At 70.0% G+C, this 46,589-nt stretch carries 40 protein-coding genes and 9 pseudogenes; 25 read left to right on the forward strand and 24 right to left on the reverse strand.

The features are described from left to right. A partial coding sequence (locus AB0M18_RS33815; protein WP_365764931.1) for a transposase occupies positions 1–166 on the forward strand: 166 nt, incomplete at its 5' end. 18 nt (positions 167–184) lie between these two features. On the opposite strand, the gene AB0M18_RS33820 is transcribed toward AB0M18_RS33815, so the two are convergent. Together AB0M18_RS33820 and AB0M18_RS33825 are read right to left on the reverse strand one after the other, a co-directional pair. After that, positions 185–993, reverse strand: a protein-coding gene (locus AB0M18_RS33820) for an IS5 family transposase (protein WP_365764859.1) whose coding sequence is annotated in 2 segments (ribosomal slippage) — positions 185–654 and positions 654–993 — 810 coding nt in all. Because the reading frame shifts where the segments join, the coding sequence is not laid out codon by codon here. 82 nt (positions 994–1,075) lie between these two features. Continuing rightward, positions 1,076–1,654 carry a hypothetical protein gene (locus AB0M18_RS33825; RefSeq protein WP_365764861.1) on the reverse strand — a complete coding sequence of 193 codons (579 nt, stop codon included), beginning with the start codon at positions 1,652–1,654 and terminating at the stop codon, positions 1,076–1,078. A gap of 151 nt (positions 1,655–1,805) precedes the next feature. Between AB0M18_RS33825 and AB0M18_RS33830 the strand changes: the two are divergent. The 5 genes and pseudogenes from AB0M18_RS33830 to AB0M18_RS33850 form a co-directional block, all read left to right on the forward strand. Next, a pseudogene (locus AB0M18_RS33830) lies at positions 1,806–2,272 on the forward strand (transposase family protein); the annotation flags it as partial. Positions 2,273–2,514: 242 nt separating this feature from the next. Beyond that, positions 2,515–3,948: a S8 family serine peptidase gene (locus AB0M18_RS33835; protein ID WP_365764863.1), complete on the forward strand. Its 1,434-nt coding sequence runs from the start codon at positions 2,515–2,517 to the stop codon at positions 3,946–3,948. 153 nt (positions 3,949–4,101) lie between these two features. Further along, a pseudogene (locus tag AB0M18_RS33840) lies at positions 4,102–4,663 on the forward strand (IS6 family transposase); the annotation flags it as partial. A gap of 368 nt (positions 4,664–5,031) precedes the next feature. Then, positions 5,032–5,870 (forward strand): annotated as a pseudogene (locus tag AB0M18_RS33845) (IS5 family transposase). 119 nt (positions 5,871–5,989) lie between these two features. Next, positions 5,990–6,235, forward strand: a pseudogene (locus AB0M18_RS33850) (hypothetical protein); the annotation flags it as partial. A gap of 1,141 nt (positions 6,236–7,376) precedes the next feature. Here the strand turns inward: AB0M18_RS33850 and AB0M18_RS33855 are convergent. Next, positions 7,377–7,989, reverse strand: a pseudogene (locus AB0M18_RS33855) (IS630 family transposase). Further along, complete coding sequence (locus AB0M18_RS33860; RefSeq protein ID WP_365764865.1) at positions 7,893–8,375, reverse strand: winged helix-turn-helix domain-containing protein; 483 nt, start codon at positions 8,373–8,375, stop codon at positions 7,893–7,895. The pseudogene AB0M18_RS33855 and the gene AB0M18_RS33860 overlap by 97 nt, the downstream one beginning before the upstream one ends. 185 nt (positions 8,376–8,560) lie before the next feature. Here AB0M18_RS33860 and AB0M18_RS33865 point away from each other — a divergent pair. The 3 genes and pseudogenes from AB0M18_RS33865 to AB0M18_RS33875 form a co-directional block, all read left to right on the forward strand. Next, positions 8,561–8,767 (forward strand): annotated as a pseudogene (locus AB0M18_RS33865) (IS3 family transposase); the annotation flags it as partial. Positions 8,768–9,123: 356 nt separating this feature from the next. After that, on the forward strand, positions 9,124–9,528 hold the full coding sequence (locus AB0M18_RS33870; protein ID WP_365764867.1) for a hypothetical protein: 405 nt from the start codon (positions 9,124–9,126) through the stop codon (positions 9,526–9,528). After that, complete coding sequence (locus AB0M18_RS33875; protein ID WP_365764869.1) at positions 9,525–9,740, forward strand: hypothetical protein; 216 nt, start codon at positions 9,525–9,527, stop codon at positions 9,738–9,740. The genes AB0M18_RS33870 and AB0M18_RS33875 overlap by 4 nt, the downstream gene beginning before the upstream one ends. Positions 9,741–9,810: 70 nt before the next feature. Here AB0M18_RS33875 and AB0M18_RS33880 read toward each other — a convergent pair whose 3' ends face one another. Beyond that, the gene (locus tag AB0M18_RS33880) at positions 9,811–10,137 is read right to left on the reverse strand and encodes a hypothetical protein (RefSeq protein ID WP_365764871.1); all 327 of its coding nucleotides are present in this window, start codon (positions 10,135–10,137) and stop codon (positions 9,811–9,813) included. Between the two features lie 249 nt (positions 10,138–10,386). Here AB0M18_RS33880 and AB0M18_RS33885 point away from each other — a divergent pair, with 249 nt between their 5' ends. Beyond that, positions 10,387–10,797, forward strand: coding sequence for a hypothetical protein (locus AB0M18_RS33885; RefSeq protein ID WP_365764873.1), 411 nt, complete (start codon positions 10,387–10,389; stop codon positions 10,795–10,797). A gap of 35 nt (positions 10,798–10,832) precedes the next feature. Here AB0M18_RS33885 and mihF read toward each other — a convergent pair whose 3' ends face one another. The 5 genes from mihF to AB0M18_RS33910 form a co-directional block, all read right to left on the reverse strand. Then, positions 10,833–11,147 (reverse strand): integration host factor, actinobacterial type, encoded by a 315-nt coding sequence (gene mihF, locus AB0M18_RS33890; protein WP_365764875.1) that lies wholly within the window; start codon positions 11,145–11,147, stop codon positions 10,833–10,835. A gap of 71 nt (positions 11,148–11,218) precedes the next feature. Further along, the gene (locus AB0M18_RS33895) at positions 11,219–11,452 is read right to left on the reverse strand and encodes a hypothetical protein (RefSeq protein ID WP_365764877.1); all 234 of its coding nucleotides are present in this window, start codon (positions 11,450–11,452) and stop codon (positions 11,219–11,221) included. A gap of 7 nt (positions 11,453–11,459) precedes the next feature. Beyond that, positions 11,460–11,843, reverse strand: coding sequence for a hypothetical protein (locus tag AB0M18_RS33900; RefSeq protein ID WP_365764879.1), 384 nt, complete (start codon positions 11,841–11,843; stop codon positions 11,460–11,462). 25 nt (positions 11,844–11,868) lie between these two features. After that, positions 11,869–12,393 carry a recombinase family protein gene (locus AB0M18_RS33905; RefSeq protein ID WP_365764881.1) on the reverse strand — a complete coding sequence of 175 codons (525 nt, stop codon included), beginning with the start codon at positions 12,391–12,393 and terminating at the stop codon, positions 11,869–11,871. Positions 12,394–12,659: 266 nt separating this feature from the next. Further along, positions 12,660–13,469: a 3'-5' exonuclease gene (locus AB0M18_RS33910; protein ID WP_365764883.1), complete on the reverse strand. Its 810-nt coding sequence runs from the start codon at positions 13,467–13,469 to the stop codon at positions 12,660–12,662. A 26-nt stretch (positions 13,470–13,495) separates the two neighbouring features. Between AB0M18_RS33910 and AB0M18_RS33915 the strand changes: the two genes are divergently transcribed. Both AB0M18_RS33915 and AB0M18_RS33920 read left to right on the forward strand, forming a co-directional pair. Continuing rightward, entirely contained in the window at positions 13,496–13,786 is a 291-nt protein-coding gene (locus tag AB0M18_RS33915) for a helix-turn-helix domain-containing protein (RefSeq protein WP_365764933.1), read from the forward strand. Positions 13,787–13,817: 31 nt separating this feature from the next. Continuing rightward, positions 13,818–14,282 carry a hypothetical protein gene (locus AB0M18_RS33920; RefSeq protein ID WP_365764885.1) on the forward strand — a complete coding sequence of 155 codons (465 nt, stop codon included), beginning with the start codon at positions 13,818–13,820 and terminating at the stop codon, positions 14,280–14,282. 531 nt (positions 14,283–14,813) lie between these two features. Here the strand turns inward: AB0M18_RS33920 and AB0M18_RS33925 are convergent. Next, positions 14,814–15,149: a hypothetical protein gene (locus AB0M18_RS33925; RefSeq protein ID WP_365764887.1), complete on the reverse strand. Its 336-nt coding sequence runs from the start codon at positions 15,147–15,149 to the stop codon at positions 14,814–14,816. Positions 15,150–15,243: 94 nt separating this feature from the next. Between AB0M18_RS33925 and AB0M18_RS33930 the strand changes: the two genes are divergently transcribed. Then, positions 15,244–15,561, forward strand: coding sequence for a hypothetical protein (locus tag AB0M18_RS33930; protein ID WP_365764889.1), 318 nt, complete (start codon positions 15,244–15,246; stop codon positions 15,559–15,561). A 19-nt stretch (positions 15,562–15,580) separates the two neighbouring features. On the opposite strand, the gene AB0M18_RS33935 is transcribed toward AB0M18_RS33930, so the two are convergent. Continuing rightward, positions 15,581–16,945 (reverse strand): hypothetical protein, encoded by a 1,365-nt coding sequence (locus AB0M18_RS33935; protein WP_365764891.1) that lies wholly within the window; start codon positions 16,943–16,945, stop codon positions 15,581–15,583. 138 nt (positions 16,946–17,083) lie between these two features. Between AB0M18_RS33935 and AB0M18_RS33940 the strand changes: the two genes are divergently transcribed. From AB0M18_RS33940 to AB0M18_RS33955, 4 genes are all read left to right on the forward strand, one after another. After that, the gene (locus tag AB0M18_RS33940) at positions 17,084–17,212 is read left to right on the forward strand and encodes a hypothetical protein (RefSeq protein WP_276321810.1); all 129 of its coding nucleotides are present in this window, start codon (positions 17,084–17,086) and stop codon (positions 17,210–17,212) included. A 232-nt stretch (positions 17,213–17,444) separates the two neighbouring features. Beyond that, the gene (locus AB0M18_RS33945; RefSeq protein ID WP_365764893.1) at positions 17,445–18,896 is read left to right on the forward strand and encodes an asparagine synthase-related protein; all 1,452 of its coding nucleotides are present in this window, start codon (positions 17,445–17,447) and stop codon (positions 18,894–18,896) included. A 67-nt stretch (positions 18,897–18,963) separates the two neighbouring features. Then, positions 18,964–20,853, forward strand: coding sequence for an ATP-binding cassette domain-containing protein (locus AB0M18_RS33950; RefSeq protein ID WP_365764895.1), 1,890 nt, complete (start codon positions 18,964–18,966; stop codon positions 20,851–20,853). A 228-nt stretch (positions 20,854–21,081) separates the two neighbouring features. Continuing rightward, positions 21,082–21,708, forward strand: a complete 627-nt coding sequence (locus tag AB0M18_RS33955) for a hypothetical protein (protein ID WP_365764897.1) — start codon at positions 21,082–21,084, stop codon at positions 21,706–21,708. A 27-nt stretch (positions 21,709–21,735) separates the two neighbouring features. Here AB0M18_RS33955 and AB0M18_RS33960 read toward each other — a convergent pair whose 3' ends face one another. The 3 genes and pseudogenes from AB0M18_RS33960 to AB0M18_RS33970 form a co-directional block, all read right to left on the reverse strand. Continuing rightward, complete coding sequence (locus tag AB0M18_RS33960; protein ID WP_365764899.1) at positions 21,736–22,287, reverse strand: putative phosphothreonine lyase domain-containg protein; 552 nt, start codon at positions 22,285–22,287, stop codon at positions 21,736–21,738. 182 nt (positions 22,288–22,469) lie between these two features. Then, positions 22,470–25,571, reverse strand: a pseudogene (locus AB0M18_RS33965) (Tn3 family transposase); the annotation flags it as partial. 401 nt (positions 25,572–25,972) lie between these two features. Further along, the gene (locus AB0M18_RS33970) at positions 25,973–27,319 is read right to left on the reverse strand and encodes an endonuclease domain-containing protein (protein ID WP_365764901.1); all 1,347 of its coding nucleotides are present in this window, start codon (positions 27,317–27,319) and stop codon (positions 25,973–25,975) included. A gap of 1,118 nt (positions 27,320–28,437) precedes the next feature. Between AB0M18_RS33970 and AB0M18_RS33975 the strand changes: the two genes are divergently transcribed. From AB0M18_RS33975 to AB0M18_RS33990, 4 genes are all read left to right on the forward strand, one after another. Further along, a complete protein-coding gene (locus AB0M18_RS33975) occupies positions 28,438–28,758 on the forward strand; it encodes an ATP-binding protein (RefSeq protein WP_365764935.1) in 321 nt (106 codons plus the stop codon). 82 nt (positions 28,759–28,840) lie between these two features. Then, entirely contained in the window at positions 28,841–29,224 is a 384-nt protein-coding gene (locus tag AB0M18_RS33980) for an STAS domain-containing protein (RefSeq protein ID WP_365764903.1), read from the forward strand. Between the two features lie 258 nt (positions 29,225–29,482). Then, the gene (locus tag AB0M18_RS33985; protein WP_365764905.1) at positions 29,483–30,646 is read left to right on the forward strand and encodes a hypothetical protein; all 1,164 of its coding nucleotides are present in this window, start codon (positions 29,483–29,485) and stop codon (positions 30,644–30,646) included. A gap of 361 nt (positions 30,647–31,007) precedes the next feature. Beyond that, complete coding sequence (locus AB0M18_RS33990) at positions 31,008–31,241, forward strand: DUF6233 domain-containing protein (RefSeq protein WP_365764907.1); 234 nt, start codon at positions 31,008–31,010, stop codon at positions 31,239–31,241. A 423-nt stretch (positions 31,242–31,664) separates the two neighbouring features. Here AB0M18_RS33990 and AB0M18_RS33995 read toward each other — a convergent pair whose 3' ends face one another. Together AB0M18_RS33995 and AB0M18_RS34000 are read right to left on the reverse strand one after the other, a co-directional pair. Further along, positions 31,665–31,901: a hypothetical protein gene (locus AB0M18_RS33995; protein WP_365764909.1), complete on the reverse strand. Its 237-nt coding sequence runs from the start codon at positions 31,899–31,901 to the stop codon at positions 31,665–31,667. After that, positions 31,898–33,157: a S8 family serine peptidase gene (locus AB0M18_RS34000; protein ID WP_365764911.1), complete on the reverse strand. Its 1,260-nt coding sequence runs from the start codon at positions 33,155–33,157 to the stop codon at positions 31,898–31,900. Before AB0M18_RS34000 ends, AB0M18_RS33995 begins: the two co-directional genes overlap by 4 nt. Before the next feature lie 1,350 nt (positions 33,158–34,507). Here AB0M18_RS34000 and AB0M18_RS34005 point away from each other — a divergent pair. Further along, positions 34,508–35,620, forward strand: coding sequence for a L,D-transpeptidase (locus AB0M18_RS34005; RefSeq protein ID WP_365764913.1), 1,113 nt, complete (start codon positions 34,508–34,510; stop codon positions 35,618–35,620). Positions 35,621–35,623: 3 nt separating this feature from the next. Here AB0M18_RS34005 and AB0M18_RS34010 read toward each other — a convergent pair whose 3' ends face one another. From AB0M18_RS34010 to AB0M18_RS34020, 3 genes are all read right to left on the reverse strand, one after another. Further along, positions 35,624–35,857, reverse strand: coding sequence for a hypothetical protein (locus AB0M18_RS34010; RefSeq protein ID WP_365764915.1), 234 nt, complete (start codon positions 35,855–35,857; stop codon positions 35,624–35,626). A gap of 147 nt (positions 35,858–36,004) precedes the next feature. Then, the gene (locus tag AB0M18_RS34015) at positions 36,005–36,580 is read right to left on the reverse strand and encodes a hypothetical protein (protein WP_365764917.1); all 576 of its coding nucleotides are present in this window, start codon (positions 36,578–36,580) and stop codon (positions 36,005–36,007) included. Between the two features lie 213 nt (positions 36,581–36,793). Beyond that, entirely contained in the window at positions 36,794–37,312 is a 519-nt protein-coding gene (locus tag AB0M18_RS34020; protein ID WP_365764919.1) for a DUF2716 domain-containing protein, read from the reverse strand. 86 nt (positions 37,313–37,398) lie between these two features. Here AB0M18_RS34020 and AB0M18_RS34025 point away from each other — a divergent pair. Then, a pseudogene (locus AB0M18_RS34025) lies at positions 37,399–37,608 on the forward strand (HNH endonuclease); the annotation flags it as partial. 706 nt (positions 37,609–38,314) lie between these two features. On the opposite strand, the gene AB0M18_RS34030 reads toward AB0M18_RS34025, so the two are convergent. Continuing rightward, positions 38,315–39,262: a hypothetical protein gene (locus tag AB0M18_RS34030; RefSeq protein WP_365764921.1), complete on the reverse strand. Its 948-nt coding sequence runs from the start codon at positions 39,260–39,262 to the stop codon at positions 38,315–38,317. A gap of 1,483 nt (positions 39,263–40,745) precedes the next feature. Beyond that, positions 40,746–41,327, reverse strand: a complete 582-nt coding sequence (locus AB0M18_RS34035; protein ID WP_365764923.1) for an RICIN domain-containing protein — start codon at positions 41,325–41,327, stop codon at positions 40,746–40,748. A 146-nt stretch (positions 41,328–41,473) separates the two neighbouring features. Here AB0M18_RS34035 and AB0M18_RS34040 point away from each other — a divergent pair, with 146 nt between their 5' ends. Together AB0M18_RS34040 and AB0M18_RS34045 are read left to right on the forward strand one after the other, a co-directional pair. Then, the gene (locus AB0M18_RS34040; protein WP_365764925.1) at positions 41,474–44,254 is read left to right on the forward strand and encodes an AAA family ATPase; all 2,781 of its coding nucleotides are present in this window, start codon (positions 41,474–41,476) and stop codon (positions 44,252–44,254) included. A 272-nt stretch (positions 44,255–44,526) separates the two neighbouring features. After that, a pseudogene (locus tag AB0M18_RS34045) lies at positions 44,527–44,671 on the forward strand (IS630 family transposase); the annotation flags it as partial. 466 nt (positions 44,672–45,137) lie between these two features. Here the strand turns inward: AB0M18_RS34045 and AB0M18_RS34050 are convergent. Then, a complete protein-coding gene (locus AB0M18_RS34050; RefSeq protein ID WP_365764927.1) occupies positions 45,138–45,377 on the reverse strand; it encodes a family 1 glycosylhydrolase in 240 nt (79 codons plus the stop codon). Between the two features lie 90 nt (positions 45,378–45,467). Further along, the gene (locus tag AB0M18_RS34055) at positions 45,468–46,457 is read right to left on the reverse strand and encodes a TauD/TfdA family dioxygenase (RefSeq protein ID WP_365764929.1); all 990 of its coding nucleotides are present in this window, start codon (positions 46,455–46,457) and stop codon (positions 45,468–45,470) included. Positions 46,458–46,589: the final 132 nt, after the last annotated feature.

The raw sequence follows: 46,589 nt of genomic DNA on the forward strand, positions 1-46,589 counted from the left end.
ATCCGGCCTCGGTGTCCACCGCTGGGTCGTCGAGCGGACCATCGCCTGGCTTCACGGCTTCCGCCGTCTACGCGTCCGCTGGGAACGACGCGACGACATCCATGAAGCCTTCCTCGGCCTTGCGACCTGCCTGATCACCCACCGACATGTCCAACGCCTTTGTTAGGACCTCTTACTGATCGTTTCAGAATGAGGTTCTGAGTCGTCTCAAGCAGATGATGCTGCAGGCGAGTTGGAGCAGGCCGAGGTGGAGTTCAGCGCGTATCTCGTAGCGGATGCGCAGGCGCTTGAATTGGTGTAGCCAGGCGAAGGTCCGCTCGACCACCCAGCGGGTCTTGCCCAAGCCGGAGCCGTGGGCGACGCCGCGACGGGCGATGAGCGGCTTGATCCCACGCTTCCATAGCAGGCGGCGGTACTTGTCGTAGTCGTAACCCTGGTCGGCGAACAGTCTGCGTGGCCGTGTGCGCGGGCGTCCGCGCAGGCCCCGGATCGGTGGGATCGCGTCCAGGAGCGGCAGGAGCTGGGTGACGTCGTGGCGGTTGCCGCCGGTCAGGGTGACGGCGAGCGGGGTGCCGTGCCGGTCGACGATCAGATGGTGCTTGCTGCCCGGCCGGCCCCGGTCGACCGGCGAAGGTCCGGTGTGAGCCCCCCTTTGAGGGCCCTGACGTGCGAGCCGTCGATCGCCGAGTCGTCCATCTCCAGGAGACGCGCCGCTCGCAGCTCGGCGAGAAGGACCTCGTGCAAGCGGGGCCAGACTCCGGCCTCGGTCCAGTCCCGGAGCCGACGCCAGGCGGTCACTCCTGAACATCCAACGACCTGGATAGGCAGATCGCGCCAGGCCACTCCTTTGCGCAGCACGTAGACGATGCCGGCCAGTGCGACGCGGTCCGATACCGGCAGTCGTCCGGGGTGGCGAAGGCGTCGAGCAGGCCGGACTGGGAGAAGCGGAGCTATGCGCTCCCAGAGACCGTCGGGAACAAGGTCGGCAGACACGTCGCAGAGTCTGCCCGACGTCTTGTCAGACATTGGCAGAGAGGCCGGTGCCGATGCGACTGGCGGCAGCGGCCGCTCGGGTTCAGCGCCAACCACCGTGGCGAGGCTCCACGTGCTCGCCAAACGGTGGGTCGAACACCTGCCCGCCGTCGGTCACGACGTAGTCCGGTTCGGTCTTTGAGGCGGCTGCGTGCAACCGGATGACGAGGTCAGAGGCAGGCAAGATACGCAGCGACAGGGCTGCGGCCACCTGGGCAGCTTCGTTGTCGATGTCCGGGTTGTCCTTGTCGCGGGACCGGTTGAGGTGTTGAGCGGAGATCTGCATGACCTCCACATCGCCACCACCCGAGAATGAGAGGCAGTCCCGCCACTCCAGCCCGATCATGATCTCCAGAGCGTCCGCCAGGTCATCGGCGATCAGCCCGCCCTCCCCCTCGGAGCTCGCGAATACCACCGGTCGGCGGCCGTTCTGCTCGGCACACAGGAAGTACGCCCCACCAGCGAACTCCCCGGCGATCACCTCCAGCGGCGCACCCGAGGCAAGCCTCAAGCCATCGCCATTGCGCTTCCGGTGGATGTCGAAGCCGAACGATGACCGCAGCAGCAGATCGATCTCCGGAGTGGTCTGGATCAGGTCAAGCAGATCATCACTTGAGGTCATGGCACGGACGATAGCGAGAGCCGCTGACGTGTTAGCGCCCAGGTGAACAGCGCGCCCATGTCTGGCCGACCGTGGCGCGACCCGTGGATGGCGTACTTCAGGCGGCACCCTGCACCCAGGCCATCACAACTCATTCTGAAACCAGCAGTTAGTCCTCGTCGACGGCACCCTGATCCCTACCGATCGCATCGCCGCAGACGAGCCGTACCACTCCCACAAGCCCAAGCAGCACGGCATGAACATGCAGGGCACTGCCCGCCCGGACGGCACACCGCTATGGTTCTCCCGGGCAACGCCGGGGCGCGCCCACGGCCTGACCACCGCGCGTGCCCACGGCATGGCCCAGGCCTGCCTCACCAGGCAGGTCCTCATCCTCGCGGACCGCGCCCACCAGGGCGCCGGCGCCACCGTCCACACCCCTATTACCGCCACCGCGAACAACCCGATCGCTACCAGCAGCTCAACCGGGACCATGCCCGGCTGAGAGTCCCGGGCGAACCCGCCTTCGCCCTGCTGAAGTCATGGCGACTGCTCCGGCGAGCCAGATGCTCCACCCGCCGCATCAGCACCATCGTCCAGGCCGTCCACACACTGTTGACCTGCAGCTGCTCAGGATGAAACGGGCCAGTGTCGGCGAATCGCCAACTGGGTAGCGCTTACTCGTGTGCGGTGCTTCCGTCTGTTCTCACAATGGCCGGTATTGCGGGGGTCTGTCATCAGGCAGGCATCCGCAGTACCGATGTGCAGTACAAGCGGTGACGCGGTGCGGGCGAGGCGATGGCTGTTCCGGCTCAAATTCAGGCCGTTTGCCGAACGCACGTCGGTATGAGGAACAGAGCACGCCTTCGGAAGGACCCCCTGTGAGACGTAACCAGAGCCGCCGGTTCACCACTGTCGCACTAGCCCTGCTCGCGGCTACGGCCTCCGTCGCTGCTGCCCTTGGCACCTCTGCGGTGGCCGCGCCAGCTGCGACGGCCGAGGGACGTATTCTGGGCGAAGGCAAACCCAACGCGATCGACGGTTCCTACATCGTGGTCTTCAAGGACTCCGAAGTCCCCAAGGCCAAAGTGGATGCGAAGGCGCGTGACCTGGCCAGCAAATACAACGGCGTACTCAAACGCCAGTACCAGCACGCGCTACGGGGCATGGCAGTCCAGATGACCAAGACACAGGCCAAGAAGCTGGCCGCTGACCCGTCGGTCAAGTACGTTGAGCAGAACGCGAAGGTTTCCGCCGCGGGTACACAGAACCCCGTTTATACATGGGGCCTGGACCGCATCGACCAGCGCAACATGTCGCTGGACGGCTCCTACACCTACCCCAACACGGCCAGCAACGTGCGGATCTATGTCATCGACTCAGGAATCCGAACCACGCACACGGTATTCGGCGGCAGGGCCACCTGGGGCACCAACACCACGGGCGACGGCATCAACACCGACTGCCACGGGCACGGCACCCACGTGGCTGGCACCGCGGCCGGCAACTATCACGGGGTGGCCAAGGGCGCGCAGCTGACTGCGGTGAAGGTGCTCGGCTGCGGCAACTCGGGCGACTGGGCAGGGGCTATCGCGGGTATCGACTGGGTGACCGGTGACCATGACCCCGGCGAGCTGGCCGTGGCCAACATGAGCATCCAGAGCGAGTTCTACCAGGCCGGAAACGACGCGATCACCGCTTCGATCGCCGACGGGGTAACCTACGCGGTCGCGGCGGGCAACGCCACCCGGGACGCGTGCACCATCTCGCCGGCGAGTACTCCAAACGCCATCACGGTCGGTGCGTCGACTGAATCTGACGGCCGCGTTGGCTGGACAAACTGGGGATCCTGTCTGGACCTGTTTGCACCGGGTATTGGGATTCTCTCGGCGACCGCGGAAGACGACTACGCCACCGCCTGGTGGAGCGGTACCTCCATGGCATCCCCTCACGTCGCCGGTGTCGCAGCAATGGTTCTGTCTGCGAACCCCTCCTTCACCCCCCAGCAGGTACGCGACACAATCGTCAATGGAGCCACCAACGGAGTGATAACCGACGCCGGAACCGGATCGCCCAACAAGCTGCTCTTCGCCGGCGTACACAGCGTCGTGGTGCCGAACGTCCTCACCTCCGACCGTGACGCCGCGATCAGCGCAGTCACCAGCGCCAGCCTGACGGTCACCGAAAGGACGCAAATCGACAACACGTGCACTTACTACAACCAGGTGATGGCCCAGTCGCCGGCCGCCGGAACGGTGGTACCCGAGGGATCTGCTGTCACCCTCACGATCGGCAAGCCGGGCAAATTCTGCTGAACCCGGACCAACCACCCCGTAGTCAGACATCCCGCGACCTGTCGGCCGCACCCCCGGGCCGGGAAAATGGGGCGGGGTGTCCGTCCGGAGGACGTCGTCGGGTGCTGTCACGTTGTTGGCAACGGCGTGGGATGATCTTCGGGTTGTCCGTGCCTGGGGAGGGGGTCGCTGGTGTCGGATGTGCCGCCGTCGTACAAGAACCACCGCTATCCGGTGGAGGTCATCTCGCACCGCGTGGGGTTGTACTTCCGCTTCCCGCTCAGCTTCCGCGAGGTCGAGGAGCTCATGCTCGAGCGCGGCGTGATCGTCTCCTGCGAGACCATCCGGCGCTGGTGTCTGAAGTTCGGGCAGAGCTACGCCAACGGGTTGCGCCGCAGGCGTCCGAGGCCCGGTGACAAGTGGCATCTGGACGAGGTGCTCATCAAGATCAACGGGGAGTGGAAGTACCTGTGGCGGGCCGTCGACGCCGATGGCAACGTGCTCGACATCCTCGTCCAGAACCGCCGGGACAAGGCCGCGGCCAGGCGTTTCTTCCGGAAGCTGATGAAGACGTCCCGCTCGGTGCCCAGGGTGATCGTGACGGACAAGCTCCGCTCCTACGGCGCCGCGCACCGTGAGGTGATGCCGTCGGTGGAGCACCGCTCGCACAAGGGAGGGCCTGAACAACCGGGCGGAGAACTCCCATCAGCCGACAAGGCAGGGCGAACGCGCGATGGTTGCGTCCAGGGAAGTGGTGTAACGGGGTGACGCGTCCCTGCGGGGGTGTGTTGCTCTGAAAAGCGAGACGGCCACCGGCTGATCCTTCGAGAACGCATCACTGATCTTGAAGGGAAACCGATGACGGCATCTGAGAGGTCGTTTTCGTCCAGTAAGACGCTTGCTTGGGGCGGTTCTTGGGTGGCCTTGTCGGCCTGTCTGCGGTGAGTTCTGAGGCTGTGGTGGCAGGTGTGCCGGCTGTGAAGAAAAGCCGCCGGAACCGCGCAGTTCCTCTGTCTCATTCCAGTAAGCCGGACTGGAATGCTTCTGCCCGCTCGATGTCACTGGCTCTGGGCAGAAGGTGATTCCGGGCGGTATGCCGTCATCATGACGGCTCGCCGACCGTATCCGAGTGACCTGTCCGATGCCCGCTGGGCTCTGGTGGAGCCCACGTTGATCGCCTGGCGAAGCGATCGCGCCGCCCGTGCACTCGCCTCCGGCCGGCCACTTAGCACGATCTGCGCGACCTGCTGGACGCGATCCTCTATGTCGACCGCACCGGCATCCCATGGCGGTACCTCCCGCACGACTATCCGCCTCACCAGACCGTCTACGCCTACTTCGCCCGATGGCAGAACGACGGGTCTTCGCCCAGCTCAACGGGCTCCTTCGCCGTCTCGTGCGGACCGCCGAAGGGCGAGGGGCCGAGCCCACGGCCTGCATCGTCGACTCGCAGAGCGTCAAGACATCCACCAACGTCCCCAATGACCAGCCAGGGCATCGACCCCGCCAAGAAGATCATCGGGCGCAAGCGGAGCATCGTCACCGACACCATCGGCCTGCTGCTGGCCGTGCTGGTCACAGCCGCGAGCGTCCAGGACGGACCGCCGACCGTCACCTGCTGACCCAGATCGCTAGCGATCACCCCACCGTCACCAAGGCATGGGCCGACATGGGCTCACAAGAACGCCGTCGTGGAACACTGCGCCGCCCTGGGCATCGACGTCGACATCGTCCGCCGCAATCCCGCGACCAAGGGATTCGTCGTCCAGCCTCGCCGCTGGGTCGTCGAGCGCACCCTGGGCTGGCTGATGAACCACTGCCGCCTGGCCCGCGACTACGAAGCCCTCCCGACCAGATCCGAAGCCATGATCCACATCGCGATGATCAGCCTCATGACCCGCCGCCTCACCGGGGAAAACACACCCACCTGGCGAGGCGCATGAAGACCAAATCCAGGGATGAACCACCCAGTTAGGCAAAGCCGCCGAGAAGTGCGTCCAGAGCAGGTGTCAAAGTCGCCCGCGTCCTCGCCGTGGCCAGCGGTTCGCCGAATGCACCCGGCCAGCGTGGATTCCGGAACCTCCGCACGAAGGCCGGCTTGCCCGCTGGTGCACCGAAACCACCGCACCCGGGCCCTGGACGCCCGCCGGGCTCGAAGAACCGGCAACCCGCACCCCGCCACGACGCAGGACGAGTCCTCACCGGCGGCGAGGCATACCGGCGACCCGCCCACCACAAGGTCGGCACCAAACCCCCCGACGAACTGGTTGTGCGATCGGTGCGGGGCTGCTTTCTCCGGCGGGACTGAGTTGTATGCGCCGGTGCCGGACCCGTGCAGGACGCCTACGGCGTGCGTTCGCCCGGTATGAAGCGGTCGGCGTGCCCAGTCACGGCAGCGCAGGCACCGGCCCACATGATCAGTGCCCAGCGGGTCAAGGCGCCATTGGCCCCGAGGCGGACAGCCCCGGGGCGCACGTGGCCCTGGGAGGAGGCAGGCGACGATGTTCTTGTGGCGGGAGACCGCGCTGCCGGCGGAGAGCCGTGCCGCAATGGGAAGGAGAATGAGTTTTCGTGTTAATTGGCAACGCAGAGGACGACCGCGGCGACGGAGAAGTAGGGTGTAGTCGTCCGGTTTGCTATGTCGAAGGTGGCGCTGCTGCCTGAGTAGCGGGCATCCCAATCCAGATCGGGCCAAGGTCGCCCGGATGCCCCATAGACTCCACTGGGAACCAGTCCTTCCTCGGTAGCCCCAATTCGCGGGAACTCCTCCGGGCAGCTAACTTCCGCTTGCGAGATTTTGCCTCCTAGCTTTGCTTCGAGTTTGGTGGCAGCGGCAAGGTCTACCAATCCGGTTGCGGCAGCACCTGGGCCGCACGTATATGTCGCAATGAATGACCCGCATTGGTTACTGCTATTATAGGCGGCGACAATGAAGGCATTTAGGTCCCTGATGCACTGGCGAAATTCTGTGCGAATTGCCGAATATACGCTTCCGCGGGTGACCTTTTTACTACATGCTGACTGTTATTGTGAAAATGCTGCACCATATCCGTTCTGGTTCGGACTGACCCTCGTTTAGACAGTCCTGGTGACACCGCCCGATGGGGCAGTTTCGGAGGCGCTGGCAGGGGTTGTGGGTGCTATTGCGAGCGATGCACCCAGGGCACCCAGGGCACACAGTGCGCGAGCCCTCGTAAACCTGAATGTCTTTATTGAGAATCCCATGGTGGCACTTCATCATATTTCTCGCGGCTGTCGAAAGTGGCCTGTTTTATTGAGTCCGGCGATAGCGGAAGCTCGTGTCAACTTTTCAACTTCCTGCTGGGGCTCATAGGTTAGAGTCGCCCACTTTCGAAACTGTGAAAAGCGGCGAACGGGTCGCCGATTCACTCATTACGCACTGATCGGGAGTCGGTTCGTGAGTAACTGATGCTGTTACTGATCTTTGACTACGGGCTTGATGCGGGTGGGGGGAGTTCGAGGCCGGTTCCGGCCAGGAATGCCAGGAGGAGTTCGAGGTGGCGCTGGATGTTGCGCAGGGCGCTCTTCGCGGCCCGGTGGAGCTCGTCAATCGAACGGAATGCCCGGTTGGCGATCTTCTCCTTGGCGTGCGCCCAGAGCAGTTCGACGGGGTTCAACTCTGGTGCGCAGGAGGGCAGCTGGATGATCGTGAGCCAGTCCCTGCCGCTGTGCGTACTGTTTCACGTGCTTGCTGATGTGGCTGGAGTAGTTGTCCCAGACGATGGTGACCGGGCCGTCCAGGCGGCGGTGCAGCAGGGCCAGGAAGCGGGGGAAGTCCTTCTTCGTGTAGCCACCCGAGGGCTTGATCGCATAGATCAGCCTCGGCTCCTCGCCTTCCTTGAAGCAGACCCATGCCACCATGCTGATCTTGTCGTTGCGTTTCCCGGACAGCCGCAGTACCGGGGTCTGCCCGGCCTTGCCCCAGGTGCGGCGGACGGGCCCGTTCAGCCAGGCTCCGGCCTCGCCCTCGAAGCAGACCCACCCGCCGAGGGCTGTGACCTGCACGGATGGAAGGCCGCCGGCCACGTTTCCGTGCGCCATGCGGCAATCGCCTCCTCGTTGCGCTCGACGGCCCGCACCTTGGGCACCTGCCACGACCAGCCGAGGCGGTCCAGCAGCCGCCACACCCCGGAGATCTCGTACCGGACCTTGAACCGCTCCTCGATCAGCACCCCGACCCGGGCCAGCGTCCATCTCTGGTCCTGCCACCCGTACGCCGTCGGCCCCGCACGCAGAAGATCGTCCAGCTCCCGTTCCTGCTCCGAACTCAGGTAGGAGTTGCCGCCCGGCCCCTTGGACAGCAGAGCCTCCCGGCCGCCCTCGACCCAGGCCCGACGCCACAGACTGACTGCCTGCGGCGTCACCCCGAGCACCTCCGCGACCTTGCTCTGCCGCATCCCTTGCTCGAGCAAGTCCGCCGCCTGCATGCGCCGCCGCTCCAGCTCAACTGGACGCAGCAGCCTGCGAGTTCGAGTCCCCATACAACCGGTATGCCGAACATGACCAGATCATCAAACGCAGCGTCAAAGATCAGTACACATCAGCCGAATTCCGCGACAAAATAAGCGAGTTGGGCCTGCGGCAAAGCTGCGGACGCACCAGCTCCTACTTCGACAACGCCGCCGCGGAAAGCTTCTGGGCCCTGCTCAAAGAAGAAATCGGCACCCGCGTCTGGCCCGACCGGGCCACCGCCCGCGCAGAGGTCTTCAACTTCATCGAGACCTTCTACAACCGCCGCCGCCTGCGCAAGCACAAGATCTTCGGCTACCTCACCCCAGCCGAGACCAGGCAGCGGCATCAGCACGCCCTCGCGGCGTAGATATCGAGTGTCTAAGATCACGGGGTAACTTCAACTCGAGGCGGATATGAGCAGCAACCCCCTACGTCTGAACATGGCCCCGGTGAGAGACTGCTCTGCATGCAAAGTTTGAGTACATGGATCGGCCGCACTTTGGTGGCCTACCACTTACATGCGCTTGCTACTGTGACTGTGGCTGCCACTGCGCTACTCATGCCAGTTGCAGCAAGCGGTCATATTCATCTCGAATCTGTTGCCCTCGAAATAGAGGGGCCGATACCCCCACCTCCGCCGCCGAATATTTAGCCAAAGGCCTCGGAGGCACCGCACGCCGCCGCCCTGCCCGTGAGCTTCCCTGCGACCCCACGTCGCTGACCTTGAGATACGAGCACTCCCACCTTCCCGGCCCCGGCGACTACGACGACACGCTGGAGGAATGGATGGTGTCCGTCGTACAGCGGGGTGACGGCGACGAGGACGGCCCCACGGTCGGTGAGCTGACCCTGTTCCGGCTGCGCGACTACACCGGCTTCAGCCGGATCGAGGCCGCGGACGGCTACTCCGCCGAGCTGTTGAGCATCGCTGAGACCGTCCTGGACGGGAGCGACTACAGCGACGCCTTCATGGAGGCGATCGAGTCACCGGTCGGTGACCTGCTGATCCTGGACCGGGTGTACTCACCAAGCCGCTGCGCGGCTTCGGGCTTGGGCCGCTCTTCGAGGCCGAGGCGATCCGCCGCCTGGAGGGCGGGTGCTGCGCGGTGGCCTGCGAACCGGGGATGAGCGAGCGGCCCGAGGACGAGAGCCTGGTCACCGACGCGTACGCGGACGCGGCTACGAAGAAGATCGCGGCCTTGTGGGAGTCCATCGGCTTCGAGCACTTCTCCGAGGGCGTCTACCTGCGCGACACCGCCCTGGAGCACGGCGGTGAGCTCCGCCGGTGCCGCAAGGAGCTGGCCGCGCTCGGCGAGGAGTACCGCAGCGCACGCCGGTGACAGCCGCCCCCGGCTGGGGATCAGCGGTACAGCCGTTGGCGCTGAGATTGATCAAGGACCGGCGGGGTGGCTACGCCAGTCCGCGCTCGCGGGCGATCCAACAGGCCGCGGTGATGCGCCAGTGCAGCTCGGCGCCGGTCCGGGCCTGGAGCCCTTCGGGCAGGTCGTCCATGCCCTGCTGGAGGATCTGGTCGGCGCGGGCCATGGTGTGGACGTACAGCGTCAGCGCGGGCAGCGTCACCTCGCCGAACGCGGCGGTGACCGTGTCGTCGACGTCGCGCGCGTAGGACTCCAGCAGCTGCCGCCCCTCGGGCCCCTGCGCCAGGACGTCGGCGATGCCGGCTCCGGTAGGGCCGTCGAGCCAGTCCTGGATGGTCGGCCACGATCCGTCGCTCATGCCCCGAGTCTCGCCTCCTCATCAGGAGATCCGTGCTCGCGCCGTACCTGGCCGACTACATCAAGACCGGGCAGTACGACCGCCACTCCCTCCTCCGGCGCTGTCCCGGAGGGGACCTGCACCGTACCCCGGTCTGACGGCCGCTTGTGGGCGCCGAGGTGAGCCCAAAAGGGGCAATGGGATGATCTTGGCTGAGCGAACTGGGCAGGTTGGCGTATGGAAGTAGTCCCGAGTGCCAGGAGCGCCACCGTGACCGAGTCGTACACCAGCAGCCCGATCGATGACCTGTGGCAGGCAAGGGCCGTGAAGGCTCTGGAACGGGCGGTGATCAGCAACTCCGTGCCGGACGGCCGCCGCAGTTTGGCGGTGGAGGTGGTGACCGTCTTGATGAAGGCGGGGCTGCCGGTCTCGGATCTCCACGCTGACGCCTTCGAGGACCGGTGTGGGGCGGCCCTGTCGGTCGTTCCCGGGCCCGCCGGCTTTCAGGTGCTGTGGCGGCAGCACCCGCACATGGAGAACCGGGCCGACGACGTGTGGCGCGCCCAGCAGACCGCCATGCACCAGGCGATGCGTTCGATCTTTCAGGCTCAGGGCTTCTGGCTGAAGGACGATCAGCCCACGGGGGAAGCGCCGGTCGTCATCGCGCGGACCCGGCCCTGACGGACGCGGTGCCCGCGCCGACAGGCCGCCGCTGGTCAGGCCGCTGGCGTGAACAGTTCGAGCAGGCGTTCCCTCTGCCGGGGGCCGAGGCCCTGGACGCGGCGGTTGGCGGAGATTTCGAGCTCGTCCAGGAGCTGGGCGGCGCGGACCTTGCCGATGCCGGGCAGCGACTCCAGCAGGCGGCGGACGAACACCTTGCCGACCACGGCGTCCTCGCGGGCGAGGACGTCCTTCAAGGCGACCTTGCCGTCCTTGAGCTGGGCGAGGATCTCGCCGCGCTCCTTGCGGACGGCGGCGGCCTTCTTCAGCGCCTCGGCGCGCGCCTCGGCGGTCAGTGCTGGCAGAGCCATCGGTGGACCTCTTCTCGTACGGCGTTGCGGCGGCCATCATCACCCCGCCATCGGGCCCGTGACCAGCAGGTTTACGGATTCACCCCTGGTGGGGTGTCGACTTCGCCCCGTGCGGTCCAGGTCTTGAGTACGTGTTCGCGGCCGTCGCTGACCTCGATGAGGCGGATGACCACGCTGTCCTGGCTGCCGTACAGCCCGACCCAGCCGCGGTACGTGCGCAGGGCGGGAGCGTCGTCGGCCCACTCCCCGGTGACGGCCGGACCGCCCTCCTCGAACTGGAGCACCACGAGGTACCGGGTCGTCACCGGGTCGTCACCGGGCGGGCTCCGGCTGGTCCGCCGTACGCGGGCCGGGGAGTTCGCCGGCCTGGAGCGCGGCGAAGTCTGCGTGCGCGGCCTCGACGGCTTCGGGGTATGCCTCGCGCTTGGCGTGCTCGGCCAGCGCCCGGCAGATGCTCGCCACCGAGGGGCTCTGCCCCTTGCGCTTGCCGGTGGGGATGATCAGGTCGGGCTGGATCTGCTCGACCGACTCCCCGTTCGCCCGGCGCCGCAGCACGGTGTGGAGCATGTCGTCGGTGATGACCGCGGGCCGGCCGCCGTGCTTGCCCCTGCGGGCCGCGGTGTCGAGCCCTTCCAGGGTGGACTCGCGGATGTTCTCCCGCTCGGTCTCCGCCATCGCCGCGAAGAACGCGAACAACAGCTTCCCCGGCCCGGTCGGGTCGTTAGATTCCGGGCAGGGGCCCGGCGAGCATCTCCAGCACCAGGCCGTGGGCGGTGAGATGGTCGGCGAGCGCGGTGAGCTCGGCGGCGTCGCGGCCGACCCGCTTCATCTCGTACACGGTGAAGATGACCCGGCAGTGCGGGGCGTGCGCCTTGACCTCCCGCGCCGTACGGAGGGCCTCCTCGAACTTCGGGCGGACCCGGACGCGGGTGCTGATCTTCTCGCTGAAGATCTTGTCCCTGGGGACACCGTGCCCCGCGAGCGCGTCGAGCTGGGAGTCGAGTTCCTGCCCGAGCGTCGAGCAACGGGCGTACCCGATGCGGATGTCCGCGCTCGGCAGGTCCGGGTCGATCGGCGCCGGCGGCGGGGTGCCCGGCCGCCACGGCCGGCCCGGCCCGCGGTCGGCCGGGGTCGGCACCCGCAGGGCCTTCTTCAGCCGGGGCACCATCGTGAAGCTGCGGGTGTGGTAGCCGGAGGCGACCGCGCCGCCGCGCGAGCGGCAGGGGCGAGCCGGGCTGGGCGTCACACTTCGGACAGGCGTGCTGTTCGACGTCGTCGGCGTCCGACCGGTCGTTCGGGGAAGGGGGTTGAGGGTCCGTCATGGGCCCGGATTTTCTCACAATGCAAGTCTCAGAAGGAGGTCCGTCCCGCTCTTGAGTGAGAACGGGTTCTGCGAACGATTCCGGGTCCGGCGGGGGTCCGGCGGTCTATGATTGATCTTGCTCGCGCAAAGGACCGTTTGTGAGAGTAACCGCGCGTGCGGCTCTGGCCCTTGCTCGCGGGCGGGGAAGATCACCAAGGTGAAGTGGACGGTGTCGCGGCCATCTGTTCGAACTTCGCAATCAGGAGCCGCGCGTCGGCGACCGCGTCGTGCGGGCCGCCGAGCGGCTGGTTGCGGTAGGCGCCGCGTTTGACCGACCACAGCCCGCGCCACACCGCGTACGGCACCATCGCGTCCTCCCACCGGACCCGGCCCAGCCACTCGTCCGCCGCCGCAGCATCGCCGTGGTGGCGGTGGAGCTCGCGCTCGATGACGCCGCGGTCGAAGTCCATCTTGTACGCGACCGCGACCCTGCCGTGGAAGACGTCGGTGAGGCAAGGCAGCAGCTCGGCGAAGGCCGGGGCCTGGGCGAGGCGGTCGAGGGTGATGCCGTGCACGGCGACGGCGGCCGGCTCCACAGGGGCGTTCGGCTGGACGTACTCGTTGAAGACCACGGTGCCCGCGCGGTCGACGGCGGCGATCTGCACCGCGTACGCGTTCTCCAGCCCGGTCGTCTCCACGTCGATGGCCAGCAGCGTCTCGTCGGCGAGGAGGCGGCGGGCCCAGGCGGCGACCTGCTCGCGCTCGCGGGTCCACGACGACGGGCGCCGCAGGGAGCGGATCGCGTCGTCCAGGTCGCGGTGGGCCTCGCGGCTGTCCTGGACCCGCCACAGCGGTCGGCCGCCGTCCGTCTCCGCCGCCACGCTCCCGACGTACACGGCCGCCTCGTACACCGCCCAGACAGGGCGGTCGGTGTCGGCGGGCCGTACGAACTGCACCGGCTGTTCGTCGACGGTGCGGGTGAACAGGTCCTCCCACTGAGCCGGGTCCGTGATCGTCACCAGCCGCCCCCTTCTCCTCCGAGCACCTGCGCCGAACCGGTGGCCGCGGCCACCGCCTCACGCGATCATGGCAGCGTCCGCCGCCTTCAGGGAGGAATCAGCCCATGTCGAACAAGACGAAGGTCCGCAGGCTCGCGCCCGGCCCGGACCGCGACAAGGTCGCGGCGGAGCTGAAGAAGAAGTACGACTCCGGGACGAGCATCCGGGCCCTGGCCGAGGAGACGGGCCGCTCGTACGGCGGCGTGCACCGCCTGCTCGCAGACGCCGGGGTCACCTTCCGTTCCCGGGGCGGAGACCGGCGCAGCGCCGAGTCCTGACCGCACGGCGGGACTGCACGGCGGGCGTACGGTGGGTGTATGGCGAGGTGGGAGCCCGAGCTACTTCCAGGCGCACGACATCGCGGTCCGGCGCCTGGTCTCCGCGCACCCCGACGAGTACGAGCACCTCCTCGACGAGGCGAGGGCCGACCTGCCAGCCGAGCCCTGCGCGGAGTGCGCGTACCTCGGCGCCGCGGCCCTGGAGCTGGCCGATCTCCTCGGCCACTACGTGCAGGGCCACTGGGTGCAGAGCGCCTTGTGGTCGCACGAGATCCGCAGCGTGGCGGCCCTGCACGCCGCCCTCGACGGCGACCTCGGCCTGTACTACTTGCACGGCGACGGGCTGGGGGCCGGCGGCCTGGAGCGCGTCCACGACCGGGTCCGCCGCCTGGAACGAGACCGGCCCGCGCCCGGGCCACGGCGCCCCTCGAAGGTCCCCCTCGACGCCGGGCCGCCCCCTGCTGCCGGTGTGCAAACGTCCAGGTCACGGGCTTGACGGTTCCGGCGGATCGGCCGGAAGTAGACCTCGACGTCCTCACGGCCTCCGTCATGAGGCAAGCGCGTTCGTACTGGTCAGCGGCCTGCGGCGGGGTTCTGGAGCCCTGCCCGGCGTAACGGCTTCGCGTACCCCATCGGCCCGGTGGCGGGGCCCGGAACGCCTTCTGCCGACAAGAGTCCCGGTCGTAGACCTTGTCCTTGCGGTGCAGGTGGCCCCGCGCGAAGCGCCGACCGCAAACCGGACAGCGCACGACCTGCTCGGGCGCCTCGCCCCACAGGAACGCCAGCCCGATGGCGAAGGCTTCCCGCTGGCGGCGCAGCCACCGGCGATGCGCCGCCCGGGATGCCCGATCGCAGAACCGCTTGTCGCTGCGGGAGCCCTCCGGTAGCGGCTTCGAGCACAGGACGTACGCGCACCGGCGTACCCACTCGGCGGCCATGCTTTCACCGTACGCCCGGCGGCGATGCCTCACCCCGGGGCCGCCGGGCCGGCCCCGGGCCGGCCTGCGTGTCGGCGACAGGGCGAGAATCACTCGGTGTCCGGGTCGGTGTCGCTCGGGTGGGTTCCGGTGAGCTCCCACTCCAGCATCCGCATCCGCTCGACGCCGCGGCGGGCGTCGGCGACCATCGCCGCGTCGAACTCGTAGTCGGGGCCGATGTCCGCGGCGTCGAAGTAGGCGTCGATCCGGCTGGCGTCGCCCGTCGTAACGAAGTGGCGGCACGCGAGGCCGTGCTTGATCCGGGCACCGCTGATGTCGGGGAAGTTCGCGATCAGCGCGAGCGCCGCCTCGTCGTCGTTCAGATCCGTCGGGGCGTAGGCGAGGTAGAGGGCGCCGAGGTCGCGCTCGTAGGGGCGGTGGGTCATGCCCTGACCATCGGCTGCCCGGCGCCGGAACGGGCCCCGCCGTACGGGTGACGTGTGTACGCCGGGGCCGGGCGAAGCTGGGACGATCCCCTTCATGTCCTGTGACTGCAAGGCCGGCCTGACTGTCCAGCTGCACGACGGCGGTACGCGCTACCCCGTGGCCCCGGTGGACCAGCACACCGAGCTCTCCTACTGGTTCGACGCCCGCTGCACCGCGTGTGGCACCCGGTACGAGGAACCCTTCGCGCGCGTCGACGAAGCGGGCCAGGAGCTGGCCGACCAGACGGAGGATCTGCCGGTGGTTGACACGGTCTGGCTCGCCAAGCAGTGCTGCCCGTTCACCTGCGGCTGCGACCAGGAGTCGCTGCATGCGCGGTCGCGGCCGGACACGGCCCGCCAGGCACTGCCGTAGGGGTCTTCATCGGCTGGGCTCAGCGGTGGTGGTCGAGGAAGACGCGGGCGCGTTCGTCGAGCTCGGCCGCGACCCGTACGCCGCGGGCCCGGTACGGGCGCAGGTCGGAGCGCAGGGAGCGGACGGCCCTGAGGGTGCGGGTGGATTTCACCCCGGTCATGGTGTCGATCGCGCGGCCCCACGTGGTGTACGCCTGCTCGATGCTGCCCTGCTCGGCCTGGGCGACCAGGTCGAAGGCGATGATCCGCGCGTACGTCGCTCCGGGCCGACTCGCCGCCGCGGTCGCGTACTGGTGGGCGGCGTTCGGGCGGTCGCCGAGGGTCTCGAAGACCTTCGCCGTACGGGAGTGGACGGTCGCCGCGGGTGGGCCCCACACCAGCGCCCAGAAAGGCACCTCGTCCCCGGCCCCGGCCGCCAGCGCGGTCTCGGCGAACTGAACGTCGGAGAGGGAGCGGCGGTTCTGGCCGGTCTTGGCTAGCGCGTGCGCGTGGATGACGGCGAACAGGGCCTCGACCTGCTGGCCGACGCGGCCCTTGGCGCGGTCGCAGCCGGTCTCGGCGAGGGCCAGGCAGTGCTCGGGCCGGTGCAGCTTCATGCCCTGCTGGGACATCGTGCGCATCACGAACCCGTCCTGCCCGGGGACGCCGGAGGCCCGCGCGAGGGCGAGGGACTGGAGGTAGTAGCGCTGGGCGAGGCCCTGTTCACCGCTGTCGTACGCCTTCCAGCCGCACAGGTGGGCCGCCGCCGAGGCGACCGAGAGCGCCTCGGCGCGGACGTCGTCGCTGGCGAAGCGGCCCCGGCACAGCTGGGCGACGTCGGTGACGAGGTACTGCACGAAGGCAGAGCGTCCGTGCTGCCCGCCGTGGCGCTCGTCCATGTCCATGAAGAGCTTCACCATGTCGCGGACCGCGGCGACGTCGGCGTGGCCGGCGATGCCGCCGCCGCTGACCGTGCGGGTGCGGGCGGCGGCTTCCTGGACGGTCTGGAGCGGGAGGGTCGCCGCGGCCATGGAGTAGGCGGAGGCGGCCAGGAATCGGCGGCGGTTCACGTCGGCCTCCCCGATGGCGGTGAGCGTTTCGATGGGATCGAAGTCCAGCGTCAGCCCGATGCTGTCATCTTCGCCCCCGGCCGGGGAACCGAGTCCGAGGTCTTCGCGGGTGATCCGGCGCCCCAGGCGGCGGGACAGCGCCTCCGCCAGGTAGCCGGGCGTCGCCCCGGACGGTTCGGCGCCCTGCACCCGGTGGTGGACGGCCGACTTGTTGGTGCCCAGGCGCTGGCCGCTCTCTAACGCCACGGTCTTCACGGCACGGGCCACCCCGTGGTACGGCAGCCCGGACTCGTCAATCAGCGCCTTGAGCTGGTGGTTCGCAGTGCGCTGGGTCATGGCGTCCTGCCCTCGTATACCCGATATACGGCTCCGCGCGCTCGACACGGTACCCGCCAACCCCCTTGCCCGGTTCACTGATTGAGCAAGCCCGATGACATTCCGTCAACGGGCTCGGTCGAGAAGAAGGGGTTCGCCATGAAAGACACGACGCGTCCGTGGGAGTCCGTGTTCGCCGGCCCGGAGATCACCGCCCCGCCGAGTGACACCGCCCGCTACGACGACAAGGCCGCCGAGACCTCGGACCAGGGCCGCTTCGAGGACTGATCCACCGGCACCGCCCGTCCAGCACCACCAGCGTCACCGGGGCCCGCGCCAGGCCGAGAGCCGCGCGGGCCCCGTCGCATGTCCGGCGAGAAGGGAGAACAGGCAGATGTTGACGTTATCGGTTGACCTGCGGACCGACTTGGGGCCGTGGGAGTGGCGGGGCGAGGAAGAGGGCTGGGGCCGCGGTGCGGACCGCATCCGGCCGCTGGACCACCCGGCCTTGGAGACGCGTGTGGTAACCGACGGCACCCGCACGCTGCTCGTCGTACGGGAGAAGGCCGCCGGCCGCCCCTCGCTGCTGCGCTCGATCTCCCCGGTCCGGGTCGATACCGCGGTGTACGAGCACGCGGTGAAGGAGTGCCAGGACTTCCCGCTCCAGAGCATCTGGATCGAGGCCGGCCCGGACGGGCTCCGGCTGACGACCGGGCTCGGCGGGGTGTGCCCGCTGTACCTCGCCCACGACGGCGGGCGGCTGACGGGCTCGTGGCAGCTGATGGACCTGCGCGCCCGCCTCGGTGCGGACCGGCTTCAGGAGCGGGAGGTGATGCGGCTGCTGACCGGCTTCCCCCGCTACGGCCACGACACCCTGTTCACCACGGTCAAGCGGCTCTCCGAGCGCTCCACCGCGTACGCGGACGCCGAGGTCCTTCGCCTGGTGTACCCGGCCGCGGCCGAGCACGCCCGGCCTGGCGAGCTCGCCGACCACGTCGGTGAGGCCGAACTCGTCGGCGCCTTCGAAGCCCTGACCGACCACGTGTTCGCCAAGCGGCCCGTCGCGCGGGAGCAGACGGCGGCCCAGCTGTCCGGGGGCATGGACTCCACCAACCTCGCCATCTCCCTCGCCCTCGCGCACCCGGGGGCGATCACGCCGTGCGCGATGCTCATCGGCGGCGAGGCCGGCCCGCAGCAGGAGGCGCGGCGCCGGGCGGTCATCGAGCAGACCGGCTTCGCCGCCGACGTGACCGTGCGGGCCGCCGACCACCCCGTGCTGTCCCCGGGCGGACTGCGCCGTTCCCGGGCGGAGGCGGTCAGCCCGCTGGACGAGCCGCACCTGGAGGCCGCCGACGCGCTCGCCCAGGCCCTGCGGGCCCGGGGCATCCACACGGTGGCGGCCGGGTTCGGCGGCGACGAGGTCGCCCGCGCCCGCCGCACCGCCGGCACGCCCGCACGCACGCCGGTCGCGCCGTCCTGGTGCGGCGAGCGGGTGCGCGACCTGCTGGGCGAGGTGGACACGGGGATCTCCCCGGCCACTGTGGCGCCGGAGACCGCGCTGATCGCCCTGGAGGTCGCCACCCCGCTCATGGCCCGGCGCGGACTGTGGACGGTCGCCCCGTTCACCGACACGGACATGGTCCGCTTCGGACACCGCCTGCCGGTGGAGTGGAAGGCGGACAAGTACTTGCTGCACCAGCGGCTCGCCTCGCGCGGCCTGCCCGAGGAGGTGGTGAACCCGCCGCTGCGGGAGAACTTCGGCCATCTGATGAACACGGCCGTGCACCGTCACGCCACCGGGCTGCTGCGCGGCTGGGGCGAGGAGCTCCACCTCATCGAGCAGGGCTTCGTGGACGCCTCGGTCCTCACCGAGGCCGTCGAGCGGGCCGCCCTGTCGCCCGAGGACGCGGCGCCGTACCGTACGGGCCTGTACCTGATCACCACCGTCGAGCTGGGCCTGCGGGCGCTGTAGACGGCTTCTCCACCGGCTGGGTGACTTCGGCGCAATCGGCCCCGTACGCCCCGCCGGTCCCGCAAGGATGGGGCGGGTGACCGACTCCTCACCCGCCCCGAAACCCCCCACCGCCCCGCCGCAGCAGGTCGGCTACCGCGCCGACCCGCACGCCGAGGACATCGCGAGCGCCACCTGGTGGCGGATGGCCTCCCGCCTCCCGCGCACCCTCGCCGCTGCCGTCCGCCTCGGCTGGGCCGCCGACCGGCCCGCGATGCTCTGGCTCGGGCTGTGTCAGCTCGTCGTCGCCGCCGCCTCCGCCGTCGCCCTGGCGGCGCTGCCCGGCGCGATGAACCACCTCTTCAGCGGCGGGGACGTCGCCGCCCGCGTGAGCGCCGCGACCCCGGCGCTCGTCGTCGCCGCCGTGGCCACCGCGGTGCGGGCAGGGGCGGACGCGCTCGCCGTCTACGCCGCAGCCCGCCTGGCCCCCGAGGTCGCCACCGAGGCCGACCTCCAGATCCTCGACGCCGCCCCGCAGGTCGAGCTGGAGGCGTACGACCGGCCCGGGTTCACCGACCGTCTCCAGGCCGCCGGCAAGGGCGCGGAGGCGACCGAGGACCTGATCCGCGACGCGCAGGCCATGGTCTCCGCGCTCGCCCAGCTCGTCGCCGCGGCCTCGGTCCTGACGGTGCTGCACCCGATTCTTCTGCCTCTGCTTCTGCTCGCCGTGGTGCCCAAGGGCGCCGCCGCGGTGACCACCGCCCGCATCCAGCACCGCGCGGACTTCCAGAACATCTCCGACAACCACCTGCGCTACCTGCTGCGGTACTACTCCACCGACCGCCGCACGGCCGCCGAGGTCCGCGCCGCCACCATGTCCGGCTTCCTGATGACCTGGTACCGGGAGATCATCGACCGGATCAAGGCCACCCACCGCGCGGCGGCCCCGCGCGTGCTGCGGGTGACCCTGGCCGGCTCCGCAGCCGGCGGGCTCATGCTCGCCTCGACCTGGGCGGCGCTCGGGTGGCTGGCTGCGACCGGGCGGATGGACCTCGCCGTCGCCGCGACCGCCGTCGTCGCCGTACGGGCCTCCACCGGGGCACTGACCTCGCTGGTGATGGCCGCCGCCCGCACCTTCCGGACCAGCCTCTACCTGGAGGACTGGCAGTCCTTCCTGCGCCGGGCGAAGACCCTGCGCGCCGAGCGCGGCACCACGGTGATCCCGGCCGGGGCGCCCGCCGTGATCGAGGCGAAGGACATCACCTACGCCTACCCGGGCGCCGACACCGCGGCGGTCGACGGCGTCAGCCTCACCCTGCGACGCGGCGAACTGATCGCGCTCGTGGGCGAGAACGGCTCCGGGAAGACCACCCTCTCCCGCCTGCTGACGGGTCTGTACCTGCCCAGCTCCGGCACGGTGGCCTGGGACGGGACCGATCTTGCCGAGGCCGACCCGACGGGCGTGTGGGCGAAGGTCGGGCTCGTGCCGCAGGACTACACCCGCTGGCCCACGGACCTGCGCGCCAACATCCACCTCGGCCAGCCCCGCACCGGCGACGACACCGTGCTGCTCCAGGCCGCGCGGGCGGCGGGCGCGGACAGCGTCATCGACAATGCCCCGTACGGGCTCGACACCCTGGTCGCCAGCTCCAACTGGGGCGGCACCGACCTCTCGGGCGGGCAGTGGCAGCGCATCGCGGTCGCCCGCGCGTTCTACAGGGACGCCGCCGTGCTGATGCTCGACGAGCCCACCTCCGCCATGGACCCGCGCGCCGAGCACCTGGTGATCCGCCGGTTCAAGGAGCTCGCCGCGGGCAAGGCCGCCGTGTTCGTCACCCACAACCTGGAGAACGCCCGCATCGCGGACCGCATCGTCGTCCTCGACGGCGGCCGGATCGTGGAGACGGGGACGTTCGAGTCCCTGCTGGACGCGGCCGGGTTGTTCGCGGAACTGTACAAACTCGCGCAAGACCGGTGAGAACCGCTGGTCAGCGCGCTACAGTGACGCCCCGGTCCTGGCCGCCGTCCTATCCCCCGTAGGGCGGCGGCCGGGGCCGACGCGTACGCCCCGAAAGCCCGGGCCAAGAGCGTGACGGCGCGGTCCGATCGGGCGGAAAGTCGGACCGGACCCGTGCGCGGGCCTGCATCGTTGACCAGTGCAGACGGCGCCCGCCCGTGGGCGCCGACGAGGCTGAGGGAGACGGAGATGACCGGAGCGGTCACCCCGGAGGTACGGGCCGCGCAGCGGCGGATCGTCAGCACGATCAACGCGTCCGGGAAGCTGAACGGCGACGGGCTCGCCCTGTGGCGGGAGGTCAACTGCGGCGAGTGGAATGCCACCGCCGCCGACATCGGCCGCGACCTGGACCTGCTCCAGGTCCCGCACACCATCGTCACTGCCTTCCGCTTCCCGCTCGCCTCCTCCTACAGCAAGGCCATGCGCGAAGGCGAGGAAGTCCGCATCCTGCGCAAGGACCTGCCCCACCTGGTGCCGTGGATGCCCTCGCTGGAGCAGACCATCGCCGACATCCCCGAGGACGCTCCGGGCTGGGACTTCACGCTGTTCCGGCCCCGGGCCGAGGGCATGGCCATCGCCAAGCTGGCCCTGTCGGCGGAGTGGCCTGCCTGGTCGAAGAAGCAGGCACGTGCCGCCCGGCTGGTCTGCGTGGAATGCGACTACGACCTGCGCGAGTTCACCGACGAGTCCCGGCTGCCCTACGACGTCCGTCTTCCCGAGCAGCCCAAGAAGCGGCGGCTGGTGTGCGGGCAGTGCTGCAACGACGGCGTGGACGAGATGGAGCGTCTGGCGGCGCTCGCCCGCGCGTCCTCGTGACCGGTGCCGCCGCAGGGTCGAGTCGGCTCAGCCCCGGCGGCGCCGAGCCTCCTGGGCGCGGCGGAGCGCCTGGGAGTACCCGGGGACGTCGCTGAAGGGGATGTGGTTAGCCTTCAGCCGCTCGGGGTGCACACCGCCCAGGGGCCCGTCCGTGCAGCCCTCGCCGTGCCCTGCCCCGCACTTCGGGCACCGGCCCGTACGGCGCGGGTTGTCCGTACCGGCCGAGGCGGCCGCCGCGGGCGCGGGCTCGGCGGCGGTCTCGCGGTCCATCTCCCGGCCGACCGACCACGGGGGCACGTCGATGGCGACGGTCGCCGGCGGTGAGTGCCAGTACAGGGCCCCGCGCCCGTACAGGCCCCGGGCGGTGTCGCAGTCCCGCTTGTAGTCGATCCAGCCGGTAACGCCGAGCTCGCGCAGCACGGTCAGGACGCGGCGCAGGTCGTCGAGGTCGCGGTAGTCGCGGGTGTAGACGCACGCGCGGGTGAAGTCCTTGAGCACCTTGGACTGGGTGCCGAGGTAGCCATCGATCGTGGCGCCGCGGATCCGCTCCCACATCTCCTCGTCGATGCCCTTGGGCATCCACTTCCCGGTGACGCGGTTGCCGAACTCGTCCAAGCCCTCGTCGAGCCGTTCGGGAGCGCGGACCCGGTCGGTCCACCCCAGACCCTTCGGGGGCGCCAGCCCGGCCCGGCTCGCGGGCCCGTCACCGGTCGGCGAGGGCACCGTTGCCACTCCTCCGCTCCGGCGTCGTCCTCGTCGTCGTCCAGCCCGGGGGCGTCCGGGTCGCGCAGCGGGCGCAGGCCGCCGGCGGGGACGGAGGCGGTGAAGCTGTAGCGGCCGGGCACGTTGAGGTTCTTGTGCTTCAGCGGCGACAGCCGGGCGATGTCCTCGTCGCGGATCTCGTGGCCCTCCGCGCGGAGCTGGGCGACGGCGGCGTCGATGTACTTCGTGGTCCACAACACGACGGCGTTGAGGACCAGGCCGAGGGAGCCGAGCTGGTCCTCCATGCCGTCCCGGTACGCCTGGTGGATGGTGCCGCGCTTGCCGTGGCACACGTCCCGGGCCAGCTTGTGCCGCGACTCCTGCACGGTGAGCTGCCGGTTCATCTGCCGGCGGTAGGTGTCATCGACCGGGTCGACCACGGCCAGCAGGTGCAGGGCCTTGGCGATCCGCCCGTACTCGGCGAACGCCTGCCCCAGCGGCGTCGGGCACCCCTCGCGGCCGAACATCCGCAGCAGGTCGTACGCGCGGACCTGGTTGGTGACCAGGGAGCCGGCCACCCGCAGCATGTCCGGCCAGTGCGCGATCACCTTGTTCAGATTGACCCGGTTGCGGGCGATGTCCTCCAGCGGCCCGTACGTGCCCGTCTCCACGCCGGGCATCGTCGCCCGCCAGAACCGCTGGTCGTCCAGGTCACGGAACCTGGGGCTGAAGTTGTAGCCGAGGATCTTGAACAGGCCGAACACCATGTCGGAGTAGGAGGCGTTGTCGGTCGCCACCATCTCCGGCTTCACCCCGCCGTCCAGGTTCAGCAGCGCGTCCAGGATGTGCAGCGAGTCCCGCGGCGTGCCCGGGGACGACCATCTGCCCGATGCCCGCGACCTGGTCATTCACGGCGTTGAGCCAGGTGATGCCCCTCTTGAACCCGAAGTACTTCGGCGAGGGAGCGGCGCTGATCGTGCGGACGGGGACGACGAAGCGGAGGCCGTCGACCGAGGCGAGCAGCCCGTCACCCCAGTAGCGGACGATCGGCACCTCGGCCTGGGCGGCGATCAGCGCGGCGTTCGCCGCGGCGATGGTGTCGGCGCGCAGGTAGTACTGGTCGACGTGGACCAGCCGGGAGCGGGTCAGGGCCTCGACGCCCGGGTTGGTCACCGGGGTCAGGCCGATGTTGCACGCCTCCGACACCAGCAGCGCGACCACCGAGGTGTGCAGGTCCTCCATGCGGGTGGTGCCGTCGCCCAGGTGCACGAAGGCAGGAACCCGGTCCAGGAGTGCACCTCGAACAGCAGGTCCGGCAGGTCGATCTTCGGCAGCATCCGCTCCACCCGCCGGCGCAGCCAGCGCAAGGACTTGGGCTCGCCCAGCGCGCCGAGCGCGTCCACGTTCAGCTGCGCCCGCCCGTTCGGCTGGACCTCGATGGAGACCTTCGCTTCCTTCCCGGCCTCCTCCAACCGCTCGGCCATCAGCTTCCACGCCGCGTCCAGCGCGCTCACCAGGGCGGCCAGGTGTTCCTCGGCGGGCATGTCCAGGCTCAGCCCGGCCAGGACGTCCTCGCAGACGGCGTCCCACTCCTTGCCGTCCAGCAGCCGGGCGCGCGGGTCGGACCAGCGGTGCGAGGGCGAGGCGAACACGTCCCGCCGCTGAAGGGCGCGGTGCAGCTGCTCCAGCACGCACACCACGTACGCGTCCCGGTCCACCGCCCCCTGCGGCAACGACGGGTTGGCGTACACCGCCTTGCGCCACGCGGCCGGCACGAGCTTGTCGTCCACCTCGCGCGGCAGCAGCGGCTTGTCCTTCACCCGCCGCCGCGCGAGCGCCGGCAGCCGCTTCACCCCGGCCAGCACCCGCGCGCCGACCGGCGCCGCCCCCAGCGCCGAGGTTTCGCCCAGCAGGGCCAGGAACGGGCGCACCGTGGCGTACCGGTTCGCCAGCGCGGCCCGCATGGCGACCTCGGCGGAGTCCTCGTCCTCCGGCACCAGCGAGACCACCAGCGCCGCCGCGCTCATCACCGCCGAGCGCGGAGCCACCTCCTCCACCGCCCGCCACAGCGCCGCCGCATCCAGGTCGGTGCCGGCCGTCTCGACCAGCTCCAGCTCCTCGAACAGCACCTTCGCCGCCCGCGCGAGCGTGCGCGACGCCTTCTCCAGCTGCGGCAGCGTCGAGAGCCGTTGCTTGTCCGTGGCCCGCTTCGCCGTGCTGATCAACCTCGTTGCCATCAGGACCTGGAACAGGTCCAGGGCCTCGTCGATCGCCTTCGCCTCCAGGTGCCGCATCACCGCCGTCAGCATCGCCGTGCGCTTCGGCTCCGCGGCCCGCTCCAGCCCGGCCGCCTTCGAGCCGAGTCCGTACCGGGCCAGGGCCGCGAGCCGGTTCGGCGGGATCTTGTTCAGCCGCACCCGGCCCAGGCCGAACGCGCCGATCTCGTCCACCCGCTCCAGCGCGCGGGCGAACGCCGTGCCCGTCGTCCGCGTCGGCGGCCGGCGCAGCCGCTCCAGCTCCGAGAACCGCTTTCCCCTCCGGCACCGCGAGTGTGGCCACCAGCTGCCCCGGCAGCTCCCGGTCCGCGCGGGCCGCGGCCCTGGCAACGGTGGCGTGCAGCCGCTTCTCCGCGATCGTGCGGACCTCGGAGACCTGCCGGGCCAGCACCGAGACGCCCGGCAGCAGCACCCGGTTCCGGCGCAGCCAGCCCACCGCCTGGTTGAACAGCGCCACCGGCCCCTCGGCGTGCGTCCACGCCCGCCCGTGCAGGAAGCTGCGGAACCTGCGCGACCACTCGGGGTCCTCGTACTCGTGGTACTCGTAGGCGTCCCGGATCTCCCACGCGTGCTCGTACGCCGTCGGCTTGCGCTCGGTGTACCGCTTCACGCACGAGGCGTCCTCGATGCCAAGCTGCTCGGCGACGTGCTCGACCACCGCCCACGGCACGTCCAGCGGTCATCCGGCAGGAACCTGCCGATGTACCGCACCGTGCACATCTGGAGCGCGAAGCCGAGCCGGCTGTGATCCCCCCGACGCTTCGCGATCAGCTTGCGGTCCTCGTCGTCGAGGAAGAAGAACCGCTCCAGCTCAGGCCGGGTCGGCTCCTCGTTGAACTTCCCGTACGCCTCGGCCTGCTCATCAGTCAAAAATTCCACCGGCACGAGGCGGACGGTAGCCGCCCCTCACTCAAGATCGACGATCTTCACGGAACCCCAGCGCAGCACCCGATCACTGTGCTAGGCGACCAAGATCAACGGCTTAGCGTTAACCGCTGTACCGATGTTCCCCAAGGCGATTTAGAGCAGGCAGCGCTCCTCAGCCGGAAGGGCGCGGCGTTCGTGTACGGGCCACAGCAGCGGCGCGGGGGCAGTGCCCAACGGCCGACCGGTGGTGCTCGATGCCCGAGTCTCCCACCCGCAGCCGGGGCGGCGTCAGGCGTGGGAGCGGCCCGGTGGTACTGCCCCCAAAGCGCATATGGGCACCGGGCCTTGCCCACGCACTCCATACCGGCACGGGCCAGGAAACACCTTAACGGCAAGGTGTCGGGTGACCCGCTGTTCACTCAGAACAGCGCCAAACCCTCACCACTGGTGTCGACAATGACTGGCCGGATGCGGGTGGGGAGGCCGTCCAGGCGGTCGGGACCGGCCGCGGCGGCCACGGCAGGGGCGGTCTCGGCCAGCCATGTACCGAACTTCTCTGCGGCTTCGCGGTAGGGGATCCGCGCCAGGACACGGTGCTCGCCGGAGGGGCAGAAGTCGACGGCGACAGTGAGCAGGCAGGATCGGGGTGCGTTCTGGCTGCCCGTCCAGGAGACGCGTAGCACCCCGCAGGGTTTGCGCCCGCGGGAGCCGCGGGGGGTGGGGTGGGTCGGGCGCAGGGGTCGGCAGGCTATGTGGGCGGTCCAGGCGGCGAGGTGCGGCAGTGGCAGGGTGGTGCGGGCGCGGCAGCCGGGGCAGCGGTGCCAGTGGCGGAGCCAGTCGGCGGTGTGGGTGTCGAAGAGGCGAAGGTAGTGGCCGGCCACGCGGATGTCGTTGCTGTACAGGTGGTCGGGGCGTTCCTGGGTATTGCAGGAGTGGCAGACGGGGGCGCGGACGTAGCCGTGTTCGTGGCAGTGATCCAGTACTGCGGCGGGTGCGGTGCGGCAGACGGTGCACGTCCATCCGGCCACCTTGCCGGAGATGCCGTGTTTTCTGCTGAGCACCGAGTACAGCTGGCCCGTCAGTTCCCCGTTGTACGGGCGCAGTGCGGCGGTTGGGCGGTCAGGGCTCGTCGCCTGCTGCCGGCCCTCACAGGCGCGGGCCTGGTCGTGGTGGGAGGGCGGCTCGGTGACGGCTGCGGTCTCTGAGCGGGTTCGCGCGGCTTGCAGCCACCGCGTTTCGGCGTGCTCGGCCGCGTCCAACAGCCTGACCACAGAGCGGGGCAGCCACCACGTCCGCGCCGTCCGCCCGTGGGGCTGCTCTACGAGTATCCGCCGCCAGTCGATCCCCGCCAGATGGTACGGCCCCGCGCCTTCACGCCGTGCAGCCCGCCCCGGGCCGCCCGGCTCCTGCAGTTCCCAGGCGATGCGCTCACGCCACCGCAGTGTTCCCTCCCTGCGCGGCTCCTGCACGCCGCGGAACGGACCGACGCGCACCAGGTCCTGGCCATCGAACTCGACCGCGTTCAGTTCCGCCGCCGCCCGGCGCACCTCAATCTCCGCAACACTCCACCGGCCGCCGTCCGCCACCGTCGCCACCACACGGCCGCCGAGCAGGACGTACCCCGCCCGGGCATCGGCAGGAGAACAGGTCAACGCCGCAGAAACCGTCGGCACAGCACTGCCGGCCGTCAAACCGGCCCACACAGCGTCCGCGGCGCCCAGAGTGATCAGACCGCCCGTACGGCCCGGGATGACACGCTCCGACATACCGACAGGCTAACCGCCCGGCAGAACGCAGCAGTTCCTGCCCACGTTCACCGGAATCGCACCCCGCTCCCCAGACGACCGCCATCCTCGTGACCACCAGCCCCCACCGCTCCAAGACGACCATCCGCTTCGCCGACCGGGACCGCGTCCACCGGCACCGCCAGCACCGCTGGCATCGCTGGCATCGCTGGCATCGCTGGCATCGCCCACCACGATCCGAGCCAGACCGGGACCCTGACCCGGCCTGCCCTTCGATCTGGGTACGGTGTCCGCGTGGTTCACGCTTGACACCGGGCGCAGCCCGTTAGAGTCCCCCCTGCGAGGTACGCAGCAGGCCCAGGACAGCCCCCGGCTGGGCCCGCTTCCCACGGTGCCGGACCCTTCACCCAGGCCACGGGTGCAGGCGCCTTCCGCCGGCACAGACCCTGGTCGCCAGTGAGGGCGTAGCGCCCGTCGCGGGCGGCCAAAGCCGTGGTCCACCAGTTCGCCGATCTCGTCTCTCCGGCAGCCTGGGGCTGCCGGAGAGATAGACGACGGGGCCTCAACTCGCCGGCGATCCGGCGCAGCACAGGTCTCCTACCAACAGCCTCGTCATGCTCCCCGCCCGGCACTTGATGAGGGTCATAGCCGCGAACGCAGGTGAAGTAGCGATCACTCACCCGGAAGCCGGGATTCCATGATCATCTGGGGTCGACACGACAGACACCCCCCGTGTCACACGCAGGGCTGCCCCGGGCCGGGGCAGCCCTGCAACCCACAGCAGGAGCCGACTACGAACCGTGTGCGGTGGTCATGCCGGCGAACACGGCGCAGCCCGCACCCCGCAGCCCAACGCGCACCGGACTACCCACATGACGCGAATGCCCGATTCGTGAGGATTTGGGTATTGACTGCTCAGGGATTCCGTGCTCCACGGGAGTGTGCTGGAAGTACCAGAAGAAGAGACTTCCAGCCCCGCCGTACAGGCAGTGAGTGATTCCGATGACGACCACCACGATCTCCCGAAACCGGCAGCCGCACGCCGCCCGGGCCGGCGAAGGTGAACGCGTCTTCGGCCTGCCGCTGGAACACGGCCCCCTCGCACCCGCAACCGCACGGCACTCCGCCCGCCCCCCGTCCTGGCCGCCTGGGGACTGGACGACGACCAGATCTACGACACCCTCCTGGTCATCTCCGAACTCGTCACCAACGCCGTCACCCACGCCCTGCCGCCCGTCACCCTCCACCTGCAGGCTTCCGCGGACGCCTCGGGGCGGGTTCAGGTCCACGTCGCCGACGGCGGCACCGCCTCCGCGCCGCGTACGTGGGCCGCCAATCGGCCCGACGACGAACACGGCCGCGGCGAGGACATCGTCACCGCCCTCGCCGACCACACCGGCACCCACGCCGACGACACCGACAGCCTCATCGACCACTGGGCCGACCTCACAGCCGCCTGACCCTTCGCCGGCACCCGTGGCGTCCTGGACGCTGGAAAAGGGGCGGAGAACCGAACCTGGCCACGCGAAGCCGGAGGCGGCCGTGCGAGCGGAAGAACTGCTGCGGACCCACACCCTGTGGTGCGGGGACGTCGTCCTGCTCCGCGTCCAGGGCGAGCTCGACCTCGCCACAGCCCCGCTCCTGAATCAAGCCGTCACGGCCCTACTCGCCGGACGCCCCCGGACCCTCTGCCTCGACCTCGCCGACCTCGTCTTCTGCGACCGGACTGGCCTGCTCGCGCTCAGCCGGCTCAGCGCCCGAGCCCACGCCGCCCGGGCGACCGTCCGCCTCACCGGCCTCCACCCCCACCTCCACCGCACCCTCACCCGATACCCCCACGCCTCCCCCTGGGACCCCGACCACACCGATACCACCCGCTACCGCGCGGCAGCCCACCCGCGCCGCTCAGCGATCTTCCACATGTAGACCACGACGGTGAGGACGCTGGGGGCGAGGACGTGTGTGTGAACCGGCGTGTGGGGCAAGCCGTCCCACCTGCACCGCCCGGTGCACCCACGGGCCGGAGGACGACGGCCTGACGGCCTGCCGCTGGGCGGGCGGTCCGATGGCGGGCAGGCCCCCCAAGGCGTGGACTGGCAGGGTCTCCTACAATCCTCTGCCAGCATGCAACCCCTCGCCCCCGACCACGTTCACAGGCCCGTCGACCGAGTTGACGCCCGTCAGGTGACGGATCATGTCCAGGCTCTGATCGCCGGGCGCCCCGGACTGCCGATAGCGGCGATCGCCCGGCACGCCGGCGTCGCCCCTTCCACGCTCAAATCGCTGTTGACCGACGCCCGGCGCAGACCGGCCACGCCACGCACCGTCAGCGCCCAGACGGCCGTCCACCTGCTGGCCATCAGCCTTGACGATCTGCCGCACCGTGACCGCGGCTACGGCGGACGCTCCACCGACGCCACGGACGCGATGCGGCACGTGCGCGGGCTTCTGGACGCGCACCCTCACCTGTCGCAGGCCGCTCTGGCCCGCGCGGCCGACATGTCGCCCACGACCCTGGCCGCCGCGCTGAACGACGTGGAAGCCGGCCGGCCCCGGCGGATCCAGGAAGCCGCGGCACGCCGGCTGCTCGCGCTCGGCGACCGCATCCCCCTGCCCGGGCGCGCTGCGCGCCGCAGTGACACCGTCGACGCCCAGCCCGTCGTCGACCACGTCCGCGAGCTCCAACTGCGCTACGACCGGGCCAGCATCGCGTTCATCGCGCACACCGCCCACGTCAACCCCAGCACGCTCGCCTCCGCCCTCATCGACCACGACCGCACCGCACAACGCGGGATCAACACGGACGTCGCCAGACGGGTTCTCGCCGTCCGTGACCTGCCCCCGCCGGCCTTCCCGCGCCATGGTCACGTCACGGACATCGGGCTCCTGCGGCGCCTGCGTGCCCTGTGCACCGCCGGCTGGACCCTTGCCGCCATAGCCCAAGCCAGCGCGGTCACATCGAAAACGCTCACCGAATTCGCGAGAACCCGCACCAGCACACCCGCCGTCCGAAGCGCCGTCCTGGCCGCGTGGGCCCTCCTCTCCCACCGGCCAGGGCCTTCCGCGCAGGCCCGACGATATGCCGCAGCCAGATCTTGGGACCCCCCGCTGGCCTGGGACGAGGACAGCATCGACCAACCCGACGCCGCCCCCGACGGCACCCGCGTCCCCGGATCCCAACAGCGCTGGAACCCCCCTCTCCTCCAGCACGAACTCGCCTTCTTCACCCGGTACGGCCTCAGCCACCCCGAATGCCTCCGCCGCCTCGGCCTCAGCACCCGACGCGCCCGCGAACTCCTCACCGCACCACCAGCCGACCTCGAAGCGCGCCATGCCACCGCCGCGTGACCACGCCCAAGATCAACAGTCAAGCCCGGCCCGCCGGTCGGGCAACGGCCGCAGGCACGCACCGGGAAACGCACTACCCTCCGCAGGAGAAAGAGCCATCGTGGAACGAGGAGCAACGGATCACACCCCGCCACCGATCGTCGTCATACTCCCGGGCAGCCAGGAAGTCCGCGGACGGCTCCACGCCCGGCGACAGCACACCGACGGCGGCTGGCAGTACCAGGTCGGAATCCCTGTATGGCAGGACGGCGCAGGCGGCTCCGCCGAGCCCGCCGAGCACCGCGCCTGGGTAAGCCCCGCCCACGCACGCCCCCTACCAGGCGTCTCCTACCAGCACGTCCCCACACACCACCCATCCGGGATGCCGGGCGCTCCGCCCCCAAGGCGCCAGCCCGCATGGACCATCCAGCACCTGCCACACCGCCCCGGGCACCCGGGCTCCACCCTCATCCACGTCATCGGCTGCACACCCAGCGACCACACCCTCACCCGGGAACAAGCCCTCGCCGCACTCCACCAGCCCCGCACAGCAGCATGCCGAGAATGCGACGCAACCCGATCCCTCGGACCCCAGCAGGAACAGCCCACCCCGTGAAACCACCGACACGGCTGCTCATCACGGGCAGCGAACGGCCTTCTATCGGGCCGGATCATCCCGTCCTCCTCCGGCGCTACGGAGAAGGAACAGCCCATCAGGCCGCGCGGTACTGGTGGGCGGGCCCGCCGCGCCACTCCACCCAGACGGGATCGTCCAGGAGCGTGTCCGGGTCGGCAAGACCGGCGTGTTCGAGGAACACCACCAGGTCGTGATCGCTGTAGGCGGGAAAGATAGGCGGCCCGGTGGTACTGCCCCCAAAGCGCATATGGGCACCGGGCCTTGCCCGCACACCCATGCCGGCGCGGCCGGAACACACCCTAACCGCGGCCCCGATTCAGGCCCCGCGTGGTGAGTCCCTCACAGCCACACAGCACACACGTTCACCAGGGAAAGCACCCTATGAGCCACCGTGTCCACTCGTCAGGGTGGGGGCGGGAGTTGGATGGTGCGTTCCTGGTCGACGGATTCGACGCCGTCGACGGCTTTCAGGGCTGCTACCTGGTCTTGGGGGACGGTGCCGGAGAGTGTGCCGAGGGCCGGCTGTTCACGCGTTACCGTCAGCCCGGCGCGCTGCAGGGCCTGGACCGTTTCGGTGAACCGGTCGGGGTCGACCGCGAGGATGACCCCGACCGGCTCGGACCGGGAGGTCTTGTTCACGGGGCCTGGAGCAGGCCGGCGCCGACGTCCCGGGTGGGCTGGGTCAGCGGGAACGCGCCGGATGTGAGGCCGGTCATGAGTTCGGTGGCGGTGGCGCCCGGGTGTGCCTGGGCGAGCAGGGCGATGACACCCGCGACATGGGGGGTGGCCATGCTGGTGCCGCTCAGGTTCTGGTAGCCGCCGCCGGGGGCGGCCGAGCGGACGTCTCTGCCGGGTGCGGCGATGTTGATCTCGCCGCCCTGGCTGTTGACGCCGCCGTTGGAGAAGAACGACGGGGTGAGGGCCTTGTCGAGCGCGGCGACCGCGAGGATGGAGGGGCAGTTGGCGGGACGGCTGACGGGCTCGATCCGCGGGGGCCGGCCGCTGTCGTTGCCCGCGGCGGCGACGATCACCGTCCCGCGCGCGAGGGCGCGCTGGGCCAGGATCTCGTACGTCTGCGGGTAGAGCTCTCCTGGCTGGACCGGGGCGCCGAGGGAGAGGGAGATCACCCGTGCGCCCTGGGCGACGGCCCAGGCGATGCCGGCCAGGATCTGGCCGTCGGTGCCGCTGCCCGCGTTGCTGAGCACCTTGGCCGCGAGGATCCGGGCATCGCAGGCCACACCGTAGCGCGGTCCCTGCCGGGGGCTGGCCGGTCCGGCGGCGGTGCCGATGCAGTGTGTGCCGTGGCCGTTGCCGTCCTCGGCGCTCTCGCCGGGCACGAAGGAGGCCGTGGCTTCGATGCAGCCGTTCAGGTCAGGGTGGCCGGTGTCGACGCCGGTGTCGAGGACGGCGACCTTCACATCGCGTCCGGTCAGTCCTGACAGGTTGGCCCGGATGGCCTGCAGGCCCCAGGTCAGCAGCTGTTCGTCCCAGGCCGGGCCCTGGGAGGCGGCGGCTTCGGCCTGGGAATGACGGGTGACCACGTCCTCGTCACTGCGGTAGGCCGGGTAGAACTCGGTCGGCGCCTGCTGCGGAGCGGTGATCGGCGAGGTGTAGACCATTCGCTCCGGCTCCGCCGCGATGATCGAGGGCTCCGCCTCGGCGGCGGTGACCAGGGCGTGGCGCTGCTCGGGCCGCACCTCGACGACGACCGCGGCGAGGTCCTCGAAGAGCACCGAGACATCGGGGCGCTCGAGAAGGCCGGCGACGTGTCCGCTCTCGGTTCCCCGGACACGCTCGACGGGCGCGATGCCAGCGGAGGACCGCAGCGCGTTCAGACCTCGGTCCTGGTCCGCCGGGTCAAGCAGGACCACGTACCGGCCGGTGTACTCCGACACCGGCCCATTGGGCCGATGGGGCTGCTCACCATAGCCGCGCCTGTCCATAGGACTGTTCGTCACTGAACCTCCCGCTTTCTCTGTGCTTCCCGCGATTCACGGACACGCACCCGGTTCACTGCATTCCGGGCGTCAAGGGACGGCAGGGCGCGATTCCATCGCGTGGCGCGCTGGGCCGTCGCCTGTGAGGCCGCCCCTCGCCACTCCGGGCAGCGCCGTCTCGCACACCGTTACACCGGGCCGAAAGGCCCGCAACACAACGCCAATCACGCGGCTGCGTACGGGGAGCCGCCCCGTACCCGGCATCGGGCACGACGCACTGGCCCGACGTGGACACCGCACCGGCCCTGAGCGTGCTGAAACGCGCCCTTCCACTCGGGCGCGCTCCGAGGGCCTGGGAAAGCGGCCCCCGGCCTGGCCCTCGTTTCATTCGAGGGGCTCCGCCGCGGGGCTGGCGCGTCCGGGGCGGGGTGTTTCCGCCGGCAGTCCGGGCAGGGGACCAGGCCGTGGCCGTCAGGAGCCACGGGGGTGCCCCAGTCGCGGCAACGCCGGCGGCGTGCGGGCGGGAAGGGCGCGGCAGTGGGATACGACTCACATCAGAATACAAGGCGCACTTCCAGCTATTCCGTCCAGTGGTGTCACTTGGATGCAGCCGGCGACGCTCCCGGCTGTCCCGGGAGCAGCGGGAACCACGTTGCAGTCAGCCCGCAGGCGTATCCCACCGTCGAACCGGTACCCCGGTTTGGGTCCGGGTGGGTGAATGTGGGTGACGGGAACAGTGGTGCTGGTTTTGAGCCGAGCGGCGCTTGCACAGGTTCCGTCTCCCATCCCATGGCGGGGCCGCGCCCCTCCGGCGGCCTTGGTCCCGCGCCTGGCATCAAGGCCGCCACCTACGCCATCACTCCACGTACGGCCACCACCGCCCCGCCGGGGTGACTTCGCCACGTGCTCCGACCGGCGGTGGTGCGGCCGGCCGCGGGGCGCGCCCTGCAGCGGGTGGATCGTCCTGCCGCCACGCCTACAGGGCGCCGCGTTGCTGCTGGCGGAGTCCTGTACATCGGGAGCGTGCTGCCGTGGGCGGGTGTAACGAGACCCCGGCACCGGGGGGCCGGGGTCTCGTCGGAAGAGGCCGTCGACTGGGATCGGCGGACTACACCGCCATGGTAGCGGTGAGTCCCTGTTCTTCCGCTGGGTGATGAGCTGGAGAGGCCGTGGCGTCCACGCCTGCCGGGGTGACGCCCCAGCCGTTGTCGGGGCTCCTGGCACTCGGCGCCGGCTCGCGCCGGCCGGCAGACGCGTTGATCATTCAGACAAGTGTCGGTGGTGTCTGTTTCAGTGCGGGAGGTGGGCATGTCTGCGCGTGCTTGGTGGAAATGGGGCGCTTTGCCGGTGTCTGCAGGAATGATGCTCCTGGCTCCCGCGATGCACCCCGGAGAGAAAGCACCCCGGACCGTGCTCAGGAACAAGGACGGGGCTGCCAGGCAGACCGCGGACTCCCGTTCCGGCATCTCCGCCTCGTCGACCGCCTCTGTCACCGCCATGGCTTCGCCCTGGACAGGGACCGCCTCCCGGCTGCTGTTCCGGGCCCCCGCCCGGCCGGCCGGCGCCCGGGTGCTGACTGTCCGGTTCGGTCCGGGGCCCGGCGCCTACGGGGTGGGGCAGCCGCTGACCGCGCGTCTGAGCCACCCGGTGCCGCAGGGCGACCGGCCGGCGCGGGCAGCGATCGAACAGGGGCTGCGGGTCACGTCCGTCCCGCACGCCGCAGGATCCTGGCACTGGGTGGACGCCCAGACTCTCCACTTCAGGCCGTCGTCCTTCTGGCCCGCCCACGCCGTCATCACCGTTCACAGCCTGCTCGGCGGTGTGAGGATCACTGATTCGCTGTACGGCGGCGGTTCGCAACCGCTGAGAATCACTACGGGGGACCGGATCGAGGCGGTCACCGACGTCGCCCGGTTCTCCATGACCGTGTACCGCAACGGCCAAGCCGTCAGGACGATTCCGGTGACCACCGGCAAAGACGGCTACCGGACCCGCACCGGAATCAAAATCGTCCTGGAAAAACAGCCGACCATCCGGATGAACGGCGAATCCATCAGCATCCCCAAGAACAGCCCCGACGCCTACGACCTCACCGTCCACCACGCCGTCCGGGTCACCTGGAGCGGTGAGTACCTGCACGCCGCACCCTGGTCAGCCGACGCCCACGGCAGGGAGAACGTCAGCCACGGCTGCACCGGCATGAGCACCGACAACGCCGCCTGGCTCTACAACACCCTCAACCCAGGTGACGTCATCCGCGTCATCAACGGCCCCGGACCACAGATGGATGCTTTCGACAACGGCTACGGGGACTGGAACCTCACCTGGCCGCAATGGCAAACGGGCAGCACCCTGCCACCCCCACCCGCTACGGAGCACCCCTCCACCCCAACCGCTCCACGAATCGACCCCCTACTCTGAGGTTCAGCTCTCGTCAGTTCCCGGGTTTTCACCGGCCGCCGTATCCGACTGCGGATTCGCCGTTGCTTCGTGAGCTGCCATATGCGCGCGTGCTTCTTTGGCGGTGATGCCGAGCAGTCCTGTCGCCATGGCGATACCCCCGAGCACGTTCACCGCTTCGACGACAGACCGGCTGAGGTTGGCCTGGGCCAGAGCGGTCTGTTCCAGTGCCTTGTCGTAAGCCTCGAGAGCGGCCATCTGCCGACGGTGCAGCTCCTGCAGCTCCTGCCTGCGCTGCTGTGCCCCTGTTGCGGAGGGCTAAATGCTGATTGTCATGCTTCCATGATCGCAGGACCTGCGGCCAGTACCCGCGGCCTGGCAGACGATCAAGAGGTTGTGAGCCTGTCAGCCCTGATACGGCCGGTCCACGGTAGGCCCGGAGTCGATCGCCAACGGACCTACCGGTCTGTCTACCGGGCGGGCCCTGCCGGTGAACCGCTCTGGGGGCAGGGCACGCCCGGCAGACGAGAAGACCACAACACCGCAGAGCCACCGCTCCGGCTCCGGTTCCTCACCGGGAACAGGAGGTTCCTGGCACGGGACTTCACCGCCGGCGCTGGACTCGGGTGTTGTGGGGCGCACTGGGCTGGCGGACGCCCACGGATCGTCCGGTGCGGTCTCCCGCGGCGGGAGGACACGGGAGGTCCGGGTAATGGTGACCGTCGCGAAAGTGAGGGAAGCGCCCACCTCGTCAGCGTCCAGCACCATCCGTGAACGCTTCTCACCGTCAGGGTTCTCCCACCGGTCAGCCCGCAGCCGCCCCGCCACCACCCGGGACCCCTTCGACTCGGTCCGGTCGAAGTCCTTGGCGACCTGACCGACCGAGCGGTCACCGCGCCGGCACAGCTCGACGATCTCGGCCTTGAACTCCGGCGTGAACGAGCGCCGAGGACGCGCCTTCCTCTTCCCCATGCTCTCCATGATGAACATCATCCTTCCGGGGCCCAAGCCCCTGATCTCCGATGTCCGTCAAAGCGAAGTAAGCCCAGAGATAGTCCAGGTCACTGAGCTCGGGTGAGGTCATGGCCCGAACTTTCGCACCATGCCGCCGACGCCGACACAGGTTATCGATCTGGCATGCAGCACCCTGCGCACCGCACTTCCAAGAGACACGCTCTAGGCCCAGGCCCAGGCTCAGGCCGGGCCTACCGCCTTGCCCGACCTCCGGATCGGCAGGCCAAGAACCTTGTCGACCTCCGTGGCCGCGACCTTGAGAAGTTCCTCGCCGAACAGGCAGAGAGACGCTTCCCAGGGGTGTCCGAAGCTGCCAAAGCTGAAGTCCTCCGCAAGGAAGATGAAGTAGTCCCCGTCGGGATACGGGCTCAGCGGCCAAACCGGCTGCCCAGGACCGCCCACTTCTTGCGGTGCGAAACGGTACGACGGGTGCTGCCAGTCGAGGGCGAACAGAGTGCCCGACGGGCCAACGCAGGAAGACAGCCCCTGCTCGACCACCGCGACCAAGCGGTCCAGACGCTCGTCACCCGAATCATCGTCAAGCCCAGCGAGGCTCCAGGTCACCGACGCGACGGGCTCCTCGATGGCCGGCCACTTGATCGGATTCGTACTCGGGCGGAAGCTGAAATCCTCGTAGAAACGGTCCCACACTCGCCGGTACTCGGCCTCGGGCAGCACGACCACGGGATCTCCGATCATGCCGTGATCCTACCGATCCGCCTGGTGGCCACTGAAAGATCGTTCACGGAAGTGCGGACAGGAACGATTTCAAAGAGCGTCTTCAGGCCGCTCGTCGTGAGGCGTACCCGAACGACCAGGAAGCCACCGCGTCGCTGGGCGCGGTGACCTCACAGTCGAACCGTGCGAAGGCGGATCGGGATCCGGCAGAGTGGATGCCGCCGCTGCCCGACGCCCACTGCCGATACATCGGCGAGTGGACTGCGACCAAGCTGCTCTGGGATCTGGCGGCAGACGAGACGGAGGTCGACGCCTGACTCACCGGCGACCCCGGCGCCCGCTACAAGGTCCGCGACTTCGCCGTCTGGGCCGCCCTCCGCGGCCACAGCCGGCCCCTCCTCGTCCCCCACCGGCCCAAGGCCGCCACCGAGGGACTCGACGAGGACTCCCACTCGGAACTCCTCCAGCAATGCCTCACCGACGGGACCCTGCCCCTGGAAGTCCGCGCAGTCGGCGCGCTTCTCCTCCTGTTCGGCCAGCACGCCACCCGCATCGCAGCCCTGCCCACCGACGCACTGAGCACGCTCGACGGCCACGCGGTAGTCCTTCTCGACCGCACTCCGATCCGGCTGCCCGAACCCCTCGCCCGGCTCCTGGCTGATCTCGCCGAGCAGGCGCCGCCCGGCGGGTGGGCGGCCAACGCGCCCCACCGCTGGTTCTTCCCCGGTGTCCGGCCCGGCCGGCATATCTCCGCCAGTGCCCTGTCCCGGCGCCTGGCCGCCCACCACATCCCCATCCGCCCAAGCCGCACCACCGCACTGGTCCAGCTCGCCCAGGACCTGCCACCCGCGATCCTCGCGCCCATGCTCGGCCTGCACCCCATCACTGCCCAGGAGTGGCGCCGCCGCGCCGCTATCGACTGGACCGGCTACCTCGAAGCCCGTAGCACCAGCCGGGCACCGGGAGACGATACGACCGGGTCTTGATGGCCTGTTCGTTGCCCCACGCCGTTCCTTCTCCAGGTCAGGCGTCGTCAAGGGGTCCGGGATTGTCCGTCGCCTCCCTCACTCGAGCACGACGGTGGCGCCGTACTTGCGCAGGAGGTTCACGGTCTCCTCGAAGTAGGACCGGCCGCTGCGGTGGTGCAGGACGTGTCCGGCGAGGGCGTGGCGGGCAATGTCGGCGTGGTGCCAGACGAGGGTGAACGGGGGGGACGACGGAGGGCCCGCCGCCCAGGTAGTCCGTCATCGAGTCCAGGTCTCTGCCGTAGTTGGTGCCGGGACCGAGCAAGGCTTCGCCGAGCGCCAGGAGCAAGCCTGTCCTGTCGGTGATGCGCAGTCCGTCCAGGTGGTACGTCCCGCCGGACAGGCCCTGCAGCCCGTACGGGCCGACGCGGGTGAGGTCCAACCACTCGGACTGGCCTTTGGCGTCGAACTGTGCCCATTGGTTGGGCCGCTCCGCGAGCGGCCCCGCCTTCACCACTGTCGTGTACGCGGAGTCGGTCGGCTGTGCCGCGGCAGGGCCGGCGACCTCGCTCGGCGCCCCGGCCATGAAGCTCCACCCGTCACCGCGCTGGACGGGAACGGCGAAATACCACACACCGACGCCCGCCACCTCCCCCCGCTCCCCCGCGTCTGTCATGCCGACCGCGACGGTCACCGACCAGACACCCTCGCCCTCGCGAACAGTCCGCACCGCCGCCGACTCCTCGACAACGACGGGATGCTTCCCCCACACCGGCGGCCGCACGAAAGGTGCCATCGCCTTCAGCGCGCGGGCGGCCGGACTCTGCTCACCGGCACCGCTGCGCAGCCACAGGCCGAGGAACACCTCCGCGAACCCGGCCGGACCATCACTGTCCGGGGGAACCTCCGTCAAAGACGGGCGAGCGGCGACAGAAGCGACGCGCGCCGCCGGGGCAGGCCTCACCCAGCCGACGACCAGCGCGACCGGACCGGCGGCGAGCGCCACCCACACCCCGACCCGTACCAGGGCGGCACGCCGTACGCGCAGAGGACGTGACGTAGCTGCGGCAACGCTTGGAGACGTGTCGCCGCGCCGGTCGCGGCGCGGCGGGAAGAGGGCCATCGTGACTCCGTCGAGAGCTCCGGGAGCGTGGACATCCCGACTCTTGACAGCCCACTCACCACACCACCGACCACCCACGGCGCACACCCGTCACGCCCCCATAACTCCTCATGGTGAGCCGGGCGGTGAGTACGTGACGGATCCGCCACCCACTCACCAAGGCCGCCAGACACCCCCGGGCGATCACACTGCCCTGACATGCCAAGGCCGCCGCCCCATCAGAGCGAGCAGCCAGCCGCTTCTCACGCCTTTCCAACACATAAGAAAAACGCCGCTTCCCGCACCAGAAACAGCACCCGGAACACACGCAGCGCTCCATGCCCAGCGGCCCCGCCTCCGCAAGCGGTCCACACGTAGACATGGAAGAGAACTGCGTTCCCGGTGAGTGCGCGGAATCCGCGCCCGGCATCCGCCTCTCAGGCTGAGAGTCAGTGCCGGGCAGTAGGCTCCCCACACGTGATCGGCTGACGGTCCAGCCCCTCATCTGCGGGTCAGCGGCCCGTCCGCGCCAGACGTTCACCGAGCCGCTCTCGCGACTGGCCGCCCCGTACTCACGGTTCACCACTCGGCTCAACCACGCCCTGGAGCAGGTGGAACTCTTCCTCGCGAGGCGGGCCGACGCCCGGCTGGCAGCCCAGCTGGGGCTTCGGTGCAGGACGGATCCCCGTTACGCAGGGGCATGGCACTGCCCGATCCGCGATTCAGTACTCCACGGATGCTGGGCGTGGACGACTTCGCAATCCGCCGCGGCCAGACCTACTCCACCTTCTTGACCAGCGCCGAAGACCATCGCGTGGTCCATGTGCTCCCGACTCGTGAAGCCGGGCCACTCGCCGCCCGGCTGGTCCGCCACCCCTGCGTGGCGATCATCCGCCGGTGCCGGACAGGCGCCTACGCCGAGGGCGCCGACGCGGAGCCCCCGACGCTCTGCAAGTCGCCGACCGGTTCCATCCATGGCAGGGCCTCGGCCGGGCCATGGAGACCTGCGTCGCCACCCACCGCAACTGGCTGCGCACCCCGACGCCCGGCGACATGCTGCCGCAGGACACCCGACCAACTCGCGGCCGGCCGCAGGACGACTCGGAGACCCCGTCGGCCGGCGAGGCCGAGCGCAAGAAGGCCACACACGCCTTGGTCCACGAGCCTACGCGCCAGGGCCCGCACGCCGTCGGCGTGCGGGCCCGCGTCCCCCTGTGTCTGCCGAGGACGAGCCCTCTCCCCTGCCGGCCAGTAGGGCGCTCTGCGGCCCGGTGAGGTACGAGTGGATCCGGGGCGGCTCGGACGTGCCGGGCGAGGTGTACCGCTGGACGGCGGCGGAGTCTGGTCCGTCGTCGAAGTGGAGCGCCCCGACCGGCCCCGGCGCCTGCTACTGCGGTGCCGGTACGAAGCGCCAGAGCTGGTTGGCGCCGTTCCAGCAGTCGCCCTGGATCACGTCCGCGCCGTGGTCCTTGCTCATGTACGCGACGTCGAGGCACTTGCCGCTGTGGCGGGCGCGGATCTGGTAGTACTTGCCGACCTCGGGCCTGGCCACCTGCTGCGGGATTCCGTAATGGTCCTCGAAGAAGCCCCAGGCCTGGTTCCAGCCGCCCCAGCAGTCGCCCTGGATCACGTTCGCGCCGTGCTCCTTGCTGGCGTACGCGACGTCGAGGCACTTGCCGCTGTGCCGCGGCTTGATCTGGAAGTACCAGGTGCCGGGAAGCTGCTCCAGCCGCCACTGCTGGTTCCAGCCGTTCCAGCAGTCGGCCTGGAGCACATCCGCGCCATGCTCGAAGCTGATGTTCGCGACGTCGAGGCACTTGTCGCTGTGCAGCGGCCTGACCTGGAAGTACGCGGCGTCCGGGACGGGCACTGCGTGCGCGGGGCCTGTGAAGCCGCAGAAGGCGGCGGCCAGGGTGGCGCCGAAGACGGCCGCGGCGCGAGTCGTCCGACGGATGATGCCACTTGCCATGATGATCTCCTTCGGGTTCCGTTCCGTGGGGTGCATGCCGACCACGGTGGCTCCCGCAGAGCGCTCTGCGCATCAGTACTGCCACTGAACCGCGGTACGTACCCGACACCGGCCCCCGTGGCGTGCGCCTGCGGGATACTGTCGCGGTGGGAAGCGAATTCGTCGGACGGGCGGCCGAGTTGGCGGTGCTCGCCCAGCGGATCGAGGCCGCGGCGCGGGGCTCCGGATCCGTTGTGCTGCTCGCGGGACCAGCGGGCATCGGCAAGAGCACCCTGGCGGCCGAGGCACTGCGCCGCCATGCCGATCCCGCGGGTGTCACCGTCGTACGGGGCCACTGCCCGAGGGACGCCGTGGCGCCGCCGCTGTGGCCCTGGCAGCGCGCGTTGCGCCTCGCGGGAGCCACCCCCGCAGTCCCCGGACAGCGGACCGCCGGGCGGTCGGAGGACGGGGCCGCGGCGAGGCAGCGGCCATGGAGCGTACGGGAACCGGCCGACGCGGCTGCGGTGCGGTTCCTGGAGCTGGTTCAGATGAGTGAGGCGCTGGCCGCGGCGGCCGCCGAACGTACCCTGGTCGTCCTGTTGGAGGACCTGCACTGGGCCGACACCGCCAGCCTCGACCTGCTTCGGCAGCTGACCGGCGAGGTCGCCGAGTGCGGGCTGTTCGTGCTGGGCACCTTCCGCGAACCGGTGCCCGAGGAAGCCGCCGGAGCCCTCGCGGACCTGGGCCGCTACGGAGCCACCACGCTGCGTCTTGCACCCTTCACCCGGGAGGAAGTCGCCAGGTGCCTCGGCGAGGCGGACGCGGCGGAGTCCTATCGGCGGACGGGCGGGCTGCCCCTGCTCGTGACCGCACTGCGCACGCACGCGAGCAACCTCGGCACCGTCGTCAGTGGCCTGCTGGCCGGGCTCACAGCCGAGCAGCGCGACGTCGTACGGGCCGCGGCCGTACTCGGCGAACGCCTGGACACCGCTCAGCTTGCCGCAGTCCTGCCGGAGTCGTGCGAGACCACCGTGGCCCAGGCGCTGGAAGCGGCCTGGCACGCCGGGGTCCTCACGGCGGCGAACACCCCCGGCGTCGGGCGCGGCTACCGCTTCACCCACGATCTGGTACGCGACGAGGTGCTCGGCCGGACCACCCGTGCGGCCGCCCGGGCTCTGCACCGGGCGGCCGCGCTGGCATTGGAGCGGGCCCAGAACCCCGCCGAAGCGGCCCGTATCGCGGCCCACTGGCGGCAGTCGGGCCCGGAGCCCGGGCACCGCGCCGCCGCCACGCGCTGGTCCCGGATCGCCGCGGACCAGGCCCGCGAACGGTACGCCTATGCGGATGCCGCCCGGCATCTGGGGGAAGCCGCCGCCGTACTCGACGCGGCGGACCCGCAGCGCGCCCCGGCGCTCATCGAACTGGCCCGCGCCGAGTATCTCGCCGGGCGCTACGACGCCAGCCTGCGCCACTGCGACGAGGCGTCAGAGGCGGCGGTCTCGACCGGCCGGCCGGCCCTGCTCGCCGAAGTCGCCCTGGTGCTGCAGGGCGTCACGTTCCCCCACGCCTCGCAGGCCATTACCCGACTGTGCCGGGCGGCCCTGGCCACCCCGGACCTGCCGGACGCGATGCGCGCCCGCCTGCTCGCCCAACTCGCCACCGCCTCGGCCGAGCTCGACTCGTTCGAGGAGGCCACCGAGCAGGCCCGCTCCGCCCTCGGCCTGGCCGAAGCCACCGGTGACCTGCGAGCCGAACTCCACGCCGCCCGAGCGGTGCAGATGACCCTGACCCACCCCGACGACACCACCGAACGCCTACGCCTGGGCGAGCTGGCCGTCTCCCGAGCCGAGCAGCTCGGCGACCCGCTCGCCGCCGTGCTCGGCCACCAGTGGCGCGTCCAGGCCGGATACCTGCTCGGCCGGCTGGACCTGGTGGACGACGCGATCCGCGGCATCGAGGCGGTCGTGGCCCGCTCCCCGCTGCCGCTGACCCGCTGGCACCTGCTGCGCGTCAGCGCCGCCCGGGCAGTGCAGGAAGGACGCTTCGCCGAGGCCCGTCGCTGCAACGCGGACGCCACCGAGCTCGCCCTGGCCAGCGGGGACCACCAGTCCGCGACCGCCCTGAGCTACGTACTGCACCAGCAGCTGGCCCAGGTCCGCGGCGACGCCGGCGAACTGTCCGAGGAGATGTGGCGTGGCTTCGACCGGGCACCGAGACACCCGAGAATCCAGTCCCTGCGGGCACGGGCGCTGTTCCTCGCCGGACGGCTGGACGAGGCACTGGACGCCTACGACCGGCTACGCCCGCTCCTTCCGGTCCCGACGACGCACCCGCGGTGGCCCGCCATGCTGCTGAACCTGGTCGACCTGATCGAACTGGCCGGCGACGCCGGGGCCGCACGACTGGTGTACGACCAGCTCGCGCTGTTCCGGTCCCACCCAGGCGCGATCGGCACACCCACGGCGCTCTTCTCGGGCACGGTCAGTCGTGACCTCGGCCGGCTCGCCCTGACCGCCGGCCGCCGGAACCAGGCCGAGGAGCTGCTGCGCGAGGCGCTGACCCGCAACCGGGCCCTCGGCGCGCGGCCGTACGTGGCGCTGACGTGCCTGGACCTGGCCGCCGTCCTACGTGACAAAGGTGCCCTCCCAGAGGCGGCCACCCTCGCCGGGGAGGCACTGTCGATCGCCGACCGGCTCGACCTGCCCGGCCCCTCCGCCGTCGCCGTCCGCCTCCTCGGCGAAATCGCCGCCCAGCGCCACAACACCGACCCGCTCACCCCGCGCGAACGCCAGATCGCCGAGCTTGTCACCCAGGCCCGTACGAACCGCCAGATCGCCGACGACTTGGTCATTTCTGAACGCACAGTGGAAAGCCACGTCCGCAGCATCCTCGCCAAACTCGGCTACGCAAACCGAACCGAAATGGCTTCACGATGGGCCCGACACTGAAAGGAGAGGGCAAAGCACGCCGGAAACGTCCCGCACACGACCTGTGGTGGTGGCGATCTGAGCCTCGCGGGCGTGCTCCCGGATCACCCGCTTCGTCAATTCCTTCGTACGGCGGAGCCTTTCGCGGGTCGATGTTGTCGATCTTCGGAGCCCTGGTGACGGTCGAGTTCTCGTCGGATCAACAGGCAACCCTGTTCCTGGAAACCGAACTTCGAGGCAACGCTATTCGACGACTCCCCAAGACGTACCGGATCGGTGGTGACCTGGCGACCGTGGCGAAGATCGCCGAGGTGACATTCACCAGCCCGGACCGGGGCCGGGACGTGATCCACAACTTCAACGCCGGCGGCTTCGAGGCGCTCTACCCGAAGTACCGGGGGCGGTCGGCCGAGGACGTTCACACTACCCAGAAAGAAGCTTCCCTCGTCGGGGAACCCGTCGAAGCCGCAGCACATCACGTCGTCGTCGCAATCTTCCTCCGGCAGATCCAGATCGTTCCGCAACAGCCACGTCCGCGGGTCCCCATGCAGGGAGATCCCCATCCGCTCTTCGGCTGCCGCGAGCATCTGCTCCGTAGCAGGCCCCGGCAGATCCGCGTGATCGGCCGGCGCGTGCTCCCGAAGAAGACTCATCACACGCGACCAACTCTCAACCACACTCATCGCGCTCTGCCCTCCGTCCTCTCTACAGGGACGTCTCCGTCCGACTACGCCACTACGGAGGTTGAGGAGTACCGGCCGGAGAACCTTGCAGGGATGGTAGTTCGAGCGTGTGTTCCATCCCTCCCCACGATCGTCTTCCGCCCCGAAGCACAGGGGCACCAGCAGCCCACGAGCGACGTACAGCTGGAGTACTGGACGAGCAGTTCCTAAGCGATCAGTGGTCATAGGCGGTCAGCGAGCGGGGGACGGGGGCGCCGATGACACCAGCCGGTCGTAGAAGGCGAGTCCGGCCCGGTTGACGGCGCCCGCGCCGGCGGCAGGACGCGGGGCCAGGCGATGGAGAAGTGGTAGCCGTCGAGGCCGATGCCCCGCATCAGAGCGATGTCCCCGGGGTAGCGGTGGTTGTGGTCGCAGGCCGCCGCCCCCGTGTGCCCCGTCCCGGACGGCGCCGGGCCGGGCACAGAAGACGCCCCAGACGGAGGGGCCTCAGCCGTCCTCGTCGACCGCCCGCTCGATCCGAAACGACAGGGCCACTCGCAAGCTCGCGGGTGTCAGATCCCGAGCGCGGTCTCGGGGAGCCGGGCGCGCAGCGGATCCGCGAAGGCCAGCAGGACGCGCCGGTCGCCCTCGAAGGCCTCCCGGCTGTGGGCCATCCGGACGTTGTCCACCATCAGCAGGTCGCCCGCCCGCCAGGGCTCGCGGCGGGTCGCTCGCGCATAGGCCTCGTTGATCACCTGGATGAGGTCGGCGGTGAAGGGTTCACCGTTCCCCCACCCGGTGTTGAAGGAGAGGCCGTCGGGCCCGAGCACCGAGACGAGGTAGTCGCGGACGTCCTCATCGAGGCTCCACTCGGAGAAGAAGGCGATCTGGTTGAACCAGGACCGCCGTCCCGTGACCGGGTGGGTGATCAGGGCGGGTCGACGGTGCCAGGTCCGCAGGTCGTCGCCTCGCCACTCGAACTCGATGCCCCCCTCGCGGCAGTACCGTTCCACCTCGTCCCGGGAGGAGGTGCCGAAGGCCTCCGCCCAGGGCAGCCCGACCGTGTCGCTGTAGTTGCGGGTGAGCAGCCAGCCCTCGGACTCCAGGCGGTCCACCACCTCGGCGGGGAGCGCGTCGACCACGGCGCTGGAGTCGGCCACGGCGGTGCAGCCGCCCTGGTCCGGGGCGGTCAGGCAACCCATGATGAGCATGGCGGGGAACTCGCGGGCGTAGCTCAGCTCGTGGTGCATGCACATCGTCTGGTCGTCGGCCCAGCCGGCGGTGGAGTAGACCGGTCCAGGGACCTCGTCGCGGTGGGCGAACCCCTCGTGTTCCACCATCAGTTCGTCGGTGTCGGCGAGCGACTTGCTGACCGCGGCGAAGGTCTCCGGGTCGCCCAGCCCGAGGCCCCGCACCAGCACGGCGCCGTGCTCCGTGACGGCCGACCTCAACTTCCCCCTGTTGCGCCGGGCCCAGTCGGGAGCTCCATCACGTGCGTCCACATGCCATACAACCAACGGGGAGCCGTTGCTGACCGCTGTCATCATCCGTCCTTCATCCATCACGCCGGCCGTGCCGGTGCTGTTCGATTCGCCTATGGCCGGGCCGGGGGGGGGGGGGGGCCCCCCCCGCCCCCCCCCCCACGTAGCGGGTGGGGGGGGGGAGGAGGCGGACAGCGAGGGGGGGGGGCTATG

It is taken from the genome of Streptomyces sp. NPDC051909, from assembly GCF_040681095.1.
Taxonomy (GTDB): Bacteria; Actinomycetota; Actinomycetes; order Streptomycetales; family Streptomycetaceae; genus Streptomyces.

Excerpts from the sequence above, each read along its gene's own strand:
- AB0M18_RS33825 (WP_365764861.1), bottom strand. The coding sequence starts at position 1,654 with ATGACCTCAAGTGATGATCTGCTTGACCTGATCCAGACCACTCCGGAG.
- AB0M18_RS33860 (WP_365764865.1), bottom strand. The coding sequence starts at position 8,375 with ATGCAGGCGGCGGACTTGCTCGAGCAAGGGATGCGGCAGAGCAAGGTC.
- AB0M18_RS33875 (WP_365764869.1), top strand. The coding sequence starts at position 9,525 with ATGAGCGAGCGGCCCGAGGACGAGAGCCTGGTCACCGACGCGTACGCG.
- AB0M18_RS33880 (WP_365764871.1), bottom strand. The coding sequence starts at position 10,137 with ATGAGCGACGGATCGTGGCCGACCATCCAGGACTGGCTCGACGGCCCT.
- mihF (WP_365764875.1), bottom strand. The coding sequence starts at position 11,147 with ATGGCTCTGCCAGCACTGACCGCCGAGGCGCGCGCCGAGGCGCTGAAG.
- AB0M18_RS33925 (WP_365764887.1), bottom strand. The coding sequence starts at position 15,149 with ATGACCCACCGCCCCTACGAGCGCGACCTCGGCGCCCTCTACCTCGCC.
- AB0M18_RS33930 (WP_365764889.1), top strand. The coding sequence starts at position 15,244 with ATGTCCTGTGACTGCAAGGCCGGCCTGACTGTCCAGCTGCACGACGGC.
- AB0M18_RS33935 (WP_365764891.1), bottom strand. The coding sequence starts at position 16,945 with ATGACCCAGCGCACTGCGAACCACCAGCTCAAGGCGCTGATTGACGAG.
- AB0M18_RS33940 (WP_276321810.1), top strand. The coding sequence starts at position 17,084 with ATGAAAGACACGACGCGTCCGTGGGAGTCCGTGTTCGCCGGCCCGGAG.
- AB0M18_RS33950 (WP_365764895.1), top strand. The coding sequence starts at position 18,964 with ATGGGGCGGGTGACCGACTCCTCACCCGCCCCGAAACCCCCCACCGCC.
- AB0M18_RS33955 (WP_365764897.1), top strand. The coding sequence starts at position 21,082 with ATGACCGGAGCGGTCACCCCGGAGGTACGGGCCGCGCAGCGGCGGATC.
- AB0M18_RS33960 (WP_365764899.1), bottom strand. The coding sequence starts at position 22,287 with ATGCCCAAGGGCATCGACGAGGAGATGTGGGAGCGGATCCGCGGCGCC.
- AB0M18_RS33970 (WP_365764901.1), bottom strand. The coding sequence starts at position 27,319 with ATGTCGGAGCGTGTCATCCCGGGCCGTACGGGCGGTCTGATCACTCTG.
- AB0M18_RS33990 (WP_365764907.1), top strand. The coding sequence starts at position 31,008 with ATGCCGGGCGCTCCGCCCCCAAGGCGCCAGCCCGCATGGACCATCCAG.
- AB0M18_RS34005 (WP_365764913.1), top strand. The coding sequence starts at position 34,508 with ATGTCTGCGCGTGCTTGGTGGAAATGGGGCGCTTTGCCGGTGTCTGCA.
- AB0M18_RS34010 (WP_365764915.1), bottom strand. The coding sequence starts at position 35,857 with ATGGCCGCTCTCGAGGCTTACGACAAGGCACTGGAACAGACCGCTCTG.
- AB0M18_RS34015 (WP_365764917.1), bottom strand. The coding sequence starts at position 36,580 with ATGGAGAGCATGGGGAAGAGGAAGGCGCGTCCTCGGCGCTCGTTCACG.
- AB0M18_RS34020 (WP_365764919.1), bottom strand. The coding sequence starts at position 37,312 with ATGATCGGAGATCCCGTGGTCGTGCTGCCCGAGGCCGAGTACCGGCGA.
- AB0M18_RS34035 (WP_365764923.1), bottom strand. The coding sequence starts at position 41,327 with ATGGCAAGTGGCATCATCCGTCGGACGACTCGCGCCGCGGCCGTCTTC.
- AB0M18_RS34055 (WP_365764929.1), bottom strand. The coding sequence starts at position 46,457 with ATGGATGAAGGACGGATGATGACAGCGGTCAGCAACGGCTCCCCGTTG.